The following is a 45,989-nucleotide window of genomic DNA, read 5'->3' on the forward strand; positions in this document are numbered from 1 at the left end:
ACCGGCGTGCCCAGGGCCTGCCGGGCCTGTCCCTGGCCTGGGGCCTGTGGCACCCCGACGCGGGCGGCATGGGCGCCGGCCTCACCACCGCCGACGTCCAGCGCACCGCCCGCGCCGGCACTCCCGCCCACACCGCCGAGCAGGGCCTCGCCCTCCTCGACACGGCCCTGCGCGCGGAGCGCCCGCACGTGCTCGCGCTGCGCCTGGACTCCGCGGCCCTGGGCCGCCGGGCCCGCGCCGAGGGCGTACCGGCCCTGCTGCGCTCCCTGGTCCGGGTCCCGGCCCGGCGCGCCGCCGCGGGCTCCGCCGGCGGCGGGGACAGCCTGGGCGCGCAGTTGGCGGCCCTCTCCCCCGCCGACCAGGACCGCCACCTGCTGACGCTGGTCCGCACCCACGTGGCGACCGCCCTCGGCCACAACGGCCCCGAGGCCGTCGACCCGACGCGCGGTTTCGGCAGCCTCGGCTTCGACTCGCTGGCCGCCGTCGACCTGCGCAACCGGCTCGGCGCCGCGACCGGCCTGCGCCTGCCGGCCACCCTCACCTTCGACTACCCCGACGCCCAGTCCCTGGCCCGCTACCTGCGGGAGCAGCTGGTCGGCGACAGCACGGCCGCTTCGGGCGTCCCAGCCCCAGGTGCGGGTGCGACTGCCGATGCCGACGAGCCGATCGCCATCGTCGGCATGGCCTGCCGGTTCCCCGGCGGGGTCACCTCCCCCGAGGGCCTGTGGGAGCTGCTGGCCGGCGGCCGCGATGCCATCGGACCCTTCCCCGACAACCGCGGACCGATCTGGGCCGCCTCGTACGACCCCGACCCGGACGCGGTGGGCACGTCGTACTCCGACCAGGGCGCCTTCCTGTACGACGCGGACCGCTTCGACGCCGACTTCTTCGGCATCAGCCCGCGCGAGGCCCTCGCCACCGACCCGCAGCAGCGCCTGCTGCTGGAAACCTCCTGGGAGGCCTTCGAGCGCGCCGGCATCGACCCGGCGGCGCTGCGCGGCGCGCCCGTGGGCGTGTTCGCCGGCGTCATGTACCACGACTTCGCGCCGCGGCTGCGCGAGGTGCCCGAGGAGCTCGCCGGCTACCTCGGCAACGGCGGCCTGGGCAGTGTCGTGTCCGGCCGGGTCTCCTACGCCCTGGGCCTGGAGGGCCCCGCGCTGACGGTGGACACCGCGTGCTCCTCGTCGCTGGTCGCCGTGCACCTGGCCGGGCAGGCGCTGCGCAACGGCGAGTGCTCCCTCGCCCTTGCGGGCGGTGTGACCGTGATGTCGACTCCGGACACGTTCGTGGACTTCAGCCGCCAGCGCGGTCTGGCCGCCGACGGCCGCTGCAAGCCGTACGCGGAGGCCGCGGACGGGACCGGCTGGGGCGAGGGCGTGGGCGTCCTCGTCCTGGAGAAGCTGTCGGACGCCCGGAAGAACGGCCACCGCGTGCTGGCCGTCGTCAGCGGCTCCGCCATCAACCAGGACGGCGCCAGCAGCCAGCTCACCGCCCCCAACGGGCCTGCGCAGCAGCGGGTCATCCGGCAGGCGCTGGCCTCCGCCCACCTGACCGCCGCCGATGTGGACGCGGTGGAGGGCCACGGCACGGGTACGCGGCTCGGCGACCCGATCGAGGCGCAGGCACTGCTCGCCACCTACGGCCAGGACCGGCCGGAGGACGGTCAGCCGCTCTGGCTCGGCTCGGTGAAGTCCAACCTGGGCCACACCCAGGCCGCCGCCGGCGTCGCGGGCATCATCAAGATGGTCGAGGCCCTGCGGCACGAGACCCTCCCCATGACCCTCGGCGTGGACGCCCCCAGCAGCCACGTCGACTGGAGCGAGGGCGAAGTCTCCCTGCTGACCGAGGCCCGGCCCTGGCCGGCCGGGGAGCGGACCCGCCGCGCGGGTGTCTCGTCGTTCGGTATCAGCGGTACGAACGCCCACGTCATCGTGGAAGAAGCCCCGGCCGAGGAGCCCCTCGCGCCCGTGGAGGCGCTGCCGGTGGTCCCGCTGCTGGTGTCGGCCAAGACGGCGGACGGCGTACGCGACCAGGCGGCCCGCCTGCGGGAGTTCCTCGCCGCGCACCCGGAGGCGGACCTGACCACGGTCGCGTTCGCCCTCGCCACGCAGCGGTCCGCGTTCGCCCACCGGGCGGCCGTGGTGGCCGCCGACCGCGACGGCGCGCTGACCGGCCTGGAGGCTCCGGCCCTGACGGGCACGGCCACGGGCGGCCTGACGGCCTTCCTGTTCACGGGGCAGGGCAGCCAGCGGGCCGGGATGGGACGTGAGCTGTATGCCCAGTACCCCGTCTTCGCCGCCGCGCTGGACGAGGTGTGCGCGGCCTTCGACGAGCACCTTGAGCGGCCGCTGAAGGATGTTCTTTTCGATGAGGATCCGGCTGATCTGAACCGGACCGAGTACACCCAGCCCGCGCTCTTCGCGATCGAAGTCGCGCTGTACCGGCTGGTCGACGCGTGGGGCGTGCGTGCTGACGCGCTCGCCGGGCACTCGATCGGAGAGCTGGCCGCCGCGCATGTGGCCGGGCTGTGGTCGCTCGAGGACGCTGCCCGTCTCGTCTCCGCGCGCGGTCGGCTCATGCAGGCGCTGCCCACCGGTGGTGCGATGGCCGCCGTCCAGGCGACCGAGGAGGAAGTGCGCGCAGTCCTGACCGACGGCGTCGGCATCGCCGCCGTCAACGGGCCGACCTCGCTGGTCGTTTCCGGTACGGAGGCCGCCGTCGAGACCGTCATTGCGCACTTCGCCGAGGCCGGCCGCAAGACCAAGCGGCTCGTCGTCAGCCACGCCTTCCACTCGCCGCTCATGGAGCCGATGCTCGCCGAGTTCGGTGAGATCGCCGCCGGACTCGCCTACGACGAGCCCCGGCTGCCCATCGTCTCCACGCTGACCGGCAAGCCCGCCTCGTACGAGGAGCTGTCCGACCCCCAGTACTGGGTGCGGCACGTCCGCGAGGCCGTGCGCTTCGCCGACGCCGTCACCACCCTGCAGGGCCAGGGCGTCACCACCTTCTTCGAACTCGGCCCCGACGCCGTGCTCACCGCCATGGCCGCCGAGTCCCTCGACGCGGGCGCCACCGCCGTCCCCGCCGTCCGCCGCGACCGCTCCGAGGCGCAGGGCCTCACCGAGGCCGTGGCCCGGCTCCACCTGCACGGCACCGCCGTCGACTGGCCCGCCTTCTACGGCGCGGCCCGTACCGGGGTCGTGGACCTGCCCACGTACGCCTTCCAACACGCGGGCTACTGGCTCGCGGACCGGACCCTCGCGGGCTCCGGCCGGCCCGAGGAGTTCGGGCAGCAGGACACCGGGCATGCCCTCCTGGGTGCCGCGGTCGAGCTGCCCGAGGGCGCCGGGGTGCTGTTCACGGGCCGGCTGTCGCTGCGCAGCCACCCCTGGCTCGCCGACCACGCCGTCGCCGGCACCGTCATCGTCCCCGGCGCCGCCCTCGTGGACATCGCCGTCCGCGCCGGCGACCACCTCGGCGCGGGCACCCTGCAGGACCTCACCCTGCACGCCCCGCTGGTCGTTCCGGCCGAAGGCGCCGTGGACCTGCGCGTGCAGGTCGGCGGCGAGGAGCCGTACGCCCTCACCGTGTTCTCGCGGGCCGAGGGCGCCGAGGACGAGCCGTGGGTCCGGCACGCCGACGGGGTGCTCGCCGCGACGCAGGACGCGGTGGCCGGTGCCGCGCTGGAGGCCTGGCCTCCGGCCGGGGCCGAGCCCGTCGACGTCGGCTCGCTGTACGAGGACCTCGCGGCGACCGGGCTGGAGTACGGGCCGGTGTTCCAGGGCCTGCACGCCGCCTGGCGCCTCGGCGAGGACGTGTACGCCGAGGTCGCCCTGCCCGAGGGCAGCGACACCGGCGGCTTCGGCCTCCACCCGGCCCTGCTCGACGCCGCCCTGCACGCCATCGGGCTGGGCGCGGCGGCGGCGAAGGACACGGCCGAGATGCCGTTCGCGTGGAGCGACGTCGTGCTGCACGCCGTCGGCGCCACCGCCCTGCGCGTCCGGGTGACCCCGGCCGCCTCCGGGTACGGGCTGCATCTCGCGGACGGCGCCGGCGCGCCGGTGGCCACGGTCGGCACCCTCGCGCTGCGGCCGGTGGCCGCGGACGACCTGCGGTCCTCGGCCGGGGTGCGGGACCTGTACGAGGTCCGGTGGAGCGAGCCGGCCTCGGAGGCGGCGGGTGCCGCCTCCGAGGAGGCGCCGGTGGTGCTGGAGGTGCCGGCGGGCGGCGAGCCGGACCGGGTGCTGGACGGCGTACTGGAGTGGCTGCGGGCGCAGCTGCCGGGGAGCGCGCCGCTGCTGGTCGTGACGCGGGGGGCCGTGGCCGCCTCGGACGGCGAGGACGTGGCCGACCTGGCGCAGGCCGCCGTGTGGGGGCTGGTGCGCGCGGCGCAGGCCGAGCACCCCGGGCGGATCGTGCTGCTGGACGCCGACACCGAAGCCCCTGATCTGTCGGCGATCGGCGAGGCGGAGCCGGAGCTGCTGCTGCGCGACGGCCGGCTGCTCGTGCCGCGGCTGGCTCCGGCTCCGGCGCCGGCCGGGGACGCCGCCGGGGCGCCGGTGTTCCGGGAGGGCGGCACCGTCCTCATCACCGGTGGCACCGGCGGGCTGGGCGCGCTGACCGCCCGGCACCTGGTCGCGGCCCACGGCGTGCGGAGTCTGGTGCTGACCAGTCGCCGCGGGGCCGGGGCCCCGGGCGCTGCCGAGCTGGCCGCGGAGTTGGAGGCCGCGGGCGCGTCCGTGGTGCTGGCCGCGTGCGACGTCGCCGACCGGGATGCGGTGGCGGCGCTGCTGGCCGCGCACCCGGTGACGGCCGTCGTCCACACCGCCGGTGTGCTGGCCGACGCCACCGTGGAGTCGTTGACCTCCGAGCAGCTGCGCACCGTATGGGCGCCCAAGGCGGAAGCGGCGCGCCACCTGCACGAACTGACCGCCGGGCAGGAGGACCTGGACGCCTTCGTCCTGTTCTCCTCCACGGCGGCCACGTTCGACGGCTCCGGCCAGGGCAACTACGCCGCGGCCAACGCCTACCTCGACGCCCTCGCGGCGCACCGCCGCGCCCAGGGGCTGCCCGCCACCTCCCTCGCGTGGGGCCTGTGGCACCCGGAGGCCGGCGGCATGAGCAGCACGCTCAGCCAGGCCGACGTGGACCGGGTGGCCCGGACCGGCCCGGCGGCGCTCGGCCGCGAGCACGGGCTCGCGCTGTTCGACGCGGCGCTGGCGAGCGGGGCGGCGCGGCTGCTGCCGGTGCCGTTCGACGCGAAGGCGCTGGCCGAGCGGGCGCGGGTGCAGGGCCTGCCGGCCGTGCTGCGGTCCCTGGTCCGGCCGGCCGGCGTACGGCGCTCCGTCGCCGGGGCGGCGGGTGCGGCGGGGACCGGTGCGGCCGGGCAGAGTCTGAAGGAGCGGCTGCTCGCGCTGCCTGCGGGTGAGCGCGAGGAGCTCGTACTGGACCTGGTGCGCTCCCAGGCGGCCGCCGTCCTGGGCCACGCGGGAGCGGATGCGGTCGACCCCGAACGCGGCTTCGGCCAGCTCGGGTTCGACTCGCTCGCGGCGGTCGAGTTCCGCAACCGGCTCGCGCCGGCGACCGGGCTGCGGCTGCCGGCCACCTTGACCTTCGACTACCCCACGTCGCGGGCGCTGGCGGGCTACATCCGCGGGGAGCTCGCCCCGGACGAGACCGGAGCCGCCGCCCTGCGGGCGGTGGAGGGCGAACTGGCCCTGCTGGAGGACCGGCTGATGCTGGCCGCCGGCGAGGGCGTGGACGGTACGGACCACAGCCGGGTCGGTGACCGGCTGCGGGCGCTGGCCGCCCGCTGGGCGGCGCTGAACGCGCCGGCCGGCATCGAGGAGGAGGCCGCCGCGCTCGCGGACGCCGACGCCGACGAACTCTTCGGGATCCTCGACGGCGAATTCGAACTGGGCTGACCCGAGCCCGAGCAGCACACGCACACGCACACGCACGCAAAGACGACGACGCACGACACGTACGGCAACGGCACGTACGAGACGCATGAGGAGATCCGATCATGGTTGCTGCTCTGGATACGGCCCCGGCCCCGGCTGCGCCCCCGGCCTCGGCTGCGCCCCTGGCCCCGGCTGCGGCTCCGGCTCCCGCCGGACGCAAGGAGACCGACCTGTGGCTGCTGGAACGGCTGGTCCCCGGGGCGGGCGTCAACAACCTCTCCCTGACCTTCGACGTGGACGGCCCGCTGGACCGGGCCGCCCTCGGGCGGGCGCTGACCCTCGTGGTGCGCAAGCACGACATCCTGCGGACGGTGTTCCGCGCGGGTGAGACCGAGCTGACCCGCGAGGTGCTGGACCCGGCGGCGGTCACCGTGGAGGTGGAGGAGTTCCGTCCGGACCCGGCCCCGGAGCGGGTGCAGGCGGAGGTCGAGGCGTTCGTCGCGGCGCCGTTCGCCCTCGACGGCTCGCCGCTGCTGCGTGCGGCGCTGTTCACCACGGCCGGCGGAGGCTCGGTGGTCAGCGTGGCCCTGCACCACCTGGTCTTCGACGCGATGTCGACGGTCACCCTGCTGGGCGAGCTGATCAGCGCGTACGAGGCGCCCGACGGCTACGCCACGCTGCCGGCGGTCGCCGCGGCCGAGGAGCCCGAGCCGGGCGCGGCCAGCGTGGAGTTCTGGCGCGAGCAGCTGCGCGGCTACCGGGCGCCCGAGGGCGGCCTGTGGTTCGGCAACCCGCCGTCGGAGGCGCCCGACCTGGCGGGCGGCAGCACCTGGTACGCGCTGTCGGCCGAGGCCCGCGCCGTGGTGGCCCGGCTGCAGCGCGAGCTGCGGGCGCCGCAGGCGGTGATCCTGCTGGCCGCGTACGCGCTGCTGCTGTCGCGGCACGGCGCCGGGCAGGACATCGTCGTCGGCTCGCCGGTCAGCGTCCGCCCGGCCGGGCAGGAGGGCGCGATGGGCTACCACGTCAACGTGCTGCCGCTGCGGGTGAAGGTGGATCCGGCGAAGCCGTTCAAGCGGCTGGTCAACCGGGCGCGTTCGGTGTTCCTGGAGGGCCTCGGCCACTCGGGCGTGCCGGCCGAGTCGGTCCTGGACGAGGTCCGCGACAGCGGCGGCTCCGGCTGGCGCAACTCGCTGTGCACGCACCTGTTCAACTACGTGCCCGGTGGTACGTCCGCCGAGTTCGCGGTGGCCGGGCACCCGGCCCGGATCCGCGGCGTCGAGAACGGTTTCAGCAAGTTCGACCTCGAGTTCTTCTTCATGCCGGAAGGCGAGGACGAGCACGCCGAGACCCGGATCCGCGCCGTCTACCGCACCCAGGCGTTCGGCCCGCAGGAGGTGGACCTGCTGCTGGCCCGCTACGACGCCCTGCTGGTCCGGCTCGGCGAGGCCGCGCCCACCACGGCGGTCGGCGAGATCGCCGCCTGGGGCGCCGCGGACACCGCGGCCGTGGAGGCCGGCCACCGCAGCGGACTCCCGCAGGCGTACGCGGCCTCCCCGGCGGTGGCCCGGTTCTCCCGGTACGCCCGCGGCGAGCTGAGCGGCGTACGGGCGTACGTGGCGGGCCCGGACGGCCAGGAGCTGCCCCTCCTCGTCCGCGGCGAACTGCACCTGACGGGCCCGGACGGCGAGGCGGTCCCGACCTCCGAACTGGCCCGCTGGCTGCCCGACGGCCGCATCGAACTCCTGGGCCGCAAGGACCGCCGGGTCACCGTCCAGGGCACCACGGTCGCCTTGGACGAGATCGACGCGCTGCTCCTGACCCACCCGGACGTCAAGGACGCGGCGACGGTCGCGGTGTCCGCAGCGGGCGGCGGCGCCGATCCGGTCCTGACCTCCTTCGTGGCCACCACGGCGGCCGCGGACCTGGCGGACCGGCTCCTGAAGCAGATCCGCGCGGAGCTGCCCGGCGCCGCCGAACCGCACCAGGTGGTCGTCACGGACGCCCTGCCCGAGGTGGCGGGCCTGCCGGACCTGGAGGGCCTGGCCCTGCGCGCCGAACGCCTGCTGCGCGAGGAGCCGGCCGCGCCGGAGGCCGGCGGCATGGACGCCGAGGAGCTCGCCGACCGCCTGCTGCTGCTGTGGCGCGAGTACCTCAAGCGGGACGACCTGACGGTCCGCTCCGGCTTCTTCGCCAGCGGCGGCCACTCCCTGCTGGGCATCCAGCTGCTGCAGCGGGTGAAGCGCAACATGCACCTGACGGTCCGCGTAAAACTGGCCGACCTGTTCGCCCACCCGACCCCGGAAAAGCTGGCCACCCACATAGCCCGCACGGCGGCGTAGCCGAAGGACAAGGCACACGACACGAACGGGAGACGGCCGGTGGGCCGGGGCACCAGCCCCGGCCCACCGGCCGTTCCGCATCCGCATCCGTTCCGCATGCCCCGGCCGGGCCCCGTGGGCCGATTGGCGGCATGGAGGTGCGGCGCCGCAACACCGCGGTGAGCATGGGACCGGCGTTCCTTCCGGCCTCTTGCCGGCGCAACCCCGGTCGGGTCGACCGGCGGCCGGTACGAAACCGGTGGAACGCCTTTCCCAGAACCACCGCCCAGTCGTACCTCCTTCCCCGAGCCGCGGCCGCGTCGAGCACGCGGCTCCGGTGCGCCAGGGCGCCGTCCGACCCGACCCGAGGAGAACACATGCGCGTCCTCATCCAGATGCGGCCCGAACGCGATCTCGTGGAAGCCGTGGTGAATCCGCAGCTCACCGCGACGGCCGATGACGTCGCAGGGCGTCTGTCCGGCATCGAGCTGGACCAATCGTTCACCCCGGTGGCGGTACCCAGACCGGTGCCGACCATGACGGACGGGGACCCACTGTCCCTGGACCAGCCACTCAGGTTCTCCATGGCGCCACAGGACGCCACCGTGCTGGTCCGTGGAGAGATCCACGACTACGACACCGCCGACCGGATCGCGATGCTCTCCCTCGCCCACCCGGAGATCGTCGGGATCTCCGCCGACCCGGTCATCGAGGGGGTGCCCACGTGTGGCGGGGACTCCCCCGTCGGCGACTGGCAGGACGTACGGGACCTGCTCGCGGAGCTGGGGGCGGACAACCTCGACGGCAGCGGCGTCGCCCTGGCGATCACCGACACCGGCATCAACACCCAGCACCTCAGCGACGAACTGGACCGCCCGATCAAGGTCGACGCGGCCCGGAGCTGGAACCCTCCCGGAGTGACCGGCCAGCCGGGCAAGTTCCCGGTCAACCACGGCACCATGTGCGCGTTCGACGCCCTCATCGCCGCGCCGAAGGCGACCCTGCTCGACATCCCCGTGCTGCTCTCCCGGCGCCCCGGGCCGACCGTCATGAGCGGGCTGCTCTCGGACGCGGTGGCCGCCTACTCCCACCTGTTGGGCGTGCTCGGGGCGATGCCGGAGGACAAGAGGGCGCTCGTGGTCAGCAACAGCTGGGGCTCCTTCTCGCCCCGGTGGGACTTCCCGCCCGGCCACCCCGGCAACTACTCGGACAACCGCGCCCACCCGTTCAACCTGATGGTGACCGCCCTGGAGGCCGCGGGCGCGGACATCCTGTTCGCTGCCGGCAACTGCGGGCGCGACTGCCCGGACGGCCGGTGCGAGTTCACCAGCCGCCCCATCTGCGGCGCCAACTCCCACCCGCGGGTCCTGTCGATCGGCGGCGTCGACACCCGGGGAGACCGGGTCGGCTACTCCTCCCAGGGCCCCGGACGGCTCAGCAGCGACAAGCCGGACATCTGCGCGTACACCCACTTCGAGGGCTCGCACGCCTTCGGCGCGCACGCGCCGGACTCCGGCACCTCGGCGGCCTGCCCGGTCGCCGCAGGCGTCGTCGCCGCCATCCGCACGCACTGGCCGGTCAGCGCCATCAAGCCGGCCGAGCTCCGTACGCTGCTGCGCCGGACCGCCGACGACCTCGGCACCGCGGGGTTCGACTTCGACACCGGTTTCGGGGTCGTCAACCCGTCGGCCATCATGGATGCGCTGCGCCGCCGCCAGAAGAACGGCCACCGCAGCCGCAGCCGCCGGTAGTCGATGACTCCCGACACGCCCACCAGCCTCATCACCGTCGAGCTCCCGCCGGGGGCCACCCTCGATGACGCCGTACAGAAGCTCGGCCTCACCCCCGAGGAGGTCGACACCGCCTACGGCCTCATCGACCTCCACAACGGCACCTACGCCCTCCTCGTCACCGAGACGGCCGCAGAACGCGTAACCGGCATCCCAGGCACGAAGGGCCCCTACGCCAACCCGAGGATCGAACCCTTCGGCCCACCGGAACCTGCCCCTGACGAGAGGTGACACAAAACAACAACGCACGGGCCGGCCCGCCACCAACGGCGGACCGGCCCTTCGCTGTGCACCGGATTCAGGCCGCCTTCGGAAATGCACCCCGCAGCACGGCACCCCGCGTGAGCAAAGCAACCCGAATGACGGGCACCACGCACACGACCTGCATCAAGGCGTACCAGGGCGGACACACGCCGGGAATCACATCGACACCGATGATGGCGATCGGCATGACAACGGTGACGCCGTTCAGCCGCTCGAAGGCCCGCCGCGACCCGCGAGAGGCGGCGACGACCACCCGGTGCACCACCAGGGCGACCACGGGCAGCAGAACCGCCCGCACCCACATGAACCCATTCACCATATGCCCGCTGCCCGCCACCGCGATGACGACGAGCAGTCCGAGGACGCTGAGTGCGCCGTACACCGTGATGCTGTTCTTCGCCGTGTCGAAGGCCCGTCGAGTCTTGGTTTCCATGCCCCCGACGCTACGGAGCGCCCGCCGGCGCCCCTATCCGTCTGGCCCCACACCCCGGTGGGTCCAGCCCCACTACCACCCTGACCAGGGCGTCGGCGGATCCCGCACGGTGCACAGTAAAAGGCGGACACCGAACGGAACGCGAAAGGAAGACGCAGCATGAGACAGCTGGTCGGGTGGCTGGCGCGCGCCGGCGTGGGGGCCTTACGGGCGTGCGCCGTGGTGGCGGTCACCATGCCGGTCCCGGCGGTGTGGGCCGCCGCCGTGGCGCTCGGCATCCGGTGGGGCGTGGGCAACCCGTGGTCATGGTTGGGCCCGTTCGTCCTCACCACCGCGGGCACGCTCGCCCTGTCCCGCCCGATCTGCCGCACGGTCCGCCACCTCGTCGCGAGATGGACGGACATAGCGATCCCCGCGGGATACCGGGAGGCCCCGCCCCTCACCCAGCTCTCCACCGGCTACTGGTGGAACGGCTTCGGCTACGAACGCACCCGCCGCGACGCCCTCATGGACCAGCGGCGGCGAATCCGGTGGAGCGACCCCGCGAACTGGCGCGACCTCCGCTTCACCGCCATCGCCCCCTTCACCGCGGGCCTGGCCGCGTGCGTCCCGCCGGCCGGGGCGACCGCGGCCGTCATAGGCCTCACCCGACCGGGCGCCCTCGGCCTCACGCTCCAACTGGTGGGTACGGCGGTGGCGGTCACCTCGTCCCCGTACGCCTGGCGGTGTCTCGTACCCATTTCGGTCCGCTTCCTGCGCCCCTCGCCCGCGATGGTGCTGGCGGACCGGGTGGAGGAGCTGACCGCCCAGCGTGCGGAGGCAACGGTCGCCCAAGCCGCCGAGATCCGCCGGATCGAGCGGGACCTGCACGACGGCGCACAGGCCCGCCTGGTCTCGCTCGGCCTCTCCCTCGCGATCGCCGAAAAGCTCATGGAAACCGATCCCGACCAGGCCAGAACCCTGATGCGGGAGGCCCGCGCCGGCGCCACCGCCTCCCTCACCGAACTCCGCGAACTGGTCAGGGGCATCAACCCGCCCGTCCTGAACGACCGCGGCCTGGTCGACGCCGTCCGCGCCCTGGCCCTGGACAGCCCCCTGGAAACCACGGTCACCGCGGACCTCCGCCTGCGCCCGGACCCCCCGATCGAGTCGGCCCTGTACTTCGCCATAGCCGAACTCCTGACCAACGCGGTCAAGCACGCCCGCGCAACCCAGGCCCGAATCTCGATCACCAACACCCTCAGCAGCGTGATCGTCAAGCTGGAGGACAACGGCCGAGGCGGAGCCGACATCCAGACCACCGGCGGTGGACTGGCAGGACTACGCCGCCGCTTGTCCGCCTTCGACGGCACCCTGGAGATCACCAGCCCGATGGGCGGCCCGACCCTCGCAACCTTGGTGGTGCCATGCGCATTGTCGTAGCCGAAGACCTCTACCTCCTCCGCGACGGGATGGTCCGCCTCCTGGAGGCGTACGGTCACGAGGTGGTGGCGACGGCAACCACGGGCCCGGAAACCCTCGAAGCCCTCCTCACCTGGCGCCCGGACATAGCCATAGTCGACGTCCGAATGCCCCCAACCCACTCGGACGAAGGCCTGCGCGCAGCCCTGGCAGCGCGCCGAGAACTACCCGGCCTGCCGGTCCTGATCCTGTCCCAGTACGTGGAGCAGCTGTACGCCCGCGAACTCCTCGCCGACGGCTCCGGCGGCATCGGCTACTTCCTCAAGGACAGCGTGTTCGACGCGGACCAGTTCATCGACGCCCTGGAACGCGTGGCCGCCGGCGGAACCGCGATGGACCCCCAGGTCATCGCCAAACTCCTGGCCAACGGCCCCTCGACCCGCCGCCTGGACCACCTCACCGACCGCGAACACCAGGTCCTCACCCTGATGGCCGAGGGCCTCTCGAACCAGGCGATAGCCCAGCGCCTCTTCCTGAGCGAAGGCGCCATCAGCAAGTACACGACGACCCTCTTCACCAAACTCAACCTGACCGACGACAACCACACCAACCGCCGAGTCCTGGCCGTCCTCACCTACCTGAACAACCCCTGAGAATTGGCACCAGCGTCCAAGTAGACGATGGCTTCCGCCGCTGCTGTGGGATTCGGCGGAGCCTGCGCCGGCTTCGGTGTCGGAGGCGGCCGCCACCTCGAAGAGCGAGGTGGCGGCCGTTCGTGCGGTGCGGGGGCGGGCGGGGATGCGCCGATCCCCGCGCCGGGCGGGGGGAGGGCCCGGGCGGGGATCGGCGGGGTGCGGGGGTCAGGAGAGTTCGGTGAGCCAGGTCCGCATGACGTGGTCGAAGCGGGCGGGCTCCTCCACGTGGGGCATGTGGCTGGACTCCTCGAACAGCTCCCAGCGCACCCGGGGGATGTGGTCCAGGAAGGGCTGCACCGTGAGCGGGGTCGCCTCGTCGTACGCGCCCGAGATGACGAGGGTGGGGGCCTCGATGGCGGGCAGGCGGTCGACGATGCTCCAGTCCTTCAGGGTTCCGATGACGTGGAAGTCCGTCGGGCCGTTCATGGTGCCGTACACCGTCGGGTCGCTCTCCAGCGCCAGGAAGGTCGTGGCGACCTCCGCCGGCGGCGGGTCGACCCGGCAGACGTGGCGCCGGTAGAACTCCAGCGCCGCCTGCTGGTACTCGGGGTGGTGGAAGTCGCCGGTCGCCTCGTGGCGGCGCAGCGCGTCGCGCACCTCGGCCGGCGCCTCGTCCTTGAGCCGTTCGCACTCGGCCCGCCACAGCGGCATCGCGGCCGGTGAGTTGGCGATGACCAGCCCGCGCAGCCCGGTCGGCCGGCGTACCGCGTGCTCGGCGCCGAGCATGCCGCCCCAGGACTGGCCGAAGAGCAGGTAGTCGTCGGCGATGCCGAGGTGGGCGAGGAGGTTGTCGAGCTCGTCCAGGAAGAGCTCGACGGTCCAGAAGTCCGCGCCGGCGTCCGGCAGGCGGGTGGAGTTGCCGTTGCCGAGCTGGTCGTAGTGGACGACGGGGCGTCCGTCCGCGGCCAGCTCGGTCATCCGCAGCAGGTAGTCGTGCGTGGACCCGGGGCCGCCATGGGCGACGACCAGGGGGGTCAGGCCGCTGTGCAGGTCGCCGGTGACCCGGTACCAGGTGTGGTGCCCCCTGAACGGGGCGAGTGCCTTGCGGCTGGGTGACAGGAACATGGCCCCCCTTCCTTTCCTCGTACGTCTCGCGCTGCGTCCCGCGCCGTCAGGCGCGGACGGCCTCGCGGCGGTAGCTGCGGACGACGGCGCCCGACAGCAGCAGCGTCCACGCGAGCAGCACGGCGCCGGCGATCCAGGCCCGGGTGTCGTGGAGCAGCGCCCCGTGGCCGATGTCGGCGAGCCAGTAGCTCGGCATGATCTTCACGATGGCGACGAGCCAGTCGGGGAACCCGGTGGTCGGCAGGAGCAGGCCGCCGAGGAAGCCGAACAGGATGATCAGGCCCTGGAGGTACATCTGCTGCTGCTCGGGGGCCACGTACAGGCCGATGACGAGGCCGAGGACGGCACAGGGCAGCGAGGCGATCCAGATGCCGAGGGTGATCTGCAGCCAGCCCGAGGTGGACATGTGCACGTCCTGGACGAGCCAGCCGAAGAGGGCGACGAACGCCGGGCCGGGCAGCGCCACGATCATCGCGACGAGCACCTTGGTGAGCAGGTACGTACGCGGCAGCAGCGGCGTCAGGCGCAGCTGGCGGTGCCAGCCGACGGCCCGCTCGTGGGAGACGCGGGCGGTGGTGTGCATGGAGGAGGTGAACGCGCTGTACGCGGCGAGGCTGCACATCAGCCAGGCGCTGTAGGTGATGCCGTTCGACCCGGGGATGGTCTGGTTCTTGTAGAGCATGCACTCCAGCAGGTACATGACGACGGGAACGACGAACGCGAAGATCAGGAAGCGGGGGCCGCGCAGCATCCGCTTGATCTCGATGGCCAGGTAGCCGGTCATGCAGCTTCCTCCAGGGTGTCGGCCGCGTCCGCCGTGTCATCGGCGGCGGTCAGGGAGAGGAAGGCCTCTTCCAGGCCGGTGGCGCTGATCTCGATGTCGTGGGCCTCGGGGAAGGAGGCGATAAGGGCGCGGACCGCCTGGTCGGAGTCCTCGCAGTGCAGTTCGGCCTGGCCCAGGCGCAGGGTGGCGCCGTTGACGCCGGGGAGCTTCGCCAGCTCCTCGGCGGTCGCGCCGGGCACGGCGGCGCGCAGCATGCGGCCGGCGACGAGGGCGCGGATCTGGGCGACGGTGCCGTCGGCGGCGATCTGCCCGGAGCGCATCAGGACGACGCGGTCGGCGAACTCCTCGGCCTCGTCCAGGTAGTGGGTGGCGAAGACGACGGTGCGGCCGGTGTCGGTGAACTGGCGCATCGACTCCCAGAACTTGCGCCGGCTGCCCACGTCCATGGCGGAGGTCGGCTCGTCGAGCAGGAGCAGCTGCGGGTTGCCGATCAGGGCGCAGGCGAAGCGGGCGCGCTGGCGCTGGCCGCCGGAGAGCTTGGTGCCGCGGCGGTCGACGATGTCCTCGATGTTGGCGCGGCGCAGGACCTCGTCCATCGGGAGCGGGTTCTTGTACAGCGAGGAGATCATCCCGAGGGTCTCGCGCACCGACAGGTCGTCGATGAGGGAGCCCTCCTGCAGGACGGCGCTCGCCAGGCCCTCGCGGACGGCGATGTACGGGTCCTTGCCGAACAGGGTGACGGAGCCCGAGGTCGGCTTCGACAGGCCCAGGATCATGTCGACGGTGGTGGACTTGCCGGCTCCGTTGGGGCCGAGGAGGGCGACGACCTCGCCGGGGGCGATGGTCAGGTCGAGCCCCTTGACGGCCTGGACCTCGCCGTAGCTCTTGCGCAGTCCGGTCAGCCGGATGGCGGCCTCGCCGCCCGTACGGGCGTCGGCCGTACCGGTGGCCGTACCAGTGGCCGTACCGGTTGCCGCCCCGGCGGCCGCAGCGGCGGCCGGTGAGGCGGCGGTCCGCACGGCGGAGGGGGCCGGGGACGCGGTCTTCTCTCGGGTCTTCATATCAAATCCGGATCTGTCGGGCGAGGTCCTGGGCGGTCAGAAGCTCGGCGAGGGCCCGTGCGGCGCTCTCGTCGCGCAGGAGGTCCTTGTGCTCGCAGTCGAAGCGCAGCTCCCGAGCGACCAGGCTGCGGGCCCGGTCCTCCTGGCCGGCGTTGCGGAGCCGGTTCAGGCCGCTGTGCGGGCTCGCCGAGCTGAAGGCGACGGCGCGGGCCCAGCCGTCGGTGGAGCGGAACTCCCCGGCGGCCACCACGTACGCGACGAACGCGGTGAAGGAGTCGGTGAACTCCGCGCGGGTCTCCTCGTCGAGGTCGAGGATGTCGAAGGCGGCACTGCTGACCTCGCGGAACAGCGAGATCAGGGCCGCGCCCAGGACCCCGAGGTCCTCGGTGGACTCCAGCACCTCGTGTCCGGCGGCCGTGGCCCGGCCGATCTCCTCGGCGCCCACGATCGACTCGAACAGGTTGAGGGAGAGGTGGAACTGCCAGTACAGCCCCAGCGCGTTGGCCTGCTCGGGGTCGAACAGGATCAGCTGCGGGGCGTGCTCCTGCCACTGCGTGATGCGGTCCGCCAGCGCGGTGGCGTAGGTGGCGCCGGCGCAGAACCCGAGGACGGCGCTGACGGGCCGGCCGCTGGCGCGGACGGTCTCGAACCAGCGGTCCAGGTAGGTGGCGGAGCCGGTCCCGAGGTCGGTGGCGATGGCCTGGGGAAGCGTCTCCCACGCCGGGCGGCCGGTCGCGGCCAGCTCCAGCAGGTCGGCGAACCGGGCATCGGGACGGCCGGTGGCCGTGAAGTCGACGGCGAGCACCAGTCCTTGCGAGCTGTTCCCGCCGATGTCGAGCCACGCGTCGTTCGTCTGCACCGGCTTCCCCTGTCTTTCCTGGCTGCGGGCGTCTGGGCGATTTGATGCTAGGAGCGGGCCCAAGCCCTGGGATCCCCTACGTCCACCCCTAGCGCCCCTTGTCCCGGGGCCCCACCGGGACCACTGCGGCCCCGCGGGGCGCACACGCACGAGGGGGCGCCCCGGTGGTCCGGGACGCCCCTTTGCCGTGCCGCAAGCGGTGTGCGCTACGCCGCTTCGGCAACCTCGTCGGCTTCTTGGAGTTCCTCCTCCAGGTACTCCACGACCTCCTCCGGCGTGGCGTACTCGTACACGAGCGCCGCCGGCAGCTTCAGCCCCAGCGCCCGCCCGATCCGGTCCCGGAACTCCACCGCGACCAGCGAGGAGAAGCCCTGGTCGATGAAGTCGCCGTCAGCCGGGACCTCCTCGGCCGAGTCGTGGCCGAGGACGGCCGCGGCCTCGCTGCGTACCAGCTCCAGCAGCAGCGCGGTGCGCTCCGCCCCGGCAGCCGTACGCAGCGCCGCCCGCAGCAGCTCCCCGGCGTCGGCGGCGTCGGCGCCGTCCTCCTCCTCACCGGGCGCGGGTACGGGTACGGAGTCGGCCGCACCCGGTGCGGTGCGCCCGGCCGCCGTCAGCCAGTAGTGCCGGTGCCGGAACGCGTACAGCGGCAGCGGGATCCGACGGGCGCCGGGCAGCAGCCCCGCCCAGTCGACCGGCGCACCGCGCAGCGCGAGCCGGGCCAGCGCCTCCACGGCGGCGAGCGGCCCGCTGCGGTCGGCGCGCTGGGCCGGGATCACGGCGGCGCGCTCGGGGGCGGCGAGGCAGTCGGCGACGAGCCCGGACAGGACCGCGTCCGGGCCGAGTTCCACGAAGGTGTCCGCGCCCTCGGCCTCCAGGGCGGCGACCGCGTCGGCGAAGCGGACGGTCTCGCGGACGTGGCGCACCCAGTAGCGCGGGTCGGCGAGCTCCTCCGGGGCCGCGGCCTTCCCGGTCAGGGTGGACACCACGGGGATGCGGGTGCGCCCGTACGAGAGCGAGGCGGCGACCCGGTGGAACTCCTCCAGCATCGGGTCGAGGAGGGCGGAGTGGAAGGCGTGGCTGACGGCCAGCAGCTTCGTCTTGTGGCCCTGCTCCTTGAAGCGGGCGGCGAGCGCCTCGACCGCGGCGGCCGGCCCGGAGACGACCACGGCCCGCGGCCCGTTGACGGCGGCGAGGTCGAGCCCGTCCCCCAGGTGCGGCCGTACGTCGTCCTCGCCGGCGGCGATCGCGGCCATGGCCCCGCCGGTCGGCAGGGCCTGCATGAGCCGGCCGCGGGCGGCGACCAGGCGGGTCGCGTCGGGCAGCGACCACAGGCCGGCGACGTGCGCGGCGGCCAGCTCGCCGATGGAGTGCCCGGCCACCAGGTCGGGGGCGGCGCCCCAGGACTCCAGCAGCCGGAAGAGGGCCACTTCGAGGGCGAACAGGGCGGGCTGGGCGTACCCGGTGGTGTCCAGGGCGGCGGCGTCCTCGGCGGTGTCGCCGAAGAGGACCTCGCGCAGCGGGCGCGCCGGCGCCAGGTGCTCGTCGAGGGCGGCGCACACCTCGTCCAGCGCGGCGGCGAACACCGGCTGCGCCTCGTACAGTTCGCGGCCCATGCCGGGGCGCTGGCTGCCCTGCCCGGTGAACAGGAACGCGGTCCGGCCGCCGCCCGGGGCCTCCTGGACCAGGCCGGGGGCGGACCGGCCCTCGGCGAGCGCCGCCAGGGCGCGGTGCAGGCCCTCGGCGTCGGCGGCCACCGCGGCGGCCCGCTGGGGCAGGGCGGTACGGGTGGTGGCCAGGGAGAACGCCACGTCGGCGGGGTCGGCGTCGGCGGCCGGGTCGGCGAGCAGCCGGGCGGCCTGGGCGCGCAGCGCCTCCGGGGTCCGCCCGGACACCAGCCAGGGCACGGCGGACGGCGCGGGCCGGTCCGCGGCAGGGACCGGGGCCTCCTCCGCCTCGGGAGCCTGCTCCAGGATGACGTGGACGTTGGTGCCGCTGATCCCGAACGCCGAGACGGCGGCCCGGCGCGGCCGGTCCACCGCCGGCCAGGGCCGGTTCTCGGTGAGCAGGGAGACCCGGCCCGCGGACCAGTCGACGTGCGGGGTGGCCTCGTCGATGTGCAGGGAGCGCGGCAGCAGCCCGTGGCGCAGCGCCTGCACGGTCTTGATGACTCCGGCGGCCCCGGCGGCGGCCTGGGTGTGGCCCAGGTTGGACTTGACCGAGCCCAGCCACAGCGGCCGGTCCCCGTCCCGGTCCTGACCGTACGTCGCCAGCAGCGCCTGCGCTTCGATGGGGTCGCCGAGCTTCGTGCCGGTGCCGTGTGCCTCGACCGCGTCCACGTCGCCGGTGGACAGCCCGGCGGCGGCCAGCGCCTCCAGGATGACCTGCTGCTGGGCGGGGCCGCTGGGGGCGGTGAGCCCGTTGCTGGCGCCGTCCTGGCTGATGGCGGAGCCGCGGACCACGGCCAGGACGCGGTGTCCGTTGCGCCGGGCGTCGGAGAGCCGCTCCAGCAGCAGGACGCCGACGCCTTCGGACCAGCCGGTGCCGTCGGCGGCGGCGGCGAACGGCTTGCAGCGGCCGTCGGGGGCCAGGCCGCGCTGGCGGCTGAAGTCCACGAAGGTGTCGGGGGTGGCCATGACGGTGACCCCGCCGGCCAGCGCGAGCGAGCACTCGCCGCCGCGCAGCGCCTGGACGGCGAGGTGCAGGGTGACCAGCGACGAGGAGCAGGCGGTGTCGACGGTGACGGCCGGGCCCTGCAGGCCGAGCGCGTAACTGATCCGGCCGGACAGGACGCTGCCCGCGGTGCCGGTGCCGAGGAAGCCCTCGACGCCGTCGGGGATGGCGGCCCGGTCGGAGCCGTAGTCGTGGTACATGATCCCCGCGTACACGCCGGTACGGGTGCCGCGCACGGTGGCGGGGTCGATCCCGGCGTCCTCGAAGGCCTCCCACGCCGACTCCAGCAGCAGCCGCTGCTGCGGGTCCATGGCGAGGGCCTCGCGCGGGCTGATCCCGAAGAAGCCGGCGTCGAAGGAGCCTGCCGCGTCGAGGAAGCCGCCCTCGCGGGCGTAGCTCTTGCCGAGCGCCTCGGGGTCGGGGTCGTAGAGGTTGTCCAGGTCCCAGCCGCGGTCCTCGGGGAAGCCGCGGATGCCGTCGCGGCCGTTCTCCAGCAGCTCCCACAGCTCGTCGGGGGTGGTGACCCCGCCGGGGAAGCGGCAGGCCATGCCGACGATCGCGATGGGCTCGCGGACCCGGTCCTCCAGTTCCTGGATCCGGTGGCGGGCGGCCACGAGGTCGGCGGCGGCCCGCTTGAGGTAGTCGCGCAGCTTCTGCTCGCGCTCCGCGTCGGGGGTGTGGGTGGCGGTCATGAAGGTCAGCTCCTTGTCTCGCCGTCGAGGAGGGCGAACAGTTCGTCGTCGGAGGCGGCGGCGAGGTCGGGGGCGTCGGGCAGGCCGCCCGGCTCGGCGGCACCGGCCGCGGACCCGGCGCGTTCGGCGTCGGCCCAGCGCGCGGCGAGGGCCTGGAGCCGGACGGTGACCTTGGTCCGGGTCAGCTTGTCCAGGCCGTCCGCGGCCAGCAGCGGCTCCAGCGCGTCCAGGCCGGTGAGCAGGGCGGTGGCCGGGTCGTCGGCGGCCGGGGCGAGGGTGCGGTGCAGGTGGGCGGCGAGCTCGTACGGGCTCGGGTGGTCGAAGACGAGGGTGGCGGGCAGCCGTACCCCGGTGAGGGTGGAGAGGGTGTTGCGGAACTCGACGGCGGTGAGCGAGTCGAACCCGAAGTCCTTGAACGGCTTGTTCACCTCGACCTGCTGTCCGGGCGCGAAGCCGAGGACGGCTGCGACCTGCCCGCACACCAGGTCCACGAGGTACTGGGCGCGGTCGGCGGGCGTCGCCAGCGCGGCGAGCCTCGCGGCGAGCCCCTCGCCCGCGGTCCCGGCCCCGTCCCCGGCACCGGCGGCGGTGCGCCGGACCGGCGTGCGTACGAGGCCGCGCAGCAGGCCCGGGACGTGCTCGCCGAGGGAGCGGGCCAGGGCCGGCAGGTCCAGGCGGACCGGTACGGCCAGGGCCCGCGGGCCGGCGGTGGCCGCGTCGAACAGGGCGAGGCCCTCCTCGGCGTCCAGCGCCCGGACCCCCGTACGGGCCATCCGGTCCAGGTCGGCGCCGGTCAGCGCGGCGCCCATGCCGCCGGCCTCCGGGTGCCACAGGCCCCAGGCCAGCGAGGTGGCGGGCAGTCCCTGGGCGCGGCGGTGCGCGGCGAGGGCGTCGAGGTAGGCGTTGGCCGCGGCGTAGTTGCCCTGGCCGGGCCCGCCGAGGACGCCGGCGGCGGAGGAGAACAGCACGAAGGCGTCCAGCTCCAGGTCGGCGGTCAGCTCGTGCAGGTGGCGGGCGGCCTCCGCCTTGGCGGCGAGGACCCGGGCCACCTGACCCGGGGTGAGGGAGGCGATCGTGCCGTCGTCGACGACGCCGGCGGCGTGGACGACACCGGTGACGGGGTGCGCGGCGAGCAGCGCGGCCACGGCATCCCGGTCGGCGACATCACACGCCGCAAGCACCACGGACGCCCCCGCAGCCTCAAGCTCCGCAGCCAGCTCACGGGCCCCCGGAGCCTCGGCCCCGCGACGCCCGACGAGCACCAGGCTCCGCACGCCGTGCTCGGCGACCAGATGACGGGCGGTCAGCGCGCCCAGCCCGCCCGTACCGCCGGTGACGAGGACGGTCCCGCCGTCCCGCCACACCGGCGGCTGCGCCGGCTCCGGGTCCTGCGGCGGGGTCACGCGGACCAGCCGCGGCGCGGACAGCACCCCGTCCCGCAGGACGAGTTCGCTCTCGTCCCCGTCCAGTACGGACGCGGGCACCGGGCTGTCGTCGCGGTCCAGGAGCAGGATCCGGCCGGGGTGCTCCGCCTGGGCGGTGCGCACCAGGCCTGTGACGGCCGCCTGCGCCGGGTGGGCGACGTCCTCGCCGGGCAGGGCGAGGGCGCCGCGGGTGGCCACGAGGAGCCGCTGCTCGTCGTGGGCCGGGTCGGCCAGCCAGCCCTGCAGCACCTCCAGGGCCGCCGTGACCGTCTCGGTCGGGGTGGCCGCGCCGCTGCCGGGCGTGTACGCGGACCAGCCCGGGGCGGGGCTGCTCAGCCCGGACCCCTCGCCGAGCGGCAGGGCCTGCGGGCGGGCCCCGGTCGGGGCGGGCAGGGCGGTCCAGTCGATCCCGTACAGGCTCTGCGGGCCGCCGGCGCGGGCGCCGAGGGCGGACAGCGGGACCGTGCGCAGGGTGAGGGCGTCGATCCCGAGGACCGGCAGCCCGGCCGGGTCGGTGGCCTCGACGGCGACGGTGCCGGGCGTCGTGCCCGGGGTCAGGCGCACCCGCAGGGCGGTGGCGCCCTCGGCGTGCAGGGCGACTCCGGACCAGGAGAACGGCAGCCAGGCCGAGCCCGGTTCGGGGTCGGGCAGCAGCCCGCCGAGGCCGAGGGCGTGCAGGGCGGCGTCGAGCAGTGCCGGGTGCACGGTGTGGCCGGCGGTGTCGGTGTCGCCGGGCAGGGCCACCTCGGCGAGGACGGCGTCGCCGGAGCGCCAGGCCGCGGTCAGGCCCTGGAAGACGGGCCCGTACTCCAGGCCGCCGGCGGCGAGCTGCGCGTACAGGGCGGTGGTGTCGAGCGGCACGGCCCCGGCGGGCGGCCAGACGACGGCCGCATCACCACCGGCCGCATCACCCCCGGCCGTATCTGCGCCGGCCGTATCTGCGCCGGCCCCATCGCGACCGGCCGCAGGGGCGGGCCGGGTCGCAGCCAGCACACCCTCGGCGTGCAGGGTCCAGGGCCCCCCGTCGGCGGCGGCCTCCTCGGCCCGCGAGTGCACGGTGACGCTGCGGCCCCCGTCCGGAGCAGGGCCCGGCTCCCCGAGCCGCACCCGCAGCTGGACGCCGTCCCCCTCGGGGACCACCAGCGGTGCGTGCAGGGTGAGTTCCTCCAGCAGCCCGCAGCCCGCCCCGTCCCCGGCCCGTACGGCGAGGTCGACCAGGGCCGCCCCGGGCAGGACGACGGTGCCGGCGACCGCGTGGTCGGCGAGCCAGGGCTGCCGGGCGAGCGAGAGCCGGCCGGTGAACAGCAGCTCGTCCGAGCCGGGCGCGTGGACGGCGGCGCCGAGCAGCGGGTGCCCGGCCGCGTCGAGCCCGAGGTCGCCGGGCTCGCCGGCGGGCTGGGAGGCGGCGCTGTACCAGTAGGAGCGGTGCTGGAAGGGGTAGGTGGGCAGGTCCAGGACCCCGGTGCGGGAAGCACCGAACAGCACGGGCCAGTCGACGCCGGTGCCGTGGGTGTGCAGACGGGCGAGGGCCTCGGTGAGGGCCTGCGCCTCGGCCCTGTCGCGGCGGACCGCGGGGACGGCCACGGCCCCCTCACCGAGGGACTCGGCGGCCATCGCGGTGAGCACCGCGTCCGGACCGAGCTCCAGGAAGGTGGTGACGCCCTGCTCCTGGAGGGCGGCGACGGCATCCGCGAACCGCACGGCCTCCCGCACGTGCCGCACCCAGTACTCGGGGTCCGACAGCTCCTCGTACGAGGCGGGCCGGCCGGTCAGCGTGGAGACGAGCGGGGTCTTCAGCGGCTTGTACTCCAGGAACCGGGCGAACTGCCGGAAGTCCTCGAGCATCGGCTCCATCAGCGGCGAATGGAAGGCATGGCTCACCACCAGCCACTTGGTCTTCCGCCCGGCCTCCGCGAAGTGCGCAACCACAGCTTCGACAGCAGCCACCGCCCCCGACACGACCACCGAGGTCGGCCCGTTGACGGCGGCGATCCCGACGCCCTCGCCCAGCAGCGCCCGCACCTCCTCCTCGGTGGCCTGGACGGCGGCCATGGCACCCCCGGCGGGCAGCGCCTGCATCAGACGGCCGCGGGCAGCCACCAGCAGAGCCGCATCCTTCAGGGACCACAGCCCGGCCACGTACGCAGCAGCCAGCTCACCGATCGAATGCCCGGCCACGGCCTGCGGGCGGATCCCGAAGGACTCCACGAGCCGGTACAGGGCGACTTCGAGCGCGAACAGCGCGGGCTGGGTGAAGCCGGTCCGGTCGAGGTCGGCGGGGTCCTCGTCGAAGAGGACCTCCTTCAGGGGACGCCCCAGGTGCTCGTCGAGCGCCGCACACACCTCGTCCAGCGCATCGGCGAACACCGGGTAGCGGGCGTACAGCTCACGCCCCGCGCCCGCCCGCTGGCTGCCCTGGCCGGTGAACAGGAAGGCCGGGCGGCTGCCGTCGGCGGCGGCGCGGAAGGTGCCGGGGGCGCTCGCGCCGGCGGCCAGGGCGTCCAGCCCGGCCAGCAGGCCGTCCCGGTCGGCGGCCACGACGGCCGCCCGGTGGGCGAACGGAGCGCGCTGCGTGGCCAGGGCCAGCCCGACGGCGGCCGGGTCGAGCTCCGGCCGGTCGGCGGCGAACTCCCGCAGCCGGCCGGCCTGCTCGCGCAGAGCGCCGGCGGTCTTGGCGGAGACCAGCCAGGGCACGGCCGGCAGCTCGGCGAGGACGCCCCCGGCGTCAGCGGCTTCCTCGTCGGCCGCCGGCTCCTCGGCCGGGGCCTCCTCCACGATGACGTGGGCGTTCGTACCGCTGATGCCGAACGAGGACACACCCGCACGCCGGACGCGCTCCCCCGCCGGCCACGGCCGGGCCTCGGTCAGCAGCGACACGGCGCCGGCTTCCCAGTCCACGTGACTGCTCGGCACGTCCACGCCCAGCGTCATCGGCAGCGTCTCGTTGCGCAGCGCCTCGACCATCTTGATGACGCCCGCCACACCGGCGGCGCCCTGCGTGTGACCCAGGTTGGACTTCACCGAACCCAGCCACAAGGGCCGGTCCTCGGGCCGGTTCTGCCCGTACGCGGCGAGCAGCGCGCCCGCCTCGATGGGGTCGCCGAGCTTGGTGCCGGTGCCGTGCGCCTCGACGGCGTCGACCTCGGCCGGGGCCAGCCGGGCGGCGGCCAGGGCCTGGCGGATGACGCGCTGCTGGGAGGGACCGTTGGGGGCGGTCAGGCCGTTGCTGGCGCCGTCCTGGTTGATCGCCGACCCGCGTACGACGGCCAGCACCCGGTGCCCGTTGCGGCGCGCGTCGGACAGCTTCTCCAGCACCAGGACCCCGACGCCCTCGGAGAGCCCGGTGCCGTCCGCGGCCTCCGCGAAGGCCTTGCAGCGGCCGTCGGCGGCCAGGCCGTCGGCACGGCTGAATTCCAGGAAGGTACCGGCCGAGCCCATGACGGTGACGCCGCCGACCAGCGCGAGCGAGCACTCGCCGCCGCGCAGCGCCTGGCCGGCCAGGTGCACGGCCACCAGCGACGACGAGCAGGCGGTGTCGACGGTGACGGCCGGTCCCTCGAGCCCCAGGGCGTACGAGACGCGGCCGGACAGCACGCTGGAGGCGACGCCGGTCATCATGTGCCCGGCGATCGCGTCCGGCATACGGGCGAGGCCGCGCAGGTAGTCGTTGCTGCTGACGCCCGCGTACACGGCGGTCGGGGTACCGGCGAGGGTGCCGGGGTCGATGCCGGCCCGCTCCAGCGCCTCCCAACACGTCTCCAGCAGGACCCGCTGCTGGGGGTCCATCGCGAGTGCCTCGCGGGGGCTGATCCCGAAGAACTCGGCGTCGAAGTCGGCGGCGCCCTGCAGGAATCCGGCGCGGCGCTCCGCCGCGGCCTGCTCCCCCACGCGCTCGCGCTCGCTGTCGGCGAGCTGGCCGAGGGTCCAGCCGCGGTCGGTGGGGAAGGCGGACATGCCGTCGCGGCCGTCGGCGACGAGCTGCCACAGCTGCTCGGGGGAGGCGACGCCGCCGGGGAAGCGGCAGGCCATGCCGACGATCGCGATCGGCTCGTGGTCCTTGTCCTGGGCCTCCCGCAGCCGTCGACGGGTGTCGTGCAGGTCGGCGGCGACCCGCTTGAGCGTGTCGACCAGCTGCTTCTGATCAGCCATGGCTCTCTCTTTCCGTATCCGGTCTGCCGCCGCAGACCGGCGGGGGTGCGCTGAAGCGGTATCGCGCCCCGCCTGTGCGGCGTTGAAGCCCGGCCGAAGCCCCGCCGAAGCGGCCCGCGGTGCAGTCCGCGTCGAGTCGACGTTCCAGTCGCCGCCGCTGCACCTGCTCCGGGGCTCACGCCCTTGAACTCAGCGCCCCTGCTGCCATATGGTCGGATCCGAGTAATCGATACCTAGTAATCCATCAAGCAGGGTCAACCGTCTGGAGCCGCATGCCCGCCCCTGAACCCCGCACCGGCCAAAAGCCCCCGAAACGCCCCGTCAACGCCCTCGCCCTTGCCGTACTCGGGCTGCTGCTGGAGCAGCCGATGCACCCCCATGCCATGGCCGGTGCGCTCCGCGAGCGCGGCATGGACCGCGCGTTCAAGCTGACGACGGGATCGCTCTACGACACCGTGCGCGCGCTCACGCGGGACGGGTGGATCGAGGCGGACGGCACCGAGCAGGTCGGCAACCGCCCGGCCCGCACCGTCTACCGCCACACCCCGGCCGGAAGGGACGGCTTCACCGACTGGCTCGACGAGCTGATCCGGGAGCCCTCGCCCGAGTACCCGCGGTTCCTGTCCGCCGTCGGATACCTCGGCGCGCTGGGCCGCGTCCGCGCGGCGGGGGCCCTGCGCGAGCGGGCCGCCGCGCTGCGGGAGCGGATCGCGCAGGACGCCGAGGGCTACCGCGCGGCCCGCGAGGAGCACAACGCGCCGCGCCTGTTCGTCATCGAGGCCGAGTACGCCGCCGCCATGGCACAGGCCGAGCTGGCCTGGGTGGAGGGCACCGCCGACGAGATCGAGCGCGGGACGCTGACGTGGCCGGAGGGGGCGGACGATGAATGACACCGAAACGGAGAACGGGGTCGTCGACGTCCTGGTAGTCGGTGCCGGGCCCGCCGGGCTGGCACTCGGCGGGGAGTTGGCGCGCGCGGGGGTGCGGGCACTGGTCCTGGAACGGGAGCCCGAACCGCCGGGCTTCTGCCGTGGGTTCAACCTCAATGCCCGGAGCCTGGAGCTGCTCGACCGCCGGGGCCTTGCCGCCCGCTTCCTCGCCGAGGGTCCGACAGTGCCTTCGACCGCGTTCGTCGGCGCATCCCGCCTCGACCTCGCCGCCATGCGCACGAAACACCCCTACGTCCTCGGCATCCCCCAGACCCGCGTGGAGGAACTGCTCGCCGAGTGGGCCGTGGGGTTGGGCGCGCGCCTTGCCCGCGGCCGGCGCCTCACCGGGCTGCGGCAGGACGGTGACGGCGTGACGGTCGACGTGGACGGCCCGGACGGCCCGTCAACCGTGCGCTGCCGATGGCTGGTCGGCTGCGACGGGGGCCGCAGCACGGTGCGGAAGGCGGCCGGGATCGGCTTCCCCGGGACGCCCGCACGGAAGTTCACCCTGCTCGGGGACGTGGTGCTCGCCGACCCGTCGGCCGTCTCGTTCGGCCCCAACACCGGGCCCGGCGGCCGCTCGGTGTTCGTGATCCCGCGCCCCGGTTACGTCCGTCTCGTCACCGCCGACCCGGCACCGCCCGCAGACCCGCACGGGCCGGTGGCGCTCGGCTCCTTCCAGCGCACGATCGAAGCCGCGTTGGGGCACCGGGCCGAGATCGCCGAGGCGCTGTGGCTGACCCGGTTCGGGGACGCGGCACGGCTCGCCGAGCGGTTCCGGGCGGGCCGGGTCCTGCTCGCGGGGGACGCCGCGCACATCCACCCCCCGGCCGGTGCCATCGGCGTCAACGCGGCGATCGACGACGCCGTCAACCTGGGCTGGAAGCTCGCCCTGGTGGCGCGCGGGCAGGCCCCGGACGCCCTGCTCGACACCTACCACGACGAGCGCCACGCGGCCGGCAAGCGCCTGCTCCGCAACACCCGTGCGCAGGCGGTGCTCGCCCAGGCGAACGGGGCCGACGACCGCCTGGCGCCCGTCCGCGATCTGCTCGCCGAGCTGGCAGGGTCCGGGGACACGGCCGGCCCGTTGGCCGAGGCGATCACCGCTGTCGGCACCCGCTACCCCGCCTCCGGAGACCCCGCACACCCGTGGGCGGGACGGATGGTGCCGGACGTCCCGCTGGACCAGGACGGCGAGGACGGCCTTTCGGCGCTGCTGACCCGCACGGCGGGCGGGGCACTGCTGCTCGACGGCACGGCAGACTCGCAGGCCCTCTCCGCCGCCGCCCGCCCATGGGCGGAGCGGGTCACCACCGCCCGTGCCCACCCGCACGCCCTGGAGCGCGCCGACGCGGTCCTCGTCCGTCCCGACGGGCACGCAGCATGGATCTGCGCACCGTCAACCCCTGCGGACACGGCCGCGCAGGAGCTGCGGGAGACCCTCGCGCGCTGGTTCGGGGGACCCCGTTCCAGCCCGCGCGGCGTTTGAGGGCACCGGGCGCGAAGCGCCCGGGCCTTTCGGCCGCGCCGGCTTTTGAGGCGACCGGGTCCGGGCGGAGCCCGGTTTCGGGAAGGGGCGGGGCGGCGACAGGCTCCGCGCAGCGGACCGGACCTCGGTCTGGACCCGGCCAGCCCCGCCCGGGCCGGAACGGCCCGGAGGGCCGGAGCAGGTTCGCTCCGGCCCTCCGGGCCTCGTGCAATGAGACGGGGTTCAGCCGATGCCGAGCTCGTCGTTGATGAACGACAGGACCTCGTCGGCCGAGGCGTCCTCCAGCCTCGCGCCGACCGAGGCGGAACCGTCGCCGGACCCCGCAGGGGCACGCAGGCTGCGGAACCGCGCCAGCAGGTCCTCCAGGCGACCGGAGACAGCCGCATGGGTGTCGTCGTCCAGCGCCACGTCGGGCAGGTACCCCTCCAGCCGGTCGAGCTCGGCCAGCACCGCGGCAGCGGGATCGCTCTGCTCGGGCGCGAGCTCCCCGTACAGCAGGCGCGCCAGCGCCAGCGGCGTCGGGTGGTCGAACACGGCGGTGGCGGGCAGCCGCACCCCGGTGGCGCTGCCGAGCCGGTTGCGGAACTCGACGGCGGTCAGGGAGTCGAACCCGAGCTCCTTGAAGGAGCGGGTGGGTCCGACCGCGGCGGTTCCGGCGAAGCCGAGCACCGCCGCGGCGTAGGACTGGACGAGGTCGAGCAGCACGGTCTCCCACTCGTCGGCCGGCAGCGCCGCGAGCCGCGCCCGCAGCGCGTCACCCGCCGCACCGGCCCCGGCCCCGGCCTCGGCCCCGGCACCGGCCGCCGCCTGGGCGGTGGGCCGGGCGGCCCCGCGCACCAGGGACCGCAGCAGGTGCGGTACGGGGCTGCCGTCCGCGGCGGCGCGCAGCGCGGCCGTGTTGAGCCCGATCGGCACGAGCAGCGGATCTGCAGCGTCCTCCCCCTGGGCGGCGGCCAGCGTGGCGGAGAGCAGCTCCAGCCCCTGCGCAGGGGTGAGCGGGCGGATGCCGGAGCGGGCCAGGCGGGCCCGGTCGGCCTCGTCGAGGTGCCCGGTCATCCCGCTGGGCTCGGCCCACAGCCCCCAGGCCAGGGACAGCCCCGGCAGGCCGGTGGCCCGGCGGTGGGCGGCGAGCGCGTCGAGATACGCATTGGCGGCGGCGTAGTTGGCCTGGCCGGCGTTGCCGAAGACGCCCGCGGAGGAGGAGAACAGGACGAACGCGTCCAGGTCCAGCCCGGCGGTCAGCTCGTGCAGGTGCTGCGCGGCCTCGGCCTTGGGGGCGAGGACGGCGGCGAGCTTCTCGGGGGTGAGCCGGCCCAGGGTGGCGTCGTCGAGCACGCCCGCCGCGTGGACCACGGCCGTGACCGGGTGCGCGGCCAGCAGCTCCGCGACCGCATCCCGGTCGGCGACGTCGCACGCCGCCAGCACCACGGACGACGCCCCCGCAGCCTCCAGCTCGGCAGCCAACTCACCGGCCCCCGGGGCGTCCGCGCCCCGGCGCCCGACGAGCACCAGCTTGCGCACCCCGTGCTCGGCCACCAGGTGCCGTGCGGTCAGGGCGCCCAGCCCACCGGTGCCACCGGTGATCAGGACGGTGCCGTCCTCCCGCCACAGCGGCGCCGGGCCCTGCGGCGCGGCCGGCACCTCGGCCCGCGTCAGCCGCGGTACGAGGACGGCGCCGTCGCGCAGCGCGAATTCGGGCTCCCCGGTGGCCAGGGCGGCGGCGAGCAGGCCCGCGTCGGGGACGTCGGTGCCGATGTCGGCGAGGACGATCCGGCCGGGGCTCTCGGACTGGGCGGCGCGCACGAGGCCGTGCACGGCGGCCTGGGCGAGGTCGGCGATGTCCTCCCCGGGCCCGGTGGCCACCGCGCCGCGGGTGACGACGACCAGGCGGGCCGTGTCGGTGCGCGGGTCGGCGAGCCAGACCTGCAGGTCGCCCAGGGTCTGCATGACGGTGTCCTCGATGCCGGACTGCCAGTGCACCGGGGTCAGGACGGTGCCGACGCCGTCGAGCTCGTCGGTGCCGTAGATCTCCGGCAGGCCCGGGAACAGCGGGTCGTCGCCGAAGACGGCCCAGTCGTCCGGGACGGCCGTGTCGGGGTCGGCGGCCACCGGCGTCCAGGACAGCGCGAACAGGCTGTCGCGGTACGGGCTGCCGGTGCCGGCGGCCAGCCGGGCCAGCGCGTCGGCGGGCAGCCGGCGCAGCTGGAGGGCGTCGATGGTGGCGACTGGGGTGCCCTGGGCGTCGGCGGCGCTGAGCGTGACCGATTCCCCTCCCGCCGCGCCGATCCGGATGCGCAGGGCGCCGGCGCCGCTGCTGTGCAGGGTGACCCCGGAGAAGGAGAACGGCAGCCACGGTCCGGCGGCCTCGCCCTCCTCGGCGGTGACGAAGGAGCCGAGGGCGATGCCGTGCAGGGCGGCGTCGAGCAGCGCCGGGTGCAGCCCGTAGTCGGCGGCCGCGGGGGCCGCGTCGAGCGGGAGCGCGATGTCGGCGTACAGGGAGCCGTCCTCACCGCGCCAGGCGGTGCGCAGGCCCCGGAACAGCGGGCCGTAGTCGAGGCCGAGGTCGGCCAGGCCGGTGTAGAGGCCGTCGGTGTCGACGGGCTCGGCGCCGGGCGGCGGCCACTGGGTGAGGTCGGCGGCGGGCGCGGCCGCCCGGTCGCTGACCCAGCCGGTGGCGTGCCGCGTCCACGGGTCCTCGGGCTCGGCGTCGTGCGCGCGGGACCAGACGTGGACGGGGCGGGCCCCGTCGGCGGCGGGCGCGTCGACGAGGACGCGCAGCTGGACCTCGCCGTGTTCGGCGAGGACGAGCGGGGCCTCCAGGGTGAGGTCGGCGAGGTGGCCGCAGCCCGCCTCGTCGCCCGCGTACCCGGCCAGTTCGACCAGGGCGGTGCCCGGGACGAGGACGATCCCGCCGACGGCGTGGTCGGCCAGCCAGGGCTGGGCGGCGAGCGACAGACGGCCCGTCAGGAGCAGCCCGTCCCGGTCGGGCAGGGCGACGGCCGCGCCGAGCAGCGGGTGGGCGGCGTCGCGCTGGCCGACGGCGGCCGGGTCGGCCGCGCCGGCGGCGGTGGGCTCCAGCCAGTACCGCTCGCCCTGGAAGGGGTAGGTGGGCAGCGGGACCCGCGCCGCGCCGGGCGCGGGGGCCGGCAGGACGGCCGACCAGTCGGGGCGGACGCCGTGCGCGACGAGCCGGCCGAGGGAGGCCAGGACCCGGGTGCGGTCGCCCTGGTCGCGGCGCAGGGTGCCGGTGGTGACGGTGTCCTCGGCGTGCCCGGCGTCGGCCAGGGTGTCCTGGACGCCGACGGTCAGCACCGGGTGGGGGCTGCACTCGACGAAGACGGTGTGCCCGCCCTCGGCGAGGGCCCGCACGGCCGGTTCGAAGCGGACGGTGTGGCGCAGGTTCTCGTACCAGTAGGCGCCGTCCATGCCGCTGCCGTCGACGAGCCGGTCGTGGAGGGTGGAGTGCAGCGGGATCCGGCCCGCGCGGGGCCGTACGGGCGCCAGCAGCTCGGCGAGCTCCTCGCGCAGGGACTCCACGTGCGCCGAGTGGGAGGCGTAGTCCACGTCGATGCGGCGGGCCCGGACACCGCGCTGCTCGCAGGCGGCGACCAGCGCGTCGAGGGCGTCGGGGTCGCCGGAGACCACGGTGGAGGCCGGGCCGTTGAGCGCGGCGACGGAGATCTGCCCGGGCCAGGCGGCGAGCAGGGCCTCGGTGTCGGCGGCGGACAGCGGTACGGAGACCATGCCGCCGGTGCCGGCGAGCCGGATCAGGGCCCGGCTGCGCAGGGCGACGACGCGGGCGGCGTCCTCCAGGGTGAGGGCGCCGGCCACGCAGGCGGCGGCGATCTCGCCCTGGGAGTGGCCGACGACCGCGGCCGGGACCACGCCGAGGGACTCCCACAGCGCGGCCAGGGAGACCATGACGGCCCACAGGGCGGGCTGCACCACGTCGACGCGGTCGAGGCCGGGGGCCCCGTCGGCGCCGCGCAGCACGTCGAGCAGCGACCAGTCGGTGTACGCGTCGACGGCTTCGGCGCAGGCGGTGAGCCGGTCGGCGAAGACCGGGGAGGTGTCGAGGAGTTCGCGGGCCATGCCGACCCACTGGGAGCCCTGGCCGGGGAAGACGAAGACGGTCTTGCCCGGCGGGATGGCGAGGCCCTCCTCGGCGCCGGCGGCCGGGGTCTGTGCGGCGATCCCCTCGAGGGCCGCCATCAGGGCCGCGGTGTCCTCGCCGACGAGGACGGCCCGGTGCTCGAAGTGGCTGCGGGTGGTGGCCAGCGCGTGTCCGACGGCTGCCGGTGCGTACGCGGTCGGGGCGGCGGCGAGCCGGTCGTGCAGCCGGCGGGCCTGCTCGCGCAGGGCCTGCTCGGTGCGGCCGGTGACCAGCCACAGTGCCGGTCCGTCGGCAGCGCCGTCGACGCCCTGGACACCGTCGGCAGCGGTCCCGGCGAGCGGGGCCGGGGCCGGAGCCTCCTCCAGGATGACGTGGGCGTTGGTCCCGCTGAAGCCGAAGGCGGAGACGCCGGCGCGGCGCACCGCGCCCTCGGCGCGCGGCCAGGGCCGGGCCTCGGTGAGCAGTTCGACGGAGCCGGCGGCCCAGTCGATGTGGGAGCTGGCCTCGTCCACGTGGAGGGTGGCGGGGAGTTCCTCGTGGCCGAGGGCCTCGACCATCTTGATGACGCCGGCGATGCCGGCGGCGGCCTGGGTGTGGCCCAGGTTGGACTTGACCGAGCCCAGCCACAGCGGCCGGTCCTCGGGCCGGTCCTGCCCGTACGTGGCGATCAGCGCCTGCGCCTCGATCGGGTCGCCGAGCCTGGTGCCGGTGCCGTGCGCCTCGACGGCGTCGACGTCGCCGGTGGTCAGCCCGGCCGCGGCCAGGGCCTGGCGGATGACCCGCTGCTGGGAGGGCCCGTTGGGGGCGGTCAGGCCGTTGCTGGCGCCGTCCTGGTTGAGGGCGGAGCCGCGGACCACGGCGAGGATGTCGTGCCCGTTGCGCTGTGCGTCGGAGAGCCGCTCGACGAGGACCATGCCGACGCCCTCGGCCCAGCCGGTGCCGTCGGCGGTCTCGGCGAAGGCCTTGCAGCGGCCGTCGGCGGCGAGGCCGCGCTGGCGGCTGAAGTCGACGAAGGTGTCGGGGCTGGCCATGACGGTGACACCGCCGGCCAGCGCGAGGTCGCACTCGCCGCGCTGCAGGGCCTGGACGGCCATGTGCAGGGCGACCAGCGAGGAGGAGCACGCCGTGTCGACGGTGACGGCCGGGCCCTCCAGGCCGAGCACGTAGGAGATGCGGCCGGAGGCGACACCGCCGGAGGTGCCGGTGCCGAGGAAGCCCTCGACGCCGTCGGGCAGGTTGGCGTAGCCGGAGCCGTTTCCGTAGTCGTGGTAGATCAGGCCGGCGAAGACGCCGGTGGAGCTGCCGCGCAGCGTGTACGGGTCGAAGCCGGCGCGCTCCAGGGCCTCCCAGGAGGTCTCCAGCAGCAGGCGCTGCTGCGGGTCCATGGCGAGGGCCTCGCGCGGGCTGATCCCGAAGAACGTGGCGTCGAACAGCGGGGCGTCGGGCAGGAACCCGCCCTGGTCGGTGTAGGTGGTGCCGGGGCGGGTGGCGGTCGGGTCGACGAGCGCCTCCAGGTCCCAGCCGCGGTCGGTCGGCATGGCGCCCATGGCGTCGCCGCGGGCGGCCAGCAGCTTCCACAGGTCCTCGGGCGAGCGGACGCCGCCGGGGAACCGGCAGGCCATGGAGACGATCGCGATCGGCTCGTCGGCTGCGGCGGCCGGGCCGCGGCCGTCGGCCGCGGCGGGACCGCTCTGCCCGCACAGTTCGTCGCGCAGGAACGCGGCGAGCACGTCGGGCGCCGGGTAGTCGAAGACGAGCGTGGCGGGAAGCCGCAGCCCGCAGGCGGCGCCGAGCCGGTTGCGGAACTCCACGCCGGTCAGCGAGTCGAAGCCGAGGTCCTTGAACGCGAGCGCCGGGTCGACCGCCTCGGGGCCGGCGTGGCCGAGGACGGCCGCCGCACTGGCCCGGACGAGGGTGAGGAGCTGTTCGTACTGCTCGGCCGGGCCGACCTGGGCGAGCTGCGCCGCGAGCAGGCCGGTGTCGGCCTTCGGGGCGCTGCGCGCGGTGCGCCGGGCGGGGGTCCGTACGAGGGCCCGCAGCAGCGGCGGGACCTCCTCGGGGGCGGCGGAGGCGGGCAGGTCCAGCACGATCGGGACGAGCGCCGCATCCGACAGCGAGGCGGCCGTGTCGTACAGGGCGAGGCCGGTCTCCGCGGTGAGCGCGGCGGATCCGGAGCGGGCCAGGCGGGCCCGCTCGGCCTCGTCGAGGGTGTCGGCCATGCCGCCGCCCTCGGCGGCCCACAGGCCCCAGGCCAGCGACTGGCCGGGCAGGCCCTGGGCGCGGCGGTGCGCGGCGAGCGCGTCGAGGTAGGCGTTGGCGGCGGCGTAGTTGGCCTGTCCGGCGTTGCCGAAGACACCGGCCGCGGAGGAGAACAGCACGAACGCCGACAGGTCGGCGAGCCGGGTCAGCTCGTGCAGGTTGCGGGCCGCCTCCACCTTGGGGGCGAGGACGCGGTCGAGCCGCTCGGGGGTGAGGGCTTCCAGGACGCCGTCGTCGAGGACGCCGGCGACGTGCACGACCGCGGTCAGCGGGTGCGCCGGGTCGATCGCGTCGAGGGTCGCGGCGAGCGCCTCCCGGTCGGCGGCGTCGCAGGCGACCATCTCGGCGGTGGCGCCCAGTTCGGCGAGTTCGGCGACGAGTTCGGCGGCGCCCGGGGCGGCGGCGCCGCGGCGGCTGGCGAGCAGCAGCCGGCCGGCCCCGTACCGGGTGACGAGGTGCTTGGCGACGAGCCCGCCGAGCGCGCCGGTGGCGCCGGTGACCAGGACGGTGCCGTCCGCGGCGAGCGGGGCGGGCACGGTCAGGACCAGCTTGCCGACGTGCTTGGCCTGCCCGATGAGGCGGAACGCCTCGGGGGCCTGGCGGACGTCGAAGGCGGTGACGGGCAGCGGGGCGAGGGCTCCGCTGTCGAACAGCTCCAGCAGCGCCGCGTACATCTCCTGGATCCGCTCGGGGCCGGCGTCCATGACGTCGAACGCCCGGTAGGTGACGCCCGGGTGGGCGGCGGCGACCTCTTCGGCATCGCGGATGTCGGTCTTGCCCATCTCGACGAAGCGGCCGCCGCGCGGCAGCAGCCGCAGCGAGGCGTCGACGAACTCGCGGGCGAGGGAGTCCAGGACCACGTCCATGCCGCGTCCGCCGGTGGCGTCGAGGAACTCCTGCTCGAAGTCGAGGGTGCGGGAGTTGGCGATCCGCGCCGGGTCGACTCCGCCCGCCTTGACGGCGTTCCACTTGCCGGGGCTGGCCGTGCCGTACACCTCGGCGCCGAGGTGCCGGGCGAGCTGGACGGCGGCGGTGCCGACGCCGCCGGCGGCGGCGTGGATGAGGATGGACTCCCCGGCGCGCAGCCCGGCGAGGTCGGTGAGCGCGTAGTAGGCGGTGAGGTAGACGACGGGTGCGGCCGCGGCCTCGGCGAACGTCCACGCCGCCGGCATCTTCGACACCAAGCGGTGGTCGACGACGGCGAGCGGGCCGAACGCCCCGGAGAACAGGCCCATCACCCGGTCGCCGACCGCGAACCGGTCCACGCCGGGCCCGGTCTCTACGACGACGCCCGCGGCCTCGAGGCCGAGCCGGCCCGCGTCGCCCGGGTACATGCCGAGCACGTTGAGCACGTCGCGGAAGTTGAGGCCGGCGGCGCGCAGCGCGACCCGGATCTGGCCGGGGGCCAGCGGCTCGGCAGCCTCGGCGAAGTCGGCCACGTACAGGCTGTCGAGGGTGGTGCCGGAGAAGTCGAGCCGCCACGGCGCCTCGCCCTCGGGCAGGGTGAGCGTGTCGTCGGCGGCGCGCACGAGGCGGGCCGCGTGGACGGTGCCGGAGCGCAGCGCCAGCTGCGGCTCCCCGGCGGCGAGCGCGCCGGGCAGGGCCTCCAGGGAGGCCGGGCTGTCGTCGAGGTCGACCAGGACGATCCGCTCGGGGTGCTCGGACTGCGCCGAGCGGGCCAGTCCGACGACGGCCGCGGCGGCCGGGTCGGGCAGCCGGTCCCCGGCGACGGCGGCGATGGCGCCGCCGGTGACGAGGACGAGGCGGGCCCCGGCCGGGTGCTCGGCGGCCAGCCACTCCTGGAGCAGCGCGAGCGCCCGGTGCACGGCGTCGCGGGCGTCGAGTCCGGCGGTGGTGAAGGTGGCGAAGGCCAGGTCGGCGCCGCCCTCGGCGGCGGCCGGGGAGCCGGCCCCGGCGAGGGCCGCGGCCAGGCCGAACGGGTCCTCGCCGAGCACCTCGTACGTGAAGCCGCTGCCCTCGGCGCCGGTCGGGACCGGGGTGAGCGGCCAGTCGAGCCGGTACAGCGACTCGTGGCGGCGGCCCGCACCGGAGCCGCCGGCGGCGAACTGCTCGGTGGCCAGCGCCCGCAGGGTGAGCGAGCCGACCTCGGCGACGGGGGCGCCGGTGGCGTCGGCGAGCTGCAGGGACACCCCGGAGCCGGTGGCGGCCCGGGAGACCCGCACGCGCAGGGCCTGCGCCCCGGCCGCGTGCAGGCTGACGTCGCTCCACGCGAACGGCAGCTGCGGGCCCTCGCCGTCGGCCACGAACGAGCCGAGCCCGAGCGCGTGCAGGGCGGCGTCGAGCAGGGCCGGGTGGAGGCCGAAGCCGCCGGTGTCGCTGCCCTCGGGCAGGGCGACCTCGGCGTACACGTCCTCGCCGAGGCGCCAGGCGGCGTGCAGGCCCTGGAACACCGGCCCGTATTCCAGGCCCAGGCCGGCGAGGTCGCCGTACAGGGAGCCGACGTCGACGGACTCGGCGCCCGCCGGGGGCCACGCGGTGAAGTCGAAGCCGGGGCGCGCGCCCGCCGGGGCGAGGGTGCCGTCGGCGTGGCAGGTCCACGGCTCGTCGTCGAGCGCGTCCTCGGCCCGCGAGAAGACGGTCACGGGCCGCACGCCCTGCCCGTCGGCCTCGCCGACCATCACGCGCAGCACGGCGGCGCCCTGCTCGCCCAGGACCAGCGGGGCCTGCAGCGTCAGGTCCTGCACGGCGCCGCAGCCGACCTGGTCGCCGGCACGGACGGCGATGTCCACGAGGGCGGCGCCGGGGACGATGACGGTCCCGGCGACGGCGTGGTCGGCGAGCCACGGGTGCGTGGTCAGGGCCAGGCGGCCGGTGAGCACGACGGCATCGGAGTCGGGCAGGGCGATGGCGACGGAGAGCAGCGGGTGCCCGGCGGTCCGCAGACCGTGGGCGCCCGCGTCACCCGCCCGCAGCGGGGAGGTGCGCGGCCAGTACCGCTGGTTCTGGAAGGCGTACGTGGGCAGCCCCGCGACCGGCCGCACGGAGGTGTCCCCGTAGAAGGCGGGCCAGTTGACGGCGGTGCCGTGCAGGTGGAGCCGCGTGACGGCCTCGGTGAGGCCCTGCGCCTCGGAGCGGTCGCGGCGGACGGCGGGGACGGCGGTGGCGCCCTCGTCGAGGGACTCGGCGGCCATGGCCGTGAGCACCGCATCCGGCCCGAGCTCGAAGAAGGTGGTGACGCCCTGGCGCTGCAGGGTGGTGACGGCGTCGGCGAAGCGGACGGCCTCGCGGACGTGGCGCACCCAGTACTGCGGGTCGGACAGCTCCTCGTACGAGGCGGACTGCCCGGTCAGCGTGGACACGATCGACAGGGTCGGCTCGGAGTACGTGAGCTGCGCGGCGATCTCACCGAACTCGGCGAGCATCGGCTCCATCAGCGGCGAGTGGAACGCGTGGCTGACGACGAGCCGCTTGGTCTTCCGTCCGGCCTCGGCGAAGTGCGCAACGACGGCCTCGACAGCGGCCTCCGCACCCGACACGACCAGCGAGGTCGGCCCGTTGACGGCAGCGATACCCACGCCATCGCCCAGGACGGCGCGCACTTCCTCCTCGGTCGCCTGGACGGCAGCCATCGCACCACCGGCGGGCAGCGCCTGCATGAGCCGACCGCGAGCGGCCACCAGCCGTGCAGCGTCCTCAAGCGACCACAGCCCGGCCACATGCGCGGCGGCCAGCTCACCGATCGAGTGCCCGGCAAGCGCATCAGCACGCACACCCCACGCCTCGACCAGCCGGTACAAAGCGACTTCGATGGCGAACAGCGCAGGCTGCGTGTACTCCGTCCGGTTCAGCTCGGTGGCGTCCTCATCGAACAGCACGTCCTTCAGCGGCCGCTCAAGGTGCGCATCCAGCGCGGCGCACACCTCGTCCAGCGCCGCCGCAAAGACGGGGTACTGCGCATACAGCTCACGCCCCATCCCCGCCCGCTGGCTGCCCTGCCCCGTGAACAGGAACGCGGTCAGCGCCTCGCCTCCGGCGGGGGCCGTCGCCTGGAACGGGCTCTGGCCCGCGGCGATGGCGTCCAGCCCGGCCAGCAGCGCGTCCCGGTCCTCGGCGACGACGGCGGCGCGGTGGGTGAACGCGGCCCGCTGCGTGGCCAGGGTCAGGCCCAGGGCGGTCGGGTCGAGCTCGGGCCGTGCGGCCACGAATTCGCTCAGCCGGACGGCCTGCTCGCGCAGCGCCTCGGCGCTCTTGGCGGAGACCAGCCACGGCACCACCGGCAGGACGGCGGGCGAGGCCGCATCGGCGGTCTCGGCGGTCTCCGTCTCCTCGGCCGGGGCTTCCTCCACGATGACGTGGGCGTTCGTACCGCTGATGCCGAAGGAGGAGACACCGGCGCGGCGGGTCCGCTCCCCGGCCGGCCACGGCTGGGCCTCGGTGAGGAGCTGGACGGCGCCGGCCTCCCAGTCGACGTGGCTGCTGGGCGCGTCCACGTGCAGGGTGCGCGGCAGCTCCTCGTGGTGGAGCGCGAGGACCATCTTGATGATGCCCGCGACACCGGCCGCGGCCTGGGTGTGCCCCAGGTTGGACTTCACCGAGCCCAGCCACAGCGGCTGGTCCTCGGCCCGGTCCTGGCCGTACGTGGCGAGCAGCGCCTGCGCCTCGATGGGGTCGCCGAGCTTCGTACCGGTGCCGTGCGCCTCGACCGCGTCGACCTGGGCGGCGGAGATCCGCGCCCCGGCCAGGGCCTGGCGGATGACGCGCTGCTGGGCGGGGCCGTTCGGGGCGGTCAGCCCGTTGCTGGCGCCGTCCTGGTTGATGGCCGAGCCGCGGACCACGGCCAGCACCCGGTGCCCGTTCTTCCGCGCGTCGGACAGCTTCTCCAGCAGGAGCATGCCGGCGCCCTCGCCCCAGCCGGTGCCGTCGGCGGCCTCGGCGAACGGCTTGCAGCGGCCGTCGGGGGCCAGGCCCCGCTGACGGCTGAAGTCGATGAAGGTGTCGGGGGTGGCCATCACGGTGACACCGCCGGCCAGGGCCATGGTGCATTCGCCGTTGCGCAGGGCCTGCGCGGCGAGGTGGACGGCGACCAGCGACGAGGAGCAGGCGGTGTCGACGGTGACGGCCGGGCCCTCGAAGCCGAAGGAGTACGCGACGCGGCCGGAGGCGATGCTGCCGCCGACGCCGAGGAAGCCCTCGACCTCGTCGGTGGCGTTGGCGAGCACCTCGCTGTAGTCGCCGTACATGACGCCGGCGAAGACGCCGGTCGACCGGCCGCGGGCGCTCGCCGGGTCGATGCCGGCCCGCTCGAAGGCCTCCCAGGAGGTCTCCAGCAGCAGCCGGTGCTGCGGGTCCATGGCCAGGGCCTCGCGCGGGCTGATCCCGAAGAACGCGGGGTCGAAGTCCGCGGCCCGGTCGAGGAACCCGCCGTGGCGGGAGTAGGTCTTGCCGGCCGCGTCCGGGTCGGGGTCATAGATGCCCTCGGTGTCCCAGCCGCGGTCCTCCGGGAAGGCGGAGACCCCGTCCCCGCCCGCCGCGAGGAGCTGCCACAGCTCGTCCGGGGACGTCACGCCGCCCGGGTAGCGGCAGGCCATGCCGACGATGGCGATCGGCTCGTGGGCCGCGCCGGCCAGTTTGCGGTTCTGCTCGCGCAGGCGCTCGGTCTCCTTGAGGGAGGCACGCAGAGCCTCGACGATCTTTTCGTTCGGTGCAGACACCTTTACCCCACCCAATCCGCGTCATCGGAAGTCATCAGAAGTCAGATCCTTCGAGTGCCATCGCGATGAGGCGCTCTGCATCCATCTCGTCGATCAGTTCGCCCGCGTCCGCCGCCGGGTCCCCGTCCTCCGGCGACAGTCCCGCGCCGTCGGGCCGGTGGCCCGCCAGTTCGAGCAGCGTCTCCAGGAGTCCGGAGTCCCGCAGTCGGGACAGCGGGATGGAGAGCAGCGAGGCCCGCACGCTCTCCTCGTAGTCCCCGGCCCCGGCATCGCTCTCGGGGGCCACCTCCGCCAGGACGAAGGCGGCCAGTTCCCGGGGGGTCGGGTGGTCGAAGACCACGGTGGCGGGCAGCCGGATCCCGGCGGCCGCACCCAGGCGGTTGCGGAATTCGACCGCGGTCAGCGAGTCGAACCCGAAGTCCTTGAACGGCTTGTCCGGCACCACGTCGTGGGCGCTGCCCAGGTTGAGGACGGCGGCCGCTTCCTTGCTGACCAGGTCCAGTACGGTGCGCTGCCGGTCGGCGGCCGGCAGGGCGGCCAGCCGGGCCGCCAGGTCGGAGCCGCCCGCCGGGCCGCTGCCGCCGGCGGCGGCCGTGGACCGCCGGACCGGGGTGCCGCGTACCAGCAGCTTCAGCAGGGCCGGTACGCCGCCCTCGCCCGCAGCGCCGGCGAGGGCGCCGGCGTCGAGGCCGGCCGGGACGAGCAGGGCCCGTCCGGTGGCCGGGGCGGCGTCCAGCAGACCGAGGCCTTCCTCCGTGCCCAGGGGGCGGACCCCGGAGCGGGCCATGCGCCGGATGTCGGCCTCGGCGAGCTCCGCGCCCATGCCGCCGGCCTCGGGGGACCACAGCCCCCAGGCCAGGGACAGCCCGGGCAGGCCGTGGGCCCGCCGGTGGGCGGCGAGTCCGTCCAGGTAGGCGTTGGCCGCGGCGTACGCGCCCTGCCCCGGCCCGCCGAGTACACCGGCGGCGGAGGAGAACAGCACGAACGCGTCCAACTCCTGTCCGGCGGTCAGCTCGTGGAGGTACCGGGCGGCATCCGCCTTGGGCGCGAGGACCTTGGCCACGCGCTCCGCGCTCAGCGAGCCGATCGTCGCATCGTCGACCACACCCGCCGCATGGAACACCGCAGTCACCGGGTGCTCGGCGAGCAGCGCCGCCACCGCATCCCGGTCGGCGACATCACAGGCCGCCAGCACCACAGCCGCACCCGCAGCCTCAAGCTCCGCAGCCAACTCCACAGCCCCCGGCGCCTCGGCACCCCGACGACTGGTCAGCACCAGCCTCCGCACCCCGTGCTCGGCCACCAGGTGCCGGGCCGTCAGCGCACCCAGCCCACCGGTACCACCGGTGATCAGAACGGTCCCGTCCTCCCGGAACACCGGCGCCTGGGCGTCGGCGTCCGGGACGGCGCGCACCAGCCGCGGTGCGTGGAACGCATCCGCGCGCAGTGCCAGTTCCGGTTCCCCGGTGGCCAGCGCGGCCGCGGTCTGCTCGGCGGTCGGCGCCTCGTCGGCGTCGAGGAGGACGATCAGCCCAGGGTGCTCGGCCTGGGCGGCCCGCACCAGGCCGGTCACGGCCGCCTGCGCCAGGTCGGTGACGTCCTCGCCGGGCAGCACGGCCACCGCACCGCCGGTCCGGACGAGCAGCTGCCGCCCCTGGTCCGCACCGTCCGCGTCGCTCTGCCAGGACTGCAGCGCGGCCAGCACGGTGGCCACGGCCTCGCCGGTCGGGGCGTGCGCGGGAGCCACGCAGACCACCGGTTCCGCGGCCGGCGCACCCTCGGCAGCTGCCGCGGGCACGGGCACCCAGTCCAGGCCGTGGAGCGCGTCCAGCCGGCGCCGTACGAGGTCACCGCCGGCCAGCGGGCGCAGCAGCAGCGCACCCACCGAGGCGACGGGTGCACCCGTCGAGTCGGCCAGCTCCAGCGCGGCCTGCCCGGTGGTCCCGGTGGGGCTGATCCGGATCCGCAGCTCGGAGGCTCCCTGCGCGTACAGGGCGACGTCCGACCAGGCGAACGGCAGGTGGGCCTGCCCGTCGTCGGGGGTGAACGCCCCGAGCCCGATCCCGTGCAGCGCCGCGTCCAGCAGCGCCGGGTGCAGCCCGAACCCGTCGAGCGGGGTCCCGGCGGGCAGCGCGACCTCGGCGAGGACCGTGTCCCCGTCGCGCCAGGCGGCGGTCACGCCCTGGAACAGCGGGCCGTACTCCAGCCCGAGGCCGGCCAGTGCGGTGTAGAGCCCGGCCGTGTCGACGGCCTCGGCCCCGGCCGGCGGCCAGGCCGCGAGGTCGAAGCCCGGGACGGGCCGTTCGGCACCGAGCAGTCCGTCCGCGTGCCGGGTCCAGCCGGCGTCGGGGGCGTCCTCGGGCCGCGAGTACACGATCAGCGGACGCCCGCCGGTCGCCGCGTCGGGCGCACCCACCTGCACGCGCAGGGCCAGCGCACCGGACTCCTCCAGCACCACCGGGGCGTGCAGGGTGAGGTCCTGCAGGACACCCGCGCCGACGTGGTCACCGGCGCGGACGGCGATGTCCACCAGGGCGGCACCGGGGACGATGACCGTCCCGGCGACGGCGTGGTCGGCGAGCCAGGGGTGGCTGCGCAGCGACAGCCGGCCCGTGAACAGGACCGCCTCGTCCTCGGGGAGTTCGACCACCGCACCCAGCAGCGGGTGCCCGCCTCCGGTCTGCCCGAAGGCTGCGGCGTCGCCGCTGCCCGCGCCGGTGTCGGCGAGCCAGTACGGCGCGTGCTGGAAGGCGTACGTGGGCAGGTCCACGGTGAGGGCGCCGGTGCCCGTGAAGAACGCGGCCCAGTCGACCGCCACCCCGTGGGTGTGCAGCCGGGCCACCGCCTCGGCGGGACCCTGCGCCTCGGGCCGGTCACGCCGGACCGCGGGAACCGCCACCGACTCCGCGTCGAGGGACTCGGCGGCCATCGCGGTGAGCACCGCGTCCGGGCCGAGCTCCAGGAACGTGGTGACGGACTGCTGCTGCAGCGTGTTCACGGCATCCGCGAACCGCACGGCCTCGCGGACGTGCCGCACCCAGTACTGCGGGTCGGACAGCTCCTCGTACGAGGCGGGCTTGCCGGTCAGCGTGGACACGATGGGCAGGCTCGGCTCGGAGTACGCCAGCCGACCGGCGACCTCCCCGAACTCGGCGAGCATCGGCTCCATCAACGGGGAGTGGAACGCATGGCTCACAACAAGCCGCTTGGTCTTCCGCCCGGCCGCGGCGAAGTGCGCGACAACGGCCTCGACGGCGGCCTCCGCACCCGACACGACCAGCGAGGTCGGCCCGTTGACGGCAGCGATCCCCACGCCATCGCCCAGGACGGCGCGCACCTCCTCCTCGGTGGCCTGGACGGCGGCCATCGCACCACCGGCGGGCAGCGCCTGCATCAGCCGCCCACGAGCAGCGACCAGCAGAGCCGCATCCTCAAGGGACCACAGCCCGGCCACATGCGCGGCGGCCAGCTCACCGATCGAGTGCCCGGCAAGCGCGTCAGCACGCACACCCCACGCCTCGACCAGCCGGAACAGCGCCACCTCGAGCGCGAACAACGCGGGCTGCGTGTACTCCGTCCGGTTCAGATCAGCCGGATCCTCGTCAAAAAGAACATCCTTCAGCGGCCGCTCAAGGTGCGCATCCAGCGCAGCGCACACCTCGTCCAGCGCAGCCGCAAACACCGGGTACCGGTCGTACAGCTCACGCCCCATCCCCGCCCGCTGGCTGCCCTGCCCCGTGAACAGGAAGCCCAGCCGCGTGCCCGCCGCCGTGCCCCGGAAGGATCCGGCGGCAGTGGTGTCCTCCTCGGTGAGGGAGGTGAGCGCGGCCAGCAGGGACGCCCGGTCGCCGGCCACGGCCGCGGCCCGGTGCGTGAACGCGGTCCGCGCGGTGGCCAGGGTGTAGCCGATGTTGGTGGTGTCCAGGTCGGGGCGTCGGGTCAGGAGTTCCAGGAGGGCCGCGGCCTGGTCCCGTACGGCTCCCTGCGTCTTGCCCGACAGCAGCCAGGGCACGGCGGGCAGCCGGCGCGGGGCCGTGGCGGCCTCCGCGGTCTCGGCGGCCGGGGCCTCCTCGATGATGACGTGGGCGTTCGTACCGCTGATGCCGAAGGAGGAGATGCCGGCCCGGCGGCGGCGTTCCCCCGCGGGCCACTTCTGCGTCTCGGTCAGCAGCGAGACCGCACCCGCCGTCCAGTCGACGTGGCTGCTGGGCGCGTCCACGTGCAGGGTGCGCGGCAGCTCCTCGTGGTGCAGGGCGAGGACCATCTTGATGATGCCCGCGACACCGGCCGCGGCCTGGGTGTGCCCCAGGTTGGACTTGACCGAGCCCAGCCACAGGGGCCTGTCCTCGGCCCGGTTCTGCCCGTACGTGGCGAGCAGCGCCTGCGCCTCGATGGGGTCGCCGAGCTTCGTACCGGTGCCGTGCGCCTCGACCGCGTCGACCTCATGGGCGGCGAGACGCGCACTCGCGAGCGCCTGCCGGATGACCCGCTGCTGGGCGGGGCCGTTCGGGGCGGTCAGGCCGTTGCTGGCGCCGTCCTGGTTGACGGCCGAGCCACGCACGACGGCGAGCACCCGGTGCCCGTTCTTCCGCGCGTCCGACAGCTTCTCCAGGAGCAGCATGCCGGCGCCCTCGCCCCAGCCGGTGCCGTCGGCGGCCTCGGCGAACGGCTTGCAGCGGCCGTCGGGGGCGAGCCCCCGCTGACGGCTGAAGCCGACGAAGGTCTCCGGGGTCGCCATCACGGTGACACCGCCGGCGAGCGCCATGCTGCACTCACCGCTGCGCAGCGCCTGCGCGGCCATGTGCACGGTGACCAGCGAAGAGGAGCAGGCGGTGTCGACCGTCAGCGCGGGGCCTTCCAGGCCCAGTACGTAGGCGACGCGGCCGGAGGCGACGCTGCCCGAGCTGCCGGTCCCGAGGTAGCCCTCAAGGTCCGCCGGGTACTGGCTGAGCCGGATGCCGTAGTCGTTGTACATGACGCCGGCGAAGACGCCGGTGGCCGTGCCCCGGGCCCCGGTGGGGTCGATGCCCGCGCTCTCGAAGGCCTCCCAGGCCGTCTCCAGCAGCAGCCGGTGCTGCGGGTCGGTGGCGAGGGCCTCGCGCGGGCTGATCCCGAAGAACGCGGGGTCGAAGTCCGCGGCCTGCGCCAGGAACCCGCCGTGCCGGGAGTACGTCTTGCCCGTGGCGTCCGGGTCCGGGTCGTACAGGGCCCCGGTGTCCCAGCCGCGGTCCTCGGGCAGGGCGGTGACGGCGTCGGTGCCCGCCGCGAGCAGCTCCCACAGCTGCTCGGGCGTGTTGACCCCGCCGGGGTAGCGGCAGGCCATGCCGACGATCGCGATGGGCTCGTCGGACGCGAACGCGGCCGAGGACGCCGCGGCGGGCGTGGCGGTGTCCGCCTCGTCCGGAGCGCCGAGGACCTCGGTGAGGAGGAAGTCGGCGACCGCGAGCGGGGTCGGGTGGTCGAAGACGAGCGTGGCGGGCAGCCGGATCCCGGCCGCGGCGCCGAGCGCGTTGCGGAACTCCACGCCGGTCAGCGAGTCGACGCCCAGCTCGGCGAAGAGCGAGTCGGCGGCCACCGCGTGCGGCCCGGCGAAGCCGAGGACGGCCGCGATGTGCGTACGGGTGAGCTCCAGCAGCACGTCGCGGCGCGCGGCGGCGTCGGGCAGGGCCGCCAGCCGCTGCGCGAGCGGGTTCCCGGCGGTGGCGCCGCCGGAGACTGCGGCGGCAGCCGCCGTCCGCCGGACCGGGGTGCGGACCAGCGAGCGCAGCAGCGGCGCGGGCGGGGCCGCGGAGCGGGCCTGGGCGGCGAGGTCGAGGTGGATCGGCAGGACGTGGGCGTACGGGGCGCCCAGCGCGGCGTCGAACAGGGCGAGGCCCTGCTCGGCGTCGAGCGCCAGCACCCCGGCCCGTGCCATGCGGTCCAGGTCGGCGGTGGTGAGGCCGGCGCCCATGCCGCCCGCGTCGGGGTGCCACAGGCCCCAGGCCAGGGACAGGCCCGGCAGGCCCTGGGCACGCCGGT

17 protein-coding genes are annotated in these 45,989 nt (G+C 75.2%); 8 read left to right on the forward strand and 9 right to left on the reverse strand.

Annotated elements, in window-relative coordinates; genetic code table 11:
* The first annotated feature begins 68 nt into the window (after positions 1-68).
* From AB0F11_RS27895 to AB0F11_RS27910, 4 genes are all read left to right on the forward strand, one after another.
* On the forward strand, positions 69-5,924 hold the full coding sequence (locus AB0F11_RS27895) for an SDR family NAD(P)-dependent oxidoreductase (protein ID WP_362179206.1): 5,856 nt from the start codon (positions 69-71) through the stop codon (positions 5,922-5,924).
* A 101-nt stretch (positions 5,925-6,025) separates the two neighbouring features.
* On the forward strand, positions 6,026-8,242 hold the full coding sequence (locus AB0F11_RS27900) for a condensation domain-containing protein (RefSeq protein WP_362179209.1): 2,217 nt from the start codon (positions 6,026-6,028) through the stop codon (positions 8,240-8,242).
* A 356-nt stretch (positions 8,243-8,598) separates the two neighbouring features.
* Positions 8,599-9,972, forward strand: a complete 1,374-nt coding sequence (locus AB0F11_RS27905) for a S8 family serine peptidase (RefSeq protein ID WP_362179211.1) — start codon at positions 8,599-8,601, stop codon at positions 9,970-9,972.
* A 3-nt stretch (positions 9,973-9,975) separates the two neighbouring features.
* Positions 9,976-10,242, forward strand: a complete 267-nt coding sequence (locus tag AB0F11_RS27910) for a hypothetical protein (protein ID WP_362179215.1) — start codon at positions 9,976-9,978, stop codon at positions 10,240-10,242.
* A 67-nt stretch (positions 10,243-10,309) separates the two neighbouring features.
* On the opposite strand, the gene AB0F11_RS27915 is transcribed toward AB0F11_RS27910, so the two are convergent.
* Entirely contained in the window at positions 10,310-10,708 is a 399-nt protein-coding gene (locus AB0F11_RS27915; RefSeq protein WP_362179217.1) for a hypothetical protein, read from the reverse strand.
* 159 nt (positions 10,709-10,867) lie between these two features.
* On the opposite strand from AB0F11_RS27915, the gene AB0F11_RS27920 reads away from it, so the two are divergent.
* Together AB0F11_RS27920 and AB0F11_RS27925 are read left to right on the forward strand one after the other, a co-directional pair.
* Positions 10,868-12,130 (forward strand): sensor histidine kinase, encoded by a 1,263-nt coding sequence (locus AB0F11_RS27920; protein WP_362179220.1) that lies wholly within the window; start codon positions 10,868-10,870, stop codon positions 12,128-12,130.
* Positions 12,115-12,762: a response regulator transcription factor gene (locus AB0F11_RS27925; protein ID WP_362179223.1), complete on the forward strand. Its 648-nt coding sequence runs from the start codon at positions 12,115-12,117 to the stop codon at positions 12,760-12,762. The genes AB0F11_RS27920 and AB0F11_RS27925 overlap by 16 nt, the downstream gene beginning before the upstream one ends.
* A gap of 207 nt (positions 12,763-12,969) precedes the next feature.
* Here the strand turns inward: AB0F11_RS27925 and AB0F11_RS27930 are convergent, their stop codons facing one another.
* The 6 genes from AB0F11_RS27930 to AB0F11_RS27955 all read right to left on the reverse strand — a co-directional run bounded on the left by AB0F11_RS27930 (position 12,970) and on the right by AB0F11_RS27955 (position 25,508).
* Positions 12,970-13,869 carry a proline iminopeptidase-family hydrolase gene (locus AB0F11_RS27930; RefSeq protein WP_362179226.1) on the reverse strand — a complete coding sequence of 300 codons (900 nt, stop codon included), beginning with the start codon at positions 13,867-13,869 and terminating at the stop codon, positions 12,970-12,972.
* Positions 13,870-13,915: 46 nt separating this feature from the next.
* Entirely contained in the window at positions 13,916-14,653 is a 738-nt protein-coding gene (locus tag AB0F11_RS27935; RefSeq protein WP_361913968.1) for an ABC transporter permease, read from the reverse strand.
* Complete coding sequence (locus AB0F11_RS27940) at positions 14,650-15,714, reverse strand: ABC transporter ATP-binding protein (protein ID WP_362179230.1); 1,065 nt, start codon at positions 15,712-15,714, stop codon at positions 14,650-14,652. Before AB0F11_RS27940 ends, AB0F11_RS27935 begins: the two co-directional genes overlap by 4 nt.
* Position 15,715: 1 nt before the next feature.
* Positions 15,716-16,573, reverse strand: a complete 858-nt coding sequence (locus tag AB0F11_RS27945; protein ID WP_362179233.1) for a hypothetical protein — start codon at positions 16,571-16,573, stop codon at positions 15,716-15,718.
* Positions 16,574-16,779: 206 nt separating this feature from the next.
* Positions 16,780-19,935: a type I polyketide synthase gene (locus AB0F11_RS27950; RefSeq protein WP_362179236.1), complete on the reverse strand. Its 3,156-nt coding sequence runs from the start codon at positions 19,933-19,935 to the stop codon at positions 16,780-16,782.
* 5 nt (positions 19,936-19,940) lie between these two features.
* Positions 19,941-25,508: an SDR family NAD(P)-dependent oxidoreductase gene (locus AB0F11_RS27955; protein ID WP_362179238.1), complete on the reverse strand. Its 5,568-nt coding sequence runs from the start codon at positions 25,506-25,508 to the stop codon at positions 19,941-19,943.
* 272 nt (positions 25,509-25,780) lie between these two features.
* On the opposite strand from AB0F11_RS27955, the gene AB0F11_RS27960 reads away from it, so the two are divergent.
* Together AB0F11_RS27960 and AB0F11_RS27965 are read left to right on the forward strand one after the other, a co-directional pair.
* On the forward strand, positions 25,781-26,398 hold the full coding sequence (locus AB0F11_RS27960) for a PadR family transcriptional regulator (protein WP_362179241.1): 618 nt from the start codon (positions 25,781-25,783) through the stop codon (positions 26,396-26,398).
* Positions 26,391-27,926: an FAD-dependent monooxygenase gene (locus AB0F11_RS27965; protein WP_362179244.1), complete on the forward strand. Its 1,536-nt coding sequence runs from the start codon at positions 26,391-26,393 to the stop codon at positions 27,924-27,926. Before AB0F11_RS27960 ends, AB0F11_RS27965 begins: the two co-directional genes overlap by 8 nt.
* 222 nt (positions 27,927-28,148) lie before the next feature.
* Here AB0F11_RS27965 and AB0F11_RS27970 read toward each other — a convergent pair whose 3' ends face one another.
* Positions 28,149-39,971, reverse strand: a complete 11,823-nt coding sequence (locus AB0F11_RS27970; RefSeq protein WP_362179247.1) for an SDR family NAD(P)-dependent oxidoreductase — start codon at positions 39,969-39,971, stop codon at positions 28,149-28,151.
* 34 nt (positions 39,972-40,005) lie between these two features.
* On the reverse strand, positions 40,006-45,989 hold a 5,984-nt coding region (locus tag AB0F11_RS27975), incomplete at its 5' end, for an SDR family NAD(P)-dependent oxidoreductase (protein ID WP_362179249.1).

The sequence above is a fragment of the Streptomyces sp. NPDC032472 genome, assembly GCF_040636955.1.
Taxonomy (GTDB): domain Bacteria; phylum Actinomycetota; class Actinomycetes; order Streptomycetales; family Streptomycetaceae; genus Streptomyces.

Excerpts from the sequence above, each read along its gene's own strand:
- AB0F11_RS27895 (WP_362179206.1), top strand. The coding sequence starts at position 69 with ATGGGCGCCGGCCTCACCACCGCCGACGTCCAGCGCACCGCCCGCGCC.
- AB0F11_RS27900 (WP_362179209.1), top strand. The coding sequence starts at position 6,026 with ATGGTTGCTGCTCTGGATACGGCCCCGGCCCCGGCTGCGCCCCCGGCC.
- AB0F11_RS27905 (WP_362179211.1), top strand. The coding sequence starts at position 8,599 with ATGCGCGTCCTCATCCAGATGCGGCCCGAACGCGATCTCGTGGAAGCC.
- AB0F11_RS27910 (WP_362179215.1), top strand. The coding sequence starts at position 9,976 with ATGACTCCCGACACGCCCACCAGCCTCATCACCGTCGAGCTCCCGCCG.
- AB0F11_RS27915 (WP_362179217.1), bottom strand. The coding sequence starts at position 10,708 with ATGGAAACCAAGACTCGACGGGCCTTCGACACGGCGAAGAACAGCATC.
- AB0F11_RS27920 (WP_362179220.1), top strand. The coding sequence starts at position 10,868 with ATGAGACAGCTGGTCGGGTGGCTGGCGCGCGCCGGCGTGGGGGCCTTA.
- AB0F11_RS27925 (WP_362179223.1), top strand. The coding sequence starts at position 12,115 with ATGCGCATTGTCGTAGCCGAAGACCTCTACCTCCTCCGCGACGGGATG.
- AB0F11_RS27930 (WP_362179226.1), bottom strand. The coding sequence starts at position 13,869 with ATGTTCCTGTCACCCAGCCGCAAGGCACTCGCCCCGTTCAGGGGGCAC.
- AB0F11_RS27935 (WP_361913968.1), bottom strand. The coding sequence starts at position 14,653 with ATGACCGGCTACCTGGCCATCGAGATCAAGCGGATGCTGCGCGGCCCC.
- AB0F11_RS27940 (WP_362179230.1), bottom strand. The coding sequence starts at position 15,714 with ATGAAGACCCGAGAGAAGACCGCGTCCCCGGCCCCCTCCGCCGTGCGG.
- AB0F11_RS27950 (WP_362179236.1), bottom strand. The coding sequence starts at position 19,935 with ATGACCGCCACCCACACCCCCGACGCGGAGCGCGAGCAGAAGCTGCGC.
- AB0F11_RS27955 (WP_362179238.1), bottom strand. The coding sequence starts at position 25,508 with ATGGCTGATCAGAAGCAGCTGGTCGACACGCTCAAGCGGGTCGCCGCC.
- AB0F11_RS27960 (WP_362179241.1), top strand. The coding sequence starts at position 25,781 with ATGCCCGCCCCTGAACCCCGCACCGGCCAAAAGCCCCCGAAACGCCCC.
- AB0F11_RS27965 (WP_362179244.1), top strand. The coding sequence starts at position 26,391 with ATGAATGACACCGAAACGGAGAACGGGGTCGTCGACGTCCTGGTAGTC.